The sequence below is a fragment of the Metabacillus halosaccharovorans genome (assembly GCF_002019635.1).
Lineage (GTDB): Bacteria > Bacillota > Bacilli > Bacillales > Bacillaceae > Metabacillus > Metabacillus halosaccharovorans.
In genome coordinates, this window is sequence record NZ_KV917371.1 from 2,274,700 (window position 1) to 2,332,370 (window position 57,671).

61 protein-coding genes (2 of these 61 only partly in view) are annotated in these 57,671 nt (G+C 35.5%); 43 read left to right on the top strand and 18 right to left on the bottom strand.

The window, feature by feature from the left end; genetic code table 11:
• Positions 1-381 carry the 3' portion of a mismatch-specific DNA-glycosylase gene (locus BK577_RS10890; protein ID WP_078432900.1) on the top strand. 123 nt of this gene lie to the left of the window's left edge, so 381 of the gene's 504 nt are visible here — the last part of the coding sequence; its start codon lies beyond the left edge, outside the window; it ends in the stop codon at positions 379-381.
• A 57-nt stretch (positions 382-438) separates the two neighbouring features.
• Here BK577_RS10890 and BK577_RS10895 read toward each other — a convergent pair whose 3' ends face one another.
• The 3 genes from BK577_RS10895 to BK577_RS10905 all read right to left on the bottom strand — a co-directional run bounded on the left by BK577_RS10895 (position 439) and on the right by BK577_RS10905 (position 1,811).
• Positions 439-690, bottom strand: coding sequence for a hypothetical protein (locus BK577_RS10895; protein WP_078432901.1), 252 nt, complete (start codon positions 688-690; stop codon positions 439-441).
• Between the two features lie 83 nt (positions 691-773).
• Positions 774-1,484 (bottom strand): class I SAM-dependent methyltransferase, encoded by a 711-nt coding sequence (locus tag BK577_RS10900; RefSeq protein WP_078432902.1) that lies wholly within the window; start codon positions 1,482-1,484, stop codon positions 774-776.
• A gap of 54 nt (positions 1,485-1,538) precedes the next feature.
• On the bottom strand, positions 1,539-1,811 hold the full coding sequence (locus BK577_RS10905) for a hypothetical protein (protein WP_078432903.1): 273 nt from the start codon (positions 1,809-1,811) through the stop codon (positions 1,539-1,541).
• Between the two features lie 242 nt (positions 1,812-2,053).
• Between BK577_RS10905 and BK577_RS10910 the strand changes: the two genes are divergently transcribed.
• Entirely contained in the window at positions 2,054-3,451 is a 1,398-nt protein-coding gene (locus BK577_RS10910) for a S41 family peptidase (RefSeq protein ID WP_078432904.1), read from the top strand.
• Positions 3,452-3,496: 45 nt separating this feature from the next.
• On the opposite strand, the gene BK577_RS10915 is transcribed toward BK577_RS10910, so the two are convergent.
• A complete protein-coding gene (locus tag BK577_RS10915) occupies positions 3,497-4,120 on the bottom strand; it encodes a nitroreductase family protein (protein WP_078432905.1) in 624 nt (207 codons plus the stop codon).
• Between the two features lie 144 nt (positions 4,121-4,264).
• Between BK577_RS10915 and BK577_RS10920 the strand changes: the two genes are divergently transcribed.
• The 3 genes from BK577_RS10920 to BK577_RS10930 all read left to right on the top strand — a co-directional run bounded on the left by BK577_RS10920 (position 4,265) and on the right by BK577_RS10930 (position 5,656).
• Positions 4,265-4,603: a winged helix-turn-helix transcriptional regulator gene (locus tag BK577_RS10920; RefSeq protein WP_078432906.1), complete on the top strand. Its 339-nt coding sequence runs from the start codon at positions 4,265-4,267 to the stop codon at positions 4,601-4,603.
• Complete coding sequence (locus tag BK577_RS10925) at positions 4,596-5,336, top strand: SDR family oxidoreductase (protein ID WP_078432907.1); 741 nt, start codon at positions 4,596-4,598, stop codon at positions 5,334-5,336. Before BK577_RS10920 ends, BK577_RS10925 begins: the two co-directional genes overlap by 8 nt.
• A 110-nt stretch (positions 5,337-5,446) precedes the next feature.
• Positions 5,447-5,656: a hypothetical protein gene (locus tag BK577_RS10930; protein WP_404810097.1), complete on the top strand. Its 210-nt coding sequence runs from the start codon at positions 5,447-5,449 to the stop codon at positions 5,654-5,656.
• 117 nt (positions 5,657-5,773) lie between these two features.
• Here BK577_RS10930 and BK577_RS10935 read toward each other — a convergent pair whose 3' ends face one another.
• Positions 5,774-6,223 (bottom strand): Hsp20/alpha crystallin family protein, encoded by a 450-nt coding sequence (locus BK577_RS10935; protein ID WP_078432908.1) that lies wholly within the window; start codon positions 6,221-6,223, stop codon positions 5,774-5,776.
• A gap of 165 nt (positions 6,224-6,388) precedes the next feature.
• On the opposite strand from BK577_RS10935, the gene rarD reads away from it, so the two are divergent.
• The 4 genes from rarD to bshB2 are packed head-to-tail and all read left to right on the top strand — an operon-like array spanning position 6,389 to position 8,687.
• Positions 6,389-7,327, top strand: a complete 939-nt coding sequence (rarD, locus tag BK577_RS10940) for an EamA family transporter RarD (RefSeq protein WP_078432909.1) — start codon at positions 6,389-6,391, stop codon at positions 7,325-7,327.
• Positions 7,328-7,338: 11 nt separating this feature from the next.
• The gene (locus BK577_RS10945; RefSeq protein WP_078432910.1) at positions 7,339-7,626 is read left to right on the top strand and encodes a hypothetical protein; all 288 of its coding nucleotides are present in this window, start codon (positions 7,339-7,341) and stop codon (positions 7,624-7,626) included.
• Positions 7,623-7,973 carry a YojF family protein gene (locus BK577_RS10950; protein ID WP_078432911.1) on the top strand — a complete coding sequence of 117 codons (351 nt, stop codon included), beginning with the start codon at positions 7,623-7,625 and terminating at the stop codon, positions 7,971-7,973. The genes BK577_RS10945 and BK577_RS10950 overlap by 4 nt, the downstream gene beginning before the upstream one ends.
• Positions 7,974-8,021: 48 nt before the next feature.
• On the top strand, positions 8,022-8,687 hold the full coding sequence (bshB2, locus tag BK577_RS10955; RefSeq protein ID WP_078432912.1) for a bacillithiol biosynthesis deacetylase BshB2: 666 nt from the start codon (positions 8,022-8,024) through the stop codon (positions 8,685-8,687).
• Positions 8,688-8,846: 159 nt separating this feature from the next.
• Here the strand turns inward: bshB2 and BK577_RS10960 are convergent.
• From BK577_RS10960 to BK577_RS10970, 3 genes are all read right to left on the bottom strand, one after another.
• Positions 8,847-10,009 (bottom strand): IS3 family transposase gene (locus tag BK577_RS10960; RefSeq protein WP_139367246.1). Its coding sequence is split into 2 segments (ribosomal slippage): positions 8,847-9,700 and positions 9,700-10,009, totalling 1,164 coding nucleotides; the frame shifts between segments, so codons are not numbered across the junction.
• Positions 10,010-10,124: 115 nt separating this feature from the next.
• Positions 10,125-10,535: a thiol-disulfide oxidoreductase DCC family protein gene (locus BK577_RS10965; RefSeq protein ID WP_180321218.1), complete on the bottom strand. Its 411-nt coding sequence runs from the start codon at positions 10,533-10,535 to the stop codon at positions 10,125-10,127.
• Positions 10,536-10,565: 30 nt separating this feature from the next.
• A complete protein-coding gene (locus tag BK577_RS10970; RefSeq protein WP_078432913.1) occupies positions 10,566-12,416 on the bottom strand; it encodes a transglycosylase domain-containing protein in 1,851 nt (616 codons plus the stop codon).
• A 337-nt stretch (positions 12,417-12,753) separates the two neighbouring features.
• On the opposite strand from BK577_RS10970, the gene kapD reads away from it, so the two are divergent.
• Positions 12,754-13,332, top strand: coding sequence for a 3'-5' exonuclease KapD (gene kapD / locus BK577_RS10975; RefSeq protein ID WP_245823504.1), 579 nt, complete (start codon positions 12,754-12,756; stop codon positions 13,330-13,332).
• Positions 13,333-13,423: 91 nt separating this feature from the next.
• Here kapD and kapB read toward each other — a convergent pair whose 3' ends face one another.
• On the bottom strand, positions 13,424-13,807 hold the full coding sequence (gene kapB / locus BK577_RS10980) for a kinase-associated lipoprotein KapB (RefSeq protein WP_078433538.1): 384 nt from the start codon (positions 13,805-13,807) through the stop codon (positions 13,424-13,426).
• Positions 13,808-13,987: 180 nt separating this feature from the next.
• On the opposite strand from kapB, the gene BK577_RS10985 reads away from it, so the two are divergent.
• Both BK577_RS10985 and BK577_RS10990 read left to right on the top strand, forming a co-directional pair.
• Complete coding sequence (locus tag BK577_RS10985) at positions 13,988-14,188, top strand: hypothetical protein (RefSeq protein ID WP_078432915.1); 201 nt, start codon at positions 13,988-13,990, stop codon at positions 14,186-14,188.
• A gap of 109 nt (positions 14,189-14,297) precedes the next feature.
• Positions 14,298-14,870, top strand: a complete 573-nt coding sequence (locus BK577_RS10990) for a superoxide dismutase family protein (RefSeq protein ID WP_078432916.1) — start codon at positions 14,298-14,300, stop codon at positions 14,868-14,870.
• A 74-nt stretch (positions 14,871-14,944) separates the two neighbouring features.
• Here BK577_RS10990 and BK577_RS10995 read toward each other — a convergent pair whose 3' ends face one another.
• Complete coding sequence (locus BK577_RS10995; protein ID WP_078432917.1) at positions 14,945-16,264, bottom strand: ATP-binding protein; 1,320 nt, start codon at positions 16,262-16,264, stop codon at positions 14,945-14,947.
• A 252-nt stretch (positions 16,265-16,516) separates the two neighbouring features.
• Positions 16,517-17,689, bottom strand: a complete 1,173-nt coding sequence (locus BK577_RS11000) for a MalY/PatB family protein (RefSeq protein ID WP_078432918.1) — start codon at positions 17,687-17,689, stop codon at positions 16,517-16,519.
• 66 nt (positions 17,690-17,755) lie between these two features.
• Here BK577_RS11000 and BK577_RS11005 point away from each other — a divergent pair, with 66 nt between their 5' ends.
• Entirely contained in the window at positions 17,756-18,055 is a 300-nt protein-coding gene (locus BK577_RS11005) for a DUF1871 family protein (protein ID WP_180321208.1), read from the top strand.
• A gap of 53 nt (positions 18,056-18,108) precedes the next feature.
• On the opposite strand, the gene BK577_RS11010 is transcribed toward BK577_RS11005, so the two are convergent.
• Positions 18,109-18,936 (bottom strand): alpha/beta fold hydrolase, encoded by an 828-nt coding sequence (locus BK577_RS11010; RefSeq protein WP_139367296.1) that lies wholly within the window; start codon positions 18,934-18,936, stop codon positions 18,109-18,111.
• A 397-nt stretch (positions 18,937-19,333) separates the two neighbouring features.
• Here BK577_RS11010 and BK577_RS11015 point away from each other — a divergent pair, with 397 nt between their 5' ends.
• The 5 genes from BK577_RS11015 to yugI all read left to right on the top strand — a co-directional run bounded on the left by BK577_RS11015 (position 19,334) and on the right by yugI (position 23,978).
• Positions 19,334-19,834, top strand: a complete 501-nt coding sequence (locus BK577_RS11015) for an Lrp/AsnC family transcriptional regulator (RefSeq protein ID WP_078432921.1) — start codon at positions 19,334-19,336, stop codon at positions 19,832-19,834.
• On the top strand, positions 19,831-21,000 hold the full coding sequence (locus tag BK577_RS11020; protein ID WP_078432922.1) for an aminotransferase: 1,170 nt from the start codon (positions 19,831-19,833) through the stop codon (positions 20,998-21,000). The genes BK577_RS11015 and BK577_RS11020 overlap by 4 nt, the downstream gene beginning before the upstream one ends.
• A gap of 201 nt (positions 21,001-21,201) precedes the next feature.
• Positions 21,202-21,762 (top strand): RNA polymerase sigma factor, encoded by a 561-nt coding sequence (locus BK577_RS11025; protein WP_078432923.1) that lies wholly within the window; start codon positions 21,202-21,204, stop codon positions 21,760-21,762.
• Positions 21,755-23,431 carry a hypothetical protein gene (locus BK577_RS11030; RefSeq protein WP_078432924.1) on the top strand — a complete coding sequence of 559 codons (1,677 nt, stop codon included), beginning with the start codon at positions 21,755-21,757 and terminating at the stop codon, positions 23,429-23,431. Before BK577_RS11025 ends, BK577_RS11030 begins: the two co-directional genes overlap by 8 nt.
• Positions 23,432-23,579: 148 nt before the next feature.
• Entirely contained in the window at positions 23,580-23,978 is a 399-nt protein-coding gene (yugI, locus tag BK577_RS11035; RefSeq protein ID WP_078432925.1) for a S1 domain-containing post-transcriptional regulator GSP13, read from the top strand.
• A gap of 327 nt (positions 23,979-24,305) precedes the next feature.
• Here the strand turns inward: yugI and BK577_RS11040 are convergent, their stop codons facing one another.
• The gene (locus tag BK577_RS11040; RefSeq protein ID WP_078432926.1) at positions 24,306-24,536 is read right to left on the bottom strand and encodes a DUF378 domain-containing protein; all 231 of its coding nucleotides are present in this window, start codon (positions 24,534-24,536) and stop codon (positions 24,306-24,308) included.
• A gap of 140 nt (positions 24,537-24,676) precedes the next feature.
• On the opposite strand from BK577_RS11040, the gene BK577_RS11045 reads away from it, so the two are divergent.
• The 3 genes from BK577_RS11045 to BK577_RS11055 all read left to right on the top strand — a co-directional run bounded on the left by BK577_RS11045 (position 24,677) and on the right by BK577_RS11055 (position 27,918).
• Positions 24,677-25,840 carry an iron-containing alcohol dehydrogenase gene (locus tag BK577_RS11045; protein WP_078432927.1) on the top strand — a complete coding sequence of 388 codons (1,164 nt, stop codon included), beginning with the start codon at positions 24,677-24,679 and terminating at the stop codon, positions 25,838-25,840.
• 208 nt (positions 25,841-26,048) lie between these two features.
• The gene (locus BK577_RS11050; protein ID WP_078432928.1) at positions 26,049-27,401 is read left to right on the top strand and encodes a glucose-6-phosphate isomerase; all 1,353 of its coding nucleotides are present in this window, start codon (positions 26,049-26,051) and stop codon (positions 27,399-27,401) included.
• Positions 27,402-27,513: 112 nt separating this feature from the next.
• Positions 27,514-27,918 (top strand): YugN-like family protein, encoded by a 405-nt coding sequence (locus BK577_RS11055; RefSeq protein ID WP_078432929.1) that lies wholly within the window; start codon positions 27,514-27,516, stop codon positions 27,916-27,918.
• Here BK577_RS11055 and BK577_RS11060 read toward each other — a convergent pair.
• Complete coding sequence (locus BK577_RS11060; RefSeq protein ID WP_078432930.1) at positions 27,915-28,910, bottom strand: potassium channel family protein; 996 nt, start codon at positions 28,908-28,910, stop codon at positions 27,915-27,917. The genes BK577_RS11055 and BK577_RS11060 overlap by 4 nt on opposite strands.
• Entirely contained in the window at positions 28,910-29,161 is a 252-nt protein-coding gene (locus tag BK577_RS11065; RefSeq protein WP_078432931.1) for a hypothetical protein, read from the bottom strand. Before BK577_RS11065 ends, BK577_RS11060 begins: the two co-directional genes overlap by 1 nt.
• A 166-nt stretch (positions 29,162-29,327) precedes the next feature.
• Between BK577_RS11065 and BK577_RS11070 the strand changes: the two genes are divergently transcribed.
• From BK577_RS11070 to BK577_RS26815, 9 genes are all read left to right on the top strand, one after another.
• Positions 29,328-30,011, top strand: a complete 684-nt coding sequence (locus BK577_RS11070) for a zinc metallopeptidase (protein ID WP_078432932.1) — start codon at positions 29,328-29,330, stop codon at positions 30,009-30,011.
• Between the two features lie 170 nt (positions 30,012-30,181).
• The gene (locus BK577_RS11075; RefSeq protein WP_078432933.1) at positions 30,182-31,795 is read left to right on the top strand and encodes a GGDEF domain-containing response regulator; all 1,614 of its coding nucleotides are present in this window, start codon (positions 30,182-30,184) and stop codon (positions 31,793-31,795) included.
• Between the two features lies 1 nt (position 31,796).
• Positions 31,797-32,846 (top strand): HEAT repeat domain-containing protein, encoded by a 1,050-nt coding sequence (locus BK577_RS11080; RefSeq protein ID WP_078432934.1) that lies wholly within the window; start codon positions 31,797-31,799, stop codon positions 32,844-32,846.
• Positions 32,836-34,245, top strand: coding sequence for a glycosyltransferase family 2 protein (locus BK577_RS11085; RefSeq protein ID WP_425435928.1), 1,410 nt, complete (start codon positions 32,836-32,838; stop codon positions 34,243-34,245). Before BK577_RS11080 ends, BK577_RS11085 begins: the two co-directional genes overlap by 11 nt.
• Positions 34,238-37,495: a hypothetical protein gene (locus tag BK577_RS11090; RefSeq protein WP_078432935.1), complete on the top strand. Its 3,258-nt coding sequence runs from the start codon at positions 34,238-34,240 to the stop codon at positions 37,493-37,495. The genes BK577_RS11085 and BK577_RS11090 overlap by 8 nt, the downstream gene beginning before the upstream one ends.
• Positions 37,496-37,570: 75 nt before the next feature.
• On the top strand, positions 37,571-37,936 hold the full coding sequence (locus tag BK577_RS11095; RefSeq protein WP_078432936.1) for a response regulator transcription factor: 366 nt from the start codon (positions 37,571-37,573) through the stop codon (positions 37,934-37,936).
• Positions 37,923-40,820, top strand: a complete 2,898-nt coding sequence (locus tag BK577_RS11100; protein WP_078432937.1) for a hybrid sensor histidine kinase/response regulator — start codon at positions 37,923-37,925, stop codon at positions 40,818-40,820. Before BK577_RS11095 ends, BK577_RS11100 begins: the two co-directional genes overlap by 14 nt.
• A gap of 95 nt (positions 40,821-40,915) precedes the next feature.
• Positions 40,916-41,311 carry a secondary thiamine-phosphate synthase enzyme YjbQ gene (locus BK577_RS11105; protein WP_078432938.1) on the top strand — a complete coding sequence of 132 codons (396 nt, stop codon included), beginning with the start codon at positions 40,916-40,918 and terminating at the stop codon, positions 41,309-41,311.
• Positions 41,312-41,437: 126 nt separating this feature from the next.
• Entirely contained in the window at positions 41,438-41,677 is a 240-nt protein-coding gene (locus tag BK577_RS26815; protein WP_078432939.1) for a DUF2651 family protein, read from the top strand.
• 61 nt (positions 41,678-41,738) lie between these two features.
• On the opposite strand, the gene BK577_RS11115 is transcribed toward BK577_RS26815, so the two are convergent.
• Both BK577_RS11115 and BK577_RS11120 read right to left on the bottom strand, forming a co-directional pair.
• Positions 41,739-42,557, bottom strand: coding sequence for a protein-glutamine gamma-glutamyltransferase (locus BK577_RS11115; protein WP_078432940.1), 819 nt, complete (start codon positions 42,555-42,557; stop codon positions 41,739-41,741).
• A gap of 97 nt (positions 42,558-42,654) precedes the next feature.
• Positions 42,655-43,476 carry an MBL fold metallo-hydrolase gene (locus BK577_RS11120; RefSeq protein WP_078433540.1) on the bottom strand — a complete coding sequence of 274 codons (822 nt, stop codon included), beginning with the start codon at positions 43,474-43,476 and terminating at the stop codon, positions 42,655-42,657.
• 166 nt (positions 43,477-43,642) lie between these two features.
• Here BK577_RS11120 and BK577_RS11125 point away from each other — a divergent pair, with 166 nt between their 5' ends.
• From BK577_RS11125 to trpB, 7 genes are all read left to right on the top strand, one after another.
• Positions 43,643-43,948 carry an antibiotic biosynthesis monooxygenase family protein gene (locus BK577_RS11125; RefSeq protein WP_078432941.1) on the top strand — a complete coding sequence of 102 codons (306 nt, stop codon included), beginning with the start codon at positions 43,643-43,645 and terminating at the stop codon, positions 43,946-43,948.
• Positions 43,945-44,313: a hypothetical protein gene (locus BK577_RS11130; RefSeq protein WP_078432942.1), complete on the top strand. Its 369-nt coding sequence runs from the start codon at positions 43,945-43,947 to the stop codon at positions 44,311-44,313. The genes BK577_RS11125 and BK577_RS11130 overlap by 4 nt, the downstream gene beginning before the upstream one ends.
• Positions 44,314-44,472: 159 nt before the next feature.
• Positions 44,473-44,934, top strand: a complete 462-nt coding sequence (locus BK577_RS11135) for a MarR family winged helix-turn-helix transcriptional regulator (protein ID WP_078432943.1) — start codon at positions 44,473-44,475, stop codon at positions 44,932-44,934.
• A gap of 2 nt (positions 44,935-44,936) precedes the next feature.
• Positions 44,937-48,059 carry an MMPL family transporter gene (locus BK577_RS11140; RefSeq protein ID WP_139367297.1) on the top strand — a complete coding sequence of 1,041 codons (3,123 nt, stop codon included), beginning with the start codon at positions 44,937-44,939 and terminating at the stop codon, positions 48,057-48,059.
• A gap of 247 nt (positions 48,060-48,306) precedes the next feature.
• Positions 48,307-48,504, top strand: coding sequence for a cold-shock protein (locus BK577_RS11145; protein WP_026558957.1), 198 nt, complete (start codon positions 48,307-48,309; stop codon positions 48,502-48,504).
• 177 nt (positions 48,505-48,681) lie between these two features.
• Positions 48,682-49,569 carry a peptidylprolyl isomerase gene (locus BK577_RS11150; RefSeq protein WP_078432944.1) on the top strand — a complete coding sequence of 296 codons (888 nt, stop codon included), beginning with the start codon at positions 48,682-48,684 and terminating at the stop codon, positions 49,567-49,569.
• Positions 49,570-49,677: 108 nt separating this feature from the next.
• A complete protein-coding gene (gene trpB, locus BK577_RS11155; protein WP_078432945.1) occupies positions 49,678-50,844 on the top strand; it encodes a tryptophan synthase subunit beta in 1,167 nt (388 codons plus the stop codon).
• Positions 50,845-50,913: 69 nt separating this feature from the next.
• Here the strand turns inward: trpB and BK577_RS11160 are convergent, their stop codons facing one another.
• Entirely contained in the window at positions 50,914-51,231 is a 318-nt protein-coding gene (locus tag BK577_RS11160) for a winged helix-turn-helix transcriptional regulator (protein WP_078432946.1), read from the bottom strand.
• A gap of 158 nt (positions 51,232-51,389) precedes the next feature.
• Here BK577_RS11160 and BK577_RS11165 point away from each other — a divergent pair, with 158 nt between their 5' ends.
• The 6 genes from BK577_RS11165 to BK577_RS11190 all read left to right on the top strand — a co-directional run.
• On the top strand, positions 51,390-52,337 hold the full coding sequence (locus BK577_RS11165) for an aldo/keto reductase family protein (protein WP_078432947.1): 948 nt from the start codon (positions 51,390-51,392) through the stop codon (positions 52,335-52,337).
• Positions 52,338-52,349: 12 nt separating this feature from the next.
• On the top strand, positions 52,350-53,213 hold the full coding sequence (locus BK577_RS11170; RefSeq protein WP_078432948.1) for an NAD-dependent epimerase/dehydratase family protein: 864 nt from the start codon (positions 52,350-52,352) through the stop codon (positions 53,211-53,213).
• A 271-nt stretch (positions 53,214-53,484) separates the two neighbouring features.
• Positions 53,485-54,375 (top strand): 50S ribosomal protein L11 methyltransferase, encoded by an 891-nt coding sequence (locus BK577_RS11175; RefSeq protein ID WP_078432949.1) that lies wholly within the window; start codon positions 53,485-53,487, stop codon positions 54,373-54,375.
• Positions 54,376-54,460: 85 nt separating this feature from the next.
• Positions 54,461-55,390, top strand: a complete 930-nt coding sequence (locus BK577_RS11180; protein WP_078432950.1) for a manganese-dependent inorganic pyrophosphatase — start codon at positions 54,461-54,463, stop codon at positions 55,388-55,390.
• A gap of 155 nt (positions 55,391-55,545) precedes the next feature.
• Positions 55,546-56,118 carry a TetR/AcrR family transcriptional regulator gene (locus BK577_RS11185; RefSeq protein WP_169908220.1) on the top strand — a complete coding sequence of 191 codons (573 nt, stop codon included), beginning with the start codon at positions 55,546-55,548 and terminating at the stop codon, positions 56,116-56,118.
• Between the two features lie 157 nt (positions 56,119-56,275).
• Positions 56,276-57,671, top strand: partial view of an efflux RND transporter permease subunit gene (locus tag BK577_RS11190; protein WP_078432952.1) — the 5' end (the start) only. 1,685 nt of this gene lie beyond the right edge of the window; 1,396 of the gene's 3,081 nt are visible here — the first part of the coding sequence; its start codon is at positions 56,276-56,278; its stop codon lies beyond the right edge, outside the window.

Sequence of the window (57,671 nt, forward strand, 5' to 3'; positions counted from 1 at the left end):
ATACTTTTCTTAGCCGATCTCACAGAACGAATTTATCTTCCTAACGAAGATGGTGAGTTACTCAAAAAAGGATTTGGGTTTACTAATATTGTATCAAGACCTACGCGTGCAGCAGCTGAAATTACACAAAAAGAATATCATGATGGAAGGGAAATCCTGAAGCAAAAAATAGCTTTTTACCAACCTAAAGTTGCTTTTTTTGTTGGTAAAGGTGTTTACCTTCAATATAGTCAATCTAAAAAAGCGGGATGGGGTAAACAGCATAAAAGTGTAATTGAAGGTGTAATAGATTTTGTTGCTCCTTCTTCTAGTGGATTAGTTAGGATGAAGATTGAGGATATTGTGGAGATTTATAAAGGTGTAAAACCTTTAATAGATTAATAATTGAAGGAAAAATAAGGGGAAGGTTTCATGTTCCCCTTATTTTCATCTTTATACTTACCAAAAAAGCAATCCACCTAAAACAATTCCAGTGATAAAGCCTAAGCCAATACCATACGCTGGTCCATAGCCCCATCCATATCCATAAGGGCCATAACCGAATCCTCCTCTTTGCATCCGTGGTTCAATAAATACTTTATTTGAAGTAACACGACAAATTCTGCCTACATGGGTGCGACCAGAACGATCAGTGATTCTTACTACTTTTCCATTATAGCGACAGCAAAGGTCATAGTAATGCTGTGACATGATTTTCCCTCCTTAGCCTTTCGTCTCCATATTGTATGTTCCTGACCAAGGGGGGATTGTACTAATAACTATAAAAGGTTGATTTAGACGGATCGTCTAGCATAAAAAACTCGAAAAGATAATCTGTCTCTATATCGTAACGATAATTCCTCATGCATTGTCAACATGTTAAATGCTAATGAAGGAGTCACATCTGTAATGTGAAATTCTGTAGTAGGTTCTTCTGTCCTGATGGAGGAAAAATCATCCTCTGATTGGATTTTAAAAATAGTTAGACCAAATTTATTGAATGCGCTCTTCCAATCTTCAATAGATAAAATATCAGGTATTCCGTAAAATGCAGTGATCTCGCTATATTCCGACTCTAATAATGGCGCCGTCCGTATCATCTCTATAGCAATAATGACACCGTTTGGTTTTAGAATTCTTTTTAGTTCTGGTAATGTTAGATCAAGATTTGTAAAATTTAGAACTGACTCAGATAAGATGATATCGGATAATTGGTCTGGTAGAGAAGTTGAAGTTAAATCTTCTTGTACATATAAAATTTCACACTGACATTCTTTATTTCGTTTTTTTGCTTGTTGAATCATAAGGTGATCAAAATCTAGACCAATTACATTGTAGCCTAATTGATGCAGGTGATAACAACTTTGTCCTGTTCCACATCCAACATCAAGTACAGTATGATTGATTGGGAATTTTTCTTGTTCAAAGATTTCCTTTGTTAAGGATATGCCCCCAGGATGTGCTCCACCAACGCCGAGTGAAGATAGCATTTGTAAGTAATTCAAATTATTCCCCCCATTCTGATCCTTTATTTTATGAAGGATCAGAATGGAGCGTGATTAGACACAATGGAATAAGCAATGTTTTTCAAATAGCATTTTAAGCTTAGGAGTAATCATTTTATGAATTTCTGCCTTATAAACGTATTGAAGTGAACCCTTAACATGTAATGTGTGAACATAGCGTTCCACTTGATCATTTATAAATGAAGAAACTTGATTTTGATAAAAGAAAACTTTTTGTTTTATTTTGTAATCAATTTCTTTGATTAATGATAATGAAAAGTGAATCATATCAAATTCAGTTCTTCCAATGTAATCTGCTATTTGCATATGAAAACCTCCCTGCATTTACATTCGTGTAATAAACTTTACATTAAATTAATAAAAAAGTATCGTGGTTTTTGTCGAAGATCATTTTCTTTTATAAAATTTCAGTTTGAGGTATCCCTTACTATATGATTTGATGAAGTGGAATGTTGACAAAAAGGTGAGTCATTTTTTCTGCTACACAAATTAATTGACGTTTTCATTTGGCTTAGACATAATAGGAACATACATAAAGGTGGTGCAAAATAGTCGTGAAAAATAGCAAATTACTAATTTCAGTAATTGTAACAGCAACAATTACAGCAGGAATAACATACAATGTTGTTAAGCCTAATGGAAGTATGTTGAGTGCACAAGAAGACGATCCATTTGGGAAATTAAGAAAAACATATGAAATTCTACAGGCAAATTATTATGAAAAAGTTGATACAGATCAGCTGGTTGAAGGTGCTATAAAAGGTATGGTGGAATCTTTGGAAGATCCATACTCCGTTTATATGGATGTTGAGGAAGCTAAAAGCTTTAGCGAAAATATTTCTTCATCTTTTGAAGGTATTGGTGCTGAAGTACAAGAAAGCAACGGAAATATTATGGTTGTCTCTCCTATTAAAGGCTCTCCTGCTGAAGAAGCAGGGATAAAACCAAAAGATATCATTCTTAAAGTAGATGATAAATCTGTTGAAGGTTTGTCTGTTAATGAAGCAGTTATGAATATTCGAGGAGAAAAGGGAACAAAGGTTAATCTCCTTATCCAACGTGCAGGAGTTGGAGAACTTACTTTTACAATAAAAAGAGATACCATACCTTTAGAAACAGTTTATTCAGAAGTGCTTGATGAAAATATTGGTAAAATACAAATTACAAAGTTTTCTGAGACGACTGGAAAAGAACTTGCCAGCGCCTTGGAGGAGCTGCAAAATAAAAAAGTTAAGGGTTTAATACTGGACTTAAGACAAAATCCCGGTGGATTAATGGACCAAGCTCTCCTTATGTCTGATTTATTTGTTCCGAAAGGAAAAAATATTATGCAAGTGGAAGATCGAACTGGTGCCAAGGAAATTTACAAAGCTGAAAATGACAAGGATGTTGAGCTGCCTATTACAGTTTTAATTGATGGCGGAACAGCAAGTGCAGGTGAAATTATGGCTGCTGCATTAAATGAGTCGGCAGGAATACCACTTGTTGGGGAAAAAACCTTTGGGAAAGGTACTGTTCAAACTGCAAATGGATTTGATGATAATTCATCTGTCAAATATACAACTGCTAAATGGTTAACACCTGATGGCACTTGGATACATGATAAGGGAATTGAGCCTACAGTGAAGGCAGAGCTGCCTGACTATGCAAATTTACCTTATATTAACCCTGAAAACGAATTAAAATCCGGTGATTCTAATGCCGAAGTAAATGCTGCTCAACAAATGCTTAAGGCACTTGGTTATAAAGAAGTTAGTGTTAAGGGATATTTTGATGAAGCGACAGAAAAGGTTGTAGAACAATTCCAAGAAGATAACAAACTTACTGTAAATGGTATCATTACAAAAGATACAACGATAAAGTTGATGGAATTAATTCAGAAAAAAATCCAAGAAAATGATACACAATTGGAAAAAGCGATATCGGTATTAAAAGAAAACATGTAAAAAAAACAGCTTATGCTTTTCGCATAAGCTGTTTTTTCGTAAGACCTATAACCATGTTGAAACATGATCTAAATCTAAGCGATTACTTTGGTGTGCAGGCTTCACAGCTTTTCCAATCGAAATTAACATAATTGGAACATATCTTTCAGAAATCGAAAATTCTTGCATAAATTGATCTTTATTAAACCCGCCAATTGCACATGTGTCATAGCCTTTGGCCTTTGCAATAATCATTAGTTGCATTGCAGCCAATGAAGCATTTGTAAATGCAGCATCTCGTGCAAAACCTTGGTCTGTATAAGCACGACTAATCTGACCTGCTAGGTTTTCTTTTATCTCTGATTTTAAATGTCCTGCTAGTACAAGAGGATCATACACCTGGTCAGTGTTTTCATTAGCTTCTAAGTCACCTAAAATGGCAACTACAGCAGATGATTCAACAATTTGACTTTGATTATAAGCAATAGGTAATAATTTTTGTTTAGCTTCATCACTATGGAATACTGTAAAATGCCAATGTTGTAAATTCCAAGCAGATGGCGCCTTTGTTGCGAATGTTAAGAGTTCACTTAACTCTTCTTTTGAAATTTTCACGTCTTTATCATAATGGCGTATAGAAGAACGACTATTTAATACTGTCATCACATCTTCTGCATAGGTTGTATTCATTAGAAATCCTCCTGAGTTGAATTTGGTACGTGTATATTTTATACTAAAAGTAATATACTAACTTTTAGTAAGTCTTATCACATCTACCTATCATAATAGAAGTGAAATACAGAGTCAAGAGAAATGGAATAAGGGGAGATCTGTGTGAAAATAAATCTTTGTCCAAAATTAGAAACGGCTTTTAGACTTTTAGGTAAACGTTGGATTGGTATTATCATTCATGTTTTACTTGATGGACCTAAAAGGTTTAAAGACCTGACAGATATTATTCCTAGTATTAGTCAAAAAATGTTATCTGAACGACTTAAAGAACTGGAAAATGAAGGTTTAGTGGAAAGAATTGTTATAGATGAAACCCCGGTTAAAGTCCTTTATCAGTTAACTGATAAAGGAAGAAGTTTGAAAGGTGTTGTAAAAGAGGTAGGAATTTGGGCAGATACTTTTTGCTCGGTTGAAGGAAAGAAAGGAGAAGAGAATGAATAGAACCGTTATTATAACTGGTGGAGCAAATGGTATTGGTAAAGAATTAGTCCTTCAATATGCTGAGGAGAATGACAATGTTGTTATAGCGGATATTAATGAGCAAGCAGGCAGAAACTTAGAACAAACATGTAAAGAAAAGCAATTAAATGTCATGTTTGTTAAAACTGATGTATCAAACGTAAGTGATATTGAACAATTAATAAAATCAACGGTTGATCGTTATAACACAGTAGATATACTAATTAACAATGCAGGATTGTCTAATTGGAAGTCTCCGTACGTAATAACAGTTGAAGAATGGGACATGGTCCTGAATACAAATTTAAGAAGTGTTATGTTTGCTTCAAGAGAAGCTGCTAAGGTAATGAAGGCAAATGCAAATGGGGGAAAAATAGTGAATATTGCCTCCACCAGAGCATTAATGTCAGAAGAAAATTCAGAGGCATATGCTGCGACAAAAGGTGGGATTGTTGCACTGACACATGCGCTTGCAGCTTCATTAAGTGACGATCAAATACAAGTAAATGCGATTTCTCCAGGCTGGATTGAAACTGGAGATTACAACTCATTAAGAGAAGTTGATCACATGCAGCACTTATCTAAACGAGTCGGGAAACCATCTGACATTGTCAAAGCTTGTAAATATCTTACAAGTGATGATAATGATTTTGTTACCGGTATAAATTTAATCGTAGATGGTGGTATGACCAAAAAAATGATCTATGAAGAGTAACAAGAGAAAAGTTATGGTATTTACCTAATGATATAGGTGAAAGCCCACTCAAAACCCTCCCGATATGAATACTTATTAGTGTAGGTATTTATCTAGGAGGAGGTAAGAAGATGGGTCCATATATGATGAGAAATAATTTCCGTAGCCCTTACCCGGGAGGCAGATTTTTTATAGGTGCACCATTTGTTGGTGGACTTCTTGGTGGTTTGGTAGGTAGTGCCATCTTAAGACCAAGACCATTTTATCCATATCCGCCATACCCTTATTATGGTTATGGGTATGGATACGGTTATCCATATGGCGGTTATCCTTATTATTAATATAAAAAACTACCTGCAATGGTCTGCAGGTAGTTTTTTATTATGTGAAACTATCGTGATAGACAACCACTTTAAAATGAAGGGTTATTAGAACTTAGGGGGATTCATTAAAAAAGGTTAAGTTATATCAATCTCAGATAAACTAAACTCACTTAGCTTAATAAACTGGATTTCGATCCTATCCTCTAAAAACCTTGCTTTTGTCCCTTTTCTCTTAACAGGTGAGGGGAGAATGAATTTGGTTTGTTCTGAATCCTTAGGATAATTTATAATAAATAATTGATGAGTGGTATGCTGCAATTTGACATTTTCCCTGGACACATTATTTAAAGGGATGTTCACATAAACATAATCACTGGTTTCGAAGACCTCCGGTTTTTGAATAGTGGATGATTCTTTTGGTGAATAATCAGTTTGGAAGGGATAGCCACCTTGAGTTACGTCACCACCGAATACATTCTTCATAACTTGTTGGATATAGTTCTCCACTTCTTTCGGGTTCATTTTATTTAATTGCTTGGAAAAACCAGATTGACCAAAGGGGAATTGTTTATCCCATGGAAACATATAATCACTTCCTAATTCGGTTCATTTTAATACATATGATATGCTATTAAATAAAATAGGTTAGAGTGCATATCTGTTGTCGGACTTGATCTAAGATGTATATAATGGAATTTGGAATATATTAATAACTACTGCTTTGAGTTGACAGAATTGTGAGGTTTGATAATGAATAATGAAGTAAATGCATATAAAAAAGGCCTGTTTTATACTGCTTTTTCTTATATGTTGTGGGGGGTACTCCCACTTTATTGGAAGTTAATCCATGATGTAACTTCTGAAGAAATTTTAGCACATAGAATTTTTTGGTCTTTCTTGTTTATGCTTGCCCTATTAACTTTTTTTAAGGAATGGCCGAATGTTATTGATGTATGTAAGAAAATAGTGAGACAACCGAGTTTAGTTTTATTGCTTATTTTATCTTCTGTTTTAATTAGTATAAACTGGTTTGTGTATATATGGTCTGTAAATCATGAGCACTTGATAGAAACAAGTTTAGGATATTACATAAATCCACTTATAAGTGTTTTATTAGGAATGATATTTTTTAAAGAAAAATTAAATTTTTGGCAGAAGTTATCTTTTATCATCGCAGGAATTGGTGTTTTATATATGACGATAAACTATGGACAAATCCCATTCATTGCTTTGACCCTTGCTATTAGCTTCGGATTATATGGGCTGGCAAAAAAGATGACAAAGTTAAGCTCTGGAATTGGGCTAACATTCGAAACATTGGTTGTTACACCAATTGCGATTATTTATTTATTGATGTTGGCTTTACAAGGAGAAATGATGTTTCTTCAATTTGACATAGCAACAAATTTTCTCCTGATTGGAGCAGGTGTTGCAACAGCTGTACCATTACTTCTCTTTGCAAGTGGGGCTCAACGTATTCCATTATTTATGGTTGGTGTACTTCAGTATATAGCACCAACAATTACGTTAATAATAGGAGTTGTTCTTTATAAGGAACCCTTCACTATAACTGAATTGATTACTTTTTCATGTATTTGGACTGCCTTATTGCTCTTTACACTTTCCAATTCACGTCATTTTAAAAAGGTTGCAATAAAAATTAAGAAACCAAATTCTGTTGAGATGTAGGAGTGGAGATCTTGAAGAGCATAGAAATATTAGGAGCTTATAAATCACTTTGGTCAAACCGGTCATTGCCTATTGAAGAAAATCCTGAACATACATTAAGAAATGCGGTTGAAAAGGAACTAAAGGACGAAATGACTCATCCTAGACTCCGTAAAACACCGCATCAAAAGTTTACCTTATCGGTGAAAAGAATAGTTGCCTCTTCAATTGAAGATCAACTAAAAATAAAACTAATTGAGTATCATCTATCTATTTTAGAAGAACTGGAAAATGAAACAAATAGAGGAGGTTCACTATGAAAAGTATTACAAAACGAGATGTTCAAGGATATCTAAATCATTTTTTAAATAAACAAGTGTTTATACACTTAGAAACAACAACAGGCTCTTATTCTGCACATAAAGATGAAAAAAACATGACAGTTGTGGCCTTTATTCGAAATACAAAGGTTACTTATCACCAAGCAAAAATTACAGGAAATGGTCCATATCGAATTGGTCTAAAATTAGAAGATGGTTGGATATACGCAGAAGGTCTAACGGATTGGACCTTTAATGAAGAAGGGCAACTATTAACAGCTGGCCACAACTCAGAAGGGCAATTAGCTATAGCCTTGCAAATAAGTGAGAAACCATTTCACAATTAATAATAAGATCAAATGGACGTTTTAATCATGATATAGAGGTGAGTATAGATGAAGGAACATGTTTTAGTAATATTACCACATCCTGATGATGAAGCCTTTGGAGTAGCCGGACTGATAGCTTTAAATCGTAAAGCAGGAGTACCTGTTACATACGCGTGTGGTACTTTAGGTGAAATGGGCAGAAATATGGGAAACCCTCTTTTTGCGAACCGAGAGCTGCTGCCTCAAATTCGTAAAGAAGAACTAATCAATGCTTGTCAAGCAATGGATATTCAAGACTTACGAATGCTGGGATTACGAGATAAAACCCTCGAATTTGAAGATGAAGAACAATTAGCTGATCTATTTGAAAAGATTATTGATGAAGTTCAACCAACCCTTATTGTCACTTTTTATCCGGGGCATGGGGTCCACCCTGACCATGATGCATGTGGAGAAGGCGTAATCCGAGCTTTAAAGAGAAAGCCGATTGAAGAACGACCTGTTACATATTGTATGGCGATTACGAAGAACAGATTCGAAAGTATTGGTCATCCAGATGTTGAGATAAATGTAACAGATGTAGCAGATATTAAACTAAATGCATTAAAAGCACATCGTTCACAAACAGAGGGAATGTTAAAGGCGATGGAAGAGAAATTCCTAAATAAAGACCCTGAGGTCATGCATTGGTTTGAGAAAGAAGTGTTTTATACGTATAAATGGAATGATTAATAGCAGAAAAACAGGACTTACAGCCAAGAATCCGCAGAAGTTGATGTCTTTTCTTTTACTTTTATCCAACTATATAGTTAAATTTGCTTAAAGTACGAAAAAGAGTGTCTTACTGAACTTACCTAGCTATATGAGACACATATAAAACACCCCCTTTTATTAGGCTGCCATAACTCCGAATTCTTTTGGGGTGAGGTAGCCTAATTTTTCTTGAATTCTTTCCTCATTATAGTGATAGATATAATGATCAATCTTTGATACTACCTCCAAATTGGCTAAAGAATTAAACTTACAATACTGAAATTCCTCTGTTTTTAAATTAGAATGAAACGATTCAATTACTGCGTTGTCCCAACAATTTCCCCTCCTAGACATACTTCCGATCAAATGATTTTCTTTCACGTAATTTTGAAAAGTATAGGAAGTATATACGCTACCTTGATCAGAATGGATAATGACTCCTTCCGGATACTCACGTTTGATTAAGGCAGCCTCCAGTGTGTCAATTACTAATGGTATTTGTTGGTGATTATAAAGTTTATAAGCAACGATTTCATTATTAAACAGATCTATGATTGTTGAAAGATATAACGTTTCACTGCCGTATTGAAGATACGTAATGTCCGTAACCCATTTTTCATTTGGTTTACTTGCACTGAAATCTCGATTAAGGATATTGGGAGCAATTACTTCACTTCCCCCTTGAGATTTCCATTTGCGTTTCGGTTTCACTTTACACTGTAAGTGATGTTTTTGCATGATTTTTTGGACCGTATTCCGATTTAAGTGGATATGATGCTTACGCTTTAAAATAGACCTTATCTTACGATGCCCATTTCTATAGTTAGTCGATTTACATATCTCAATAATTAAATCCTCATGTTCATTCTTGTATTCGTTAACTCCATTCGACCAACGGTAATATGTAGAACGAGGAATCTCTAAAACTTTTAAAATAGCTATTACGCTGTATTGTTTACGCAGTTCTCCTACTAGCTGTACGACTACTCTTTTATCCACTCCTTTTTCATCGCTAAATACTTTTTTAAGATTTCATTCTCCATTTTCAAGTGGGTAACTTGGTTGTTAATTCGTTCATCCTCTCTCGCGGATTCTGGTCCATGACCAAACGTATATTGTTTCCCAATTGGTTGATCAAATCGATAGATCTCGCCCTTCTTATACCATCTCATCCAGGTCTCAACTTGTGATTTATTTTTTATATTGTACTTTTCCATGATTTCTTTTGTGGTTAACCTTCCTTCAAGTTTATCTTTTACAACCGCCCATTTAATTTCACTTGTATACACATTTTTGCCCACGCAAAAACACCTCCGATAAATGTACCTGTTTACAGTGTAACATTTACGTAGGTGTTTTATATTGTCTCACTAATTTAGGTTAGTCCACTTTGACTAATGTCAAAGGCCATCTTTTTTATTGTAAAAATCGATTTCTTACTTCTTTACTAGGGATCATACATTGGTCTTTTTGACCGAACCATTTATAACGATTTTTTGCGACAAGATCATATATAGTATCACGTAGTGGTCTTGGAGTCAGTTTCAATAAAACAGCGAAAAGTTTCCACTTGCCGCCTAATTGACGGCATATTTCCCTAACGGCTGCTGATTTTGTGAAGTAATGTTGACCGTGTATAAAGACCAAACTGTTTAAATCAGTTGTTGAAAGTTGATGTTCACGTAACAATTCTTGCCCTTTGTTCGACTGCAAAGCAGCAAATTTTATGATCCCTTTGTGATCATGGCGAATTAAGAATTGAACAGATCTGTCACAAAAATGACATACTCCATCAAAAAGCAATATAGAGGCATTATGGTTATTCACCAACTTAAACCCTCCTTTTAGTAGAATGAGTTATTTCATCATCTCTTTCCAAATAAGTTGTTGAGGTGATTGGGTATACATTCTTTCAATGTTAGCAGGCTTATCTTTTCCAACCCATACTGCCCCTGTATACGTTTCTGTCAGACCGGCAAACCAAAGATCATAATAATTGTTAGAAGTACCTGTTTTTCCTCCGATATAGTCACTTGGGAAGTATGCCTTTTGCCCTGTGCCACTTTTTACAACAGCTGACAGTAATGAAAGCATTTGTGTATTTGTTGATTCCTTCCAAACACGTGTTGGCTCTTCCTTCCACTCATAGAGAGTTTGCCCATTTAAATCTGTTACTTTGGTAATCGCATGGTTTTGATAAAAGAACCCTTTATTACCAAAGGTTGTGTAAGCATTTGTCAATTCTAGTGGTGATACACCAATGCTGACACCACCAATTGCAGCTGGAAGATGGTGGTCGCTATTTGAGATGTTTGCAAACTGAAAAGGATCCAAGTAAGAAAATCCTTTTTCAATTCCTATTTGATCGAGCAAGCGAACTGCTGCCGTATTATAGGAATATTTAAGGGCTGTCTCCAATGTGACCTTTCCATAATTTTTACCACTATAATTTTCCGGGCACCAGTCATCCTTACAAAATTCACCTGCGTCAATTCTTGAGGTAGCTGTTGCACCGGTAATATCAATGTAGGGAGCATAATCCAATAATGGTTTTATTGCTGAACCAGGTTGTCTGTATGCTTGATATGCTCTGTTAAATGAATATTTTTCATAATTTTTACCACCGGATAAAGCAACAATTTTGTGTGTTTTATGATTAATGACTGCAGCTGACCCTTGTATATCTTTTGATGGAATATACTGTTCTATGGCACGTACTAATGTATTCTGACGCTCAGTTTCCAATGCTGTATGGATAATAACACCCTTGCTTAAGACTTGATTCACTTTTTCATTTAGTTGTTTTTCAAGTGTTTCTTTATTTTTCGCTGATTCTGCTTGTTGAGCAAAGCCTTCTTTTTCAGCGATTAATTGTTTTAACTCTTGATGAACATATGTCACATAATCGGCATTAGTATCTGTCCGGGTTTTTATGGAAAGGTTGATAGAACCTTTCAAAGCATCCTGCAGTTCATCACTTGAGATAGAACCATTTTCATAAAGAATCTGAAGCAATCTTTCCTGCCGCTCTTTCGTTGCATGAAAGTTTTTTACCGGGTCGTACATAGTCGGGTTATTTGGTATAGCACTAATAAAGACAAGCTCAGCCAAGCTGAGTTCCTGAATTTGTTTATTAAAATAATAAGTGGAAGCTGTCCCAATTCCATATGTTCCATTTCCGAAGTATATGGCATTTAAGTAGGCTTCTAAGATCTGTTCCTTTGTGAAGTTTTTTTCCAGTTGATAGGAATATAAAAGCTCACTTAATTTACGATTATAAGTTTGTTCGTGTGATAAATAAACATTCCGCGCTAATTGCTGGGTAATGGTACTCCCACCCTGCTCAACCGATTGAGACTGAGCATTAATTAAAACTGCCCGAAGCATACCTGCTGCATCGAATCCGATATGTTCAAAAAAACGCTTATCTTCTGATTCGATGTATACTGTTTTGACAACATCAGGTATATCTTCATATGAAAGATATGTTCGGTTTTGTTGATCGGTAACAATCTCTGATATTAGGCGACCCTCATGATCAAAGACATAGCTGTTTTCAACGAGTTGAACAGATTCGATAGGGATTTTTTCATCTAATACAGTTCCCAATCCCTTAACTGCCTGAGATTCTTTTCCTGCTATAAATCCACAAAGGAGGAAAATGGGAACCATGATAAAGATACAAATCCAGCCAAATAATCTCCGCATACATTCACTTTCTTTCTATATTAGTAGACAAGGCTTTTTTAAGGTCATTAGTCCTATTGTACATGATTTTCTTAAAAATAAGCGTATTGATTGTGTATGTTCTAAAAAAATTATACCTAACAATCCTGCCAGTTGAATATATTTAAAATGAATCGTCCACCTTAAATATTTACTATAAAAAAATAGTCAAGGGATATTTCATTATTTTTCGGAAAATTGAAGTTCTTTCTTGCGCTTCGGTGATATAATGAAACTAACAAACTATTTCTTAGTAAAGGAGGAGTGAAACAGATTGGAGGGACAAGAGCAATTACTATTTATTGATTTTGAATTTACAATGCCAGAAGGAAAATCCAACCCAAAGGGTTTCTACCCTGAAATAATTGAAGTGGGTATTGTTTCTGTTAAAAACCAAAAGATTGAAGAGCAATTCTCCTCATACGTAAAACCAAACCAATTCCCCATTTTGAGTGAACGATGTAAAACCTTTCTGCAAATTTCACAGGAAAAAATAGACCAGGGTATGACGTTTTCTGAACTATTAAGTATTTTATCTAATTATAATCAAAAAGCCCCTACAACCGTTATTACGTGGGGGAATATGGATATGAAAGTATTAAGACATAATTGTGATATGAATAAAATAGAATTCCCGTTCACAGGTAAATTTAGAGATCTATCAATGGAATATAAAAAGTTCTTTGGAGATCGTAATCAAACCGGTTTATGGAAGGCTGTTGAAGAATACGGAAAGAAAGCTACTGGAAAACATCATCGTGCACTGGATGATGCTCTAACTACCTATAATTTATTCAAGTTAGTTGAGGATGATAAGCGTTATTTACAAAAACCGACTCCACCTACAATCGGAGACCGAATCGATTTATCAGAGGTTTTAAATAAATATGCAACATAACTTTATCAATGGAAGTAAACAAAGAAAAAAGCTCAATAACAATATTGTATGAAGTGTGGAGTAATATTGTTATTGAGTAAAGCATTTATGATTATTTAGGGAAGTATTCTTTTTCCAATACAAGTAGTCTGTTTAACGACAGTTTTGCCCACTCGGTGTTCATTTCTTCTAAATCCTGTTTCATAGCTATCACAGCTTTCTGTAAAGACTGATCATAATCTGGCATATCTCCATCAAAAGATTTAACCATCTGCTTTGGTACATTTGTTTGTTCATTAAAAGCTAAAGCTCTTCGTTCATGAAATATTTGGACATCCACCTGTTTCGGATTATGTAAATCTCCTTGTTGAGGATGCTTAATAACTGCTTTTATTTGGACTAAGTAATGCATTGGGCGAATGTCCGTAACAACTCCAATATATTTTCCTGTTTTATAAATCCCTGTTACAACATCTCCAATTTTCTTTTCTTCCACCATGTTTACCCCCTTAAACTAAACTTCATTTAATAAGAACTACTCTCTGTCTATACTACCATTTATTTCGGTAAGTCGGTATTCCGGCGTAATTGTGAACGTTTTGTTTTATCTGCTTTTGCAAACTAGTGAAAATCAAAAAATCTTGCTATAGTAGGACAAAGAGAGGGCGTGAATAAAATGGATTATCTAAACCCTATAATAGGATTGTTCTTATATTTCCCGGAGGATAAAACGGAATATATTCCAGCAGCTATTACAATGGTCATCTTTACAATCGCAGCGTTTTTTGCTTTCCGTTTTATATTAAAAGTATCAAAAAAGGAAGAAGACAAAGTGGATAACTTAATGAATGAAGGCAAACAGTCAAAAGAAAAGTGAGTATCTAACATGTTTTGCAATCGCTCACAGTTTTGTGTTCATGAATAGTATAAAAACAGACTGTAAAGCGAAAAATACCCTTTAGCCAATACTTTTGTTGGAGGGTATGATGAAGCATATAACTTTTTTTTCTATTGTGTTTCTTTTTGTATTAACCGGTTGTATGGAAAAGGAAATCACGAAAATGGATGTTGAAATGTTTAATACTAGCGGTGATTCTTTAGGGACAATTAAAGTGTCAGAGCAGTCAGAGGGTGTCGAACTGGATGTTATGCTGGAGGGATTGCCGGATGGGGAGCTAGGAATTCACATACATGAAAAAGGAACATGTGAAGCTCCCGAGTTTAAATCTGCTGGAAACCATTTTAACCCTGATGAAAAGCAACACGGGTTGCTTCATCCCGAAGGAGCACACGCAGGGGACCTGCCAAACATCATTTCGGAAAATGGGAAAGCTGAAGCAACATTAATGGCACCTCAGCTAACGTTAAAGGCTGACAAAAAAAACTCCTTGCTCCGTCAAGAAGGTACGTCTATTGTCATAACAGATGGTAAAGACGACGGAATGACACAACCTGCAGGCAATTCCGGACAGAGAATCGCATGTGGTGAAATTACTGAAAAAGAGGCAGAACGAAGCGATAAGAAGGAAGTTAAGCCTGAAGAGGAAGAACAGAAGTAAAAAGGATGACTAACAATCATCCTTTTTTGTGTATAAAATATGTATGATAACAAAAAACAATACCTATCTTTTTTCTACCCTAAATTTTGGTGCACCTCAAATGGATGTGTGGTGTTTTTGTTGACATAGAAGGGCAATCGAACAACGGCAATTGTTCCTTTGTCTAGTTCACTTGAATACTTTACAGATCCGCCATGACTGTTTATGATGCTGTAGGTAACGGTTAATCCGAGACCAGTCCCATTTTCTTTAAGAGAATAATAAGGCTCTCCTAAACGTTCGATTTGTTCTTTTGTCATTCCAACCCCATTATCCGAAATCTTAATATAAATAAGTTCTTCCTTCACTTCAGCTTTAATAGACACGATACCGTTGATACTTGGAACAGCTTCAATAGAATTTTTAAGAATATTTATAAATACTTGTTTTAATTTTGAACGGTCACCAAAGACATACAAGTTCTTTTCGATATCACAATTGAATCGAACCGTTTTGAAATTAGCATACGAAGTCATTAAAACCGTAATTTCATTTAGAGTATCAGTTAGGTTGATTTTTTCCTTTTGAATCTTGTGTTGACCAGCCATTCCAAGGTAGTCTGTAATGATGGATTGAGCTCGGTCTAATTCGGCAAGAACAAGATTCATATATTCTTTTCGTTGACTATCTGTGCTATCGGTTGAGTTTCCAATAAGCTGGACGAAGCCCCGAACAACAGTCAGTGGATTCCTGACCTCATGGGCTACACTTGCGGCAAGTTCACTCACTATGGATAGTTTTTCGGCTTTCACTAACTCTAAACGTAATACAGCTGTTGCTCTCATATATTCAATAAGGTAAACGGATAAGGCTAACATTAGGGTTAAAATAAAAATGGATATCCCGACAAGGAAAATTTGATGAAAATGAATCGATTCATATTTTGAAACGCTTACAAACAAAAATACTGCTAAGGAGAAACTCAGAATACTTGCGCCATAAAGCAGTGTGTATATGAATTTTTTCTTTAAGGAATATGTAAGCCAACGATTCCGAATGGATAGTGAAATGATACCATAGACTAGTATGCTAATACCCAGATAAAACAGGCTATATTCATACGGATATACAAAATAAGCTATTGTTGATAGAAGAGTGATAAAGCCGGAAATATAGCCGCCATATACAAAACTAATAAATAATGGGATTGTATGCAAATTGAAATATAAACCATCAATAATTTCAATTGGAGCAATAATGCAAAGAATGGATGAAATCATACACCCGATTGTGATTAAAGGTATATTCGTTTTCAATGCATTAAGATCATTCCTGCTTAACCAAAACAGATGAAAGATAAAAATTGGTAAAATAACAAATGTAGTTTGTAGGATGATATCTTTTACGAGATCCATTATTAGTCACCTTTAGTTAGTAAAAGTATTTTCTGTCTAATTATACCATTACTTGAAGGGGATTTGTTTAAAATTTTAATACTTTAAAAAAGTTTAACTATATTAAAGTATTAAAGTATAAGAAAAGACATTGACTTCCCCATTCTTGGCAGTAAGTATTGTTTTTCTATAATAATTGGATCTTTTTTATACCAAAAACTCTTCAGATATCAACTGATTGGAAAATCTAAAGAGTTTTTGGATGGATCGTTATTAAGCTTTTAAAGCTGTGACAAGCCTTTCCATTCCTTCAATAATAGTTGATTTTGGACAGGCAATATTCATTCTTAAAAATCCTTCCCCATTTTCCCCAAATTTAGATCCGATATGTAATGCCACTTTCCCCTTTTTAAGTAGAAGTTCTTGTAATTCTTTATCTGTTTTATTTAAACTTCTTGCATCAAGCCATACAAGATATGTGGCTTCAGGTCTCATGACTTTCACTTCGGGTAAATGCTCTTTTAAATAGTCTTCGATTATGACAACATTTTCCTCCAGGTATGGGAGAAGTTCATCAAGCCATTTTTCACCATAAGAGTAGGCTGCTTCCATTGCATCCGCACCTAATGTATTAATGCTCAGAAGACCGAAAAGTTGTTGAACATCGTGATATCTTCGTTTAAGAGAATCATTAGGAATAAGCACGAGAGAAGCCTGGAGGCCTGCTAAATTAAATGTTTTACTTGGTGCGATACATGTAACTGTCTGCTTAGCGATATCCTCTCTTATTGATGCGATTGGTGTATAACTATTACCGAATAATAAAAGATCCGAATGAATGTCATCTGAAATGATGATGACATTATGTTTAATACAAAGATCACCGATTTTAGTCAATTCTTCCCGCGACCAAACACGTCCACTAGGATTGTGAGGGTTACAAAGGATAAACAGCTTGGTTTTTTCATCAGAAAGCTTTGCTTCGAGGTCATCATAATCAATCTCATAGCGGAAGTCTTCATTAAGAATTAATTTATTGAATAATACCTCTCTCTCATGCTTTTGAGCAATTTCAAAGAAGGGATAATAAACAGGTGGTTGAACGACGATTTTTTCGTCATGAGATGTAAAAGCATGAATAGCTAAACTAATTGCCGTTACAATCCCGGGGCTATATGTGATGGTTTGGGTATCAATCTCCCAACTATGCCGTTTTTTTAACCAGCTCTGCACGGCTTTTTCCATATTTGTCCCCGGCATTGTATAACCAAAAATTCCATGATCAACACGGGAGTGTAATGCAGCTGTTACTTCTTCAGGTACTGAGAAATCCATATCTGCTACCCACATTGGCAAGACATTTTCCACACCGAAAATTTTTTTTGTATAGTCCCACTTTACTGAATCTGTTTGTTTTCGATTAATCACTTTATCAAATCGACTCACTGATTATCACACCTCATCTTTTTATTGTTAGATTCTAATGTATACTCTTACTATAAGTATGTTACAATGGCAGTGCAAAAAATAAGATTATTAAAGGTGAAAAAATTGGAAGCACAACAAACGAATTTGAAAATTATGGATGTATTATTGCAATGGGATCCTTTAGGTTATGGGGCAGGCCATTATGAAACAGAAGTAGTTGATGTGTTGCAAGCTGTACATCTTTTTGAAGAAGAAATAAAACTTGCAAGAAAAATACAAGCCATTTATGAGTTTTCCTTTGAAGAAATTATTCCACTTTCCGATTGTGAAAAGATGGCTGGAAAACTTTTATTCATAAAAAACAACTCAAGCTGTGAGATTTAATCGAAGTAGGATATAGAGGGAGCCCTTATGATAAAGATTCATAAGGGCTTCTTTTACGTTGCCTGGTAAAAAAATGAAGCAATTTTTTCAGATACATGTTCAGGTCTTTCTTCAGGCACAAGATGTCCAGTTTGTTTAAAGGAAAAAAACGTTGAATTCGGTAAATCCTTTTTTAATCTTTCCCCGATATGAACTGGTACGACTTTGTCTTCATTCCCCCAAAGAAGTAAGCTTGGTTGTTCAATTAGCTTTAATTCTTCTGACGAAAGATCACCTTCATGATCACGAATCATCCGGTTTAACGCTCTGAAAATTTTATCATCTAGAAACGGTTCCATATATCCATCCATCATTTCCTGGTCAATAAGAGACCGATCATGAACAACATTGTATAAATTCTTTAAAACACCTTGTCTTGCCAACCAATGTTTTATCCCTAAATAGAAATAGGGAAAATATGAACCGACCTTTAAACTAGGGTGGACACCTTTCATATAGCCTGAGCTGCATAGTAATGCCACTTTTTCAAATAAATCAGGTCTCTGCTTAGCGGCATTTAGAGAAACTTGTCCACCCATTGAATGTCCCACAAGGTATGCTTTCTTTATATTTAACCTTTCTACTAACTGAATAACGACCTTTGCCATGTTTGAGTAGGAATGGACAAAATTTGTTGATTTTTCTGTTTTGCCAAATGGAGGTAAATCAATTGTCACAAGTGTAAAATCCTCCTGTAAGATTGGAATAATCTTACGATAGCAAAAGCTGGAGGAAAGAAATCCATGAATTAAGACAATGGTTGGATTATGAGGATTATGTTTATATACCTCATAGTGAACGTTAATGCCAAGTATTTTCATGGCACTGCAATAATAATCCATAAGCATTCACTCCAATTTTCCTATAAATTATCGTTGATTGTATGGTAAAATATTAGATTGATTTAACATGTTGTATTTTATGTGTGTCTAGCTCCAGCGCCTAGCCCCGAAGCACAGGACGTGCAAAGTGTAGTTACAGCGACAGGACGTCGCGTTAGTAACTGCCTCGAGGTCATAAGCCGCAAATGAATTGAAGACAAAAAACGTCTTCTATTCATTTACTTCTTATGCTTGTCGGGGCTGATCAAGGCGCTTGCGCTTTTCTTTTAGGTTATACGGAAAAATAAAAAACACTCATGTAAAAATCTACCCCTATTTCTTTTTGTGAAACATATGAAAAATAAGTAATATGGTGGTATAATTGTCTGAAGATTTGAAAAGTAGGAGTGGTATTTAAATGAAGTTTAGTGAAAAAGAAGTGGAGCTGTTAGAAATATTACAAGACGACTGCCGCTTGACTGCAGAACAAATCGCCAAAATGATTGATCTATCAGTGGAAGAAACAAATAACATCATAAAAAAACTTGAAGAGCAGCGGATTATCGTTGACTATACAGCACAGGTGAACTGGGCCAAAGTGGAAGGACATGAAGGTGTTAAGGCAATGATTGATGTGAAAGTCCAACCGAAGCGAGGCGTTGGCTTTGATGATATCGCGAAGCGTATTTATCGTTTCAATGAAGTGAAATCAGTCTACCTTATGTCTGGAGCATATGATCTTTCCGTCATTATTGAAGGGAAGTCTATGTCGGCAATTGCACAGTTTGTATCCGAGAAGCTTTCAACATTAGATTCAGTATTATCAACAACAACTCATTTTATCTTAAAGAAATATAAACATGATGGTACTATATTCGAACAAGATGATGAGGACAAAAGAATTGTGGTATCACCATGATTGAACCGTCTCATTATCTGTCAAGTACAGTCAAAAGCTTAAAACCATCAGGAATTCGAAAGTTTTTTGACTTGGCTTCAAGCATGGAAGGAGTAATCTCCTTAGGTGTAGGTGAGCCTGATTTTGTTACTCCATGGAACGTAAGGGAAGCAAGTATTCTTTCACTCGAGCAGGGGTATACATCTTATACGGCTAATGCCGGATTGCTTGAGTTGAGAAATGAAATTAGCTATTACCTAAAAGAAAAAACAGATATCACTTACAGTGCTAAAGAAGAGATTCTTGTTACAGTAGGCGCAAGCCAGGCACTTGATATTGCATTAAGAGCAATCGTAAATCCGGGCGATGAAGTAATTGTAATCGAACCGAGCTTTGTTGCATACTCGTCTCTGGTATCATTAGCTGGAGGAGTTCCTGTTTCAGTTCAAACAAGCGGAGAAATGGAATTTAAATTACAGCCATCAGATCTGGAAAAAGCAATTACAGAAAAAACAAAAGCGATCATTTTGTGTTCTCCGAGCAATCCAACCGGAACAGTTCTCAATAAAGAGGACCTTGAGAAAATAGCTAGTATTATTGAAAAACATGATTTATTAGTTATCTCAGATGAGATTTATGCAGAGCTGACATACGATGAAGCTTATACAAGCTTTGTTTCAATCGAGGGGATGGCTCAACGTACAATTCTTGTCTCTGGTTTTTCAAAAGGTTTTGCGATGACAGGCTGGCGTCTGGGATATGTGGCAGCACAACAGGAGTTTTTAAGTGCTATGCTGAAAATTCATCAATATGCCATGATGTGTGCGCCAACAATGGCTCAATATGCTGCAGTTGAAGCGATCAAAAATGGAAAAGAAGATGTTATGCATATGAAAAAAAGCTACAGACAACGAAGAAACCTGTTTGTTAGTGCGTTAAATGAAATGGGGCTTTCGTGTCATGTGCCTGGAGGAGCTTTTTATGCATTCCCATCAATTCAAAAAACAAATCTATCTTCAGAAGAATTTGCAGAAGAATTATTAATGGAAGAGAAGGTAGCCGTTGTACCTGGAAGTGTCTTTGGAGAAAGTGGAGAGGGGTATATCCGTTGCTCTTATGCATCTTCCCTAGAGCAACTACAAGAAGCTTTGCGAAGAATGCAACGTTTTGTACAAAAAAAATGCTGACCATTTAGGTCAGCATATATAGAGAAAAAAAGGGGGGAAATACTAGAAAGCCTTATGGATATAGTATTCCCCCCTTTTTGTATATATTAAACCCATTTTTTTGTTTTTTCCTCATTTTATTTCTCCATCCAGTTCCATTCAAGCTTGCAACAAATTCCTGTAACCATTCGTTTAATGAGTGAAAGAGGAGGGCAGTGAAACATGAATGAAGATGACTTAATCAAAAAAGCGAAACAAGGCAATATGAATGCATTTCAGCAACTGGTAGAGATGCATTATCCCATCGTTGAGAAATTTGCCTATCAATTAGGAAATAGACAGGATGAAATTGAAGATATTACGCAGGAAGTATTTATTCGCGTATATCGTTTTCTTGATCAATTTACGAAAGCTAAATTTTCTACGTGGTTATATAAAATCACCTTAAATGTCACGAGAGACTTTGCTCGGAAACGACAGTCCAACCTTCGTAAGGTATTTAAAATACAACAGGATTTTAGAAATGAAGACTATCCCGAAACAGAAGCCGAAGTGATTCGAAATGAAGAAGACCGGATGCTGCATTTAGCCATACAAAAGCTGGATGAAAAATACCGAGTTCCAATCGTGCTATTTTACTTTCATGAAAAAAAATATGAAGAAATCGCTGATATTATGTCCATTTCGTTATCAACTGTTAAAACAAGGATTCTCAGAGGAAAAACAATGCTAAAGAAAGTAATAGAAGAGTTCAAGAAGAAGGAAGGTGACATTTATGGATGACAAATTATTTGAAGAACAAATGAAGAATCTAAAGAACTCTTATGACCAAATGTCAACGATCTCTTCTGTCGAAAAAATTGTTGGGGAAGTAAAAAAAGCAGAAAAACCATATAAGCGGAAAGTAAAGCTCACATTACCATATGTCGCATCGTTTATTGGAGTTTTGTTCATTGCAGGCTTACTAGCAACACAGCTATTAACTCAGCCTGAAAATACAGGTACAAACTCACCACCTTCTAAGAATACAACTGAAAATCAGCCTGTAACAGCTAATGACATTGAGACTGCAATGAACGAAATAAGAGGATATTATGAAAGAAAAGTGGATGAGCTTGAAGAAGAGCTAGGTTTTCAAGATGTGGAACAATATGCATTTGTACAGGAAGCCAAAGAGGCTGTTCAAAAATTTGAAGAGCGAACATCGTACAAAACGCAAACTGAGCTAAAAAATTACTCGGACAATGTAAAGCAAATCATTGATTTACGTGTATCTCTCCCTAACGAAGAATTTGAATTAATTCGTACCATGACTGAAGACGGTCAAGTGAGTGACGAGGAAATCATCAAATATATTGAAAAACTGGAATATCTGAAAGAAAGATATACAGATAAATGGCAAAAAGTTTATGAAGAGTATCAAGCAGAAGTAACGAACATATCAGAATATGTGAAGAAGTTAAATTCACCTGATTTTAGCAGCGGCTCTAAAGAATATATCGACTTAGTTGAAGAAATGAAACGTATGGGATATATCTTTATTGATGGTGGTGAAGGTACCATTTATTTTAAGATAGACTATACAAAAATCTCAGAAGCTTTTAATGGTCAAATGTCAAAAGAAGTAGAGGGTTATCTTGACATTCAGCAAGGAGCTAAAATCACATCTGATGGTGCTTTAATTATTACCAGGAAAGAGCTTGAGGAGAGAATCATTCTTTTAGAAGGCATTATCTTAAAAAATCCAACTTTTAAAGACCTAAATGAAGTAAAGTCATTATACCAACTATGGGTTCACTATTATTTGACCGGGTTAAACAATACTCCAATCAAAAATGAACAAGGATATATTGACGAAGAAATTCTAAACGAGTTTGATCGCTTTATTTCAGCAAACCCTAACAGTGAGACATCTAAAATTGTACAGAGCTTTTTGAATAAACTAAGAGACCAAAACAATCAATTAACAGATGAGTTAAAACAAGAGGTAGAAACCCTTATTCCATCCAACTTAAAAGTTGTTCCAAATGGATTAAGTGTGAATCTATTACCGTTGACAGATCAAATGATGGAAACGTATGAAGCATATAAACAATCAGAAAATAATCAGCTATTAGATGGTCCTTTTGCTGGAAATAATACGATTGATTTGGTTGTAGCACGAATGTATATGTACGCTCTTGTTACAGAGGATTATGAGATGGCATATATCTTGACTTATAAAGGGCCAGGTTCTGATGTCCCAACACTTGAGCAATTTACATCAGAAATAAAGGGAGCAGAACTAAATATTCAAAAGTTGTCAAACGAAGTGAAAATGGTTAATTGGACTTATACCCAAGATGGAGAAAGAGTAGAGCATACTTATATTAAACAAAATGGAGAAACAGCTCAGTTCAAGCTTCGACTTGAAGATGGGGTTCCAAAAGTAGAATATCGGTCACTATTTTAAAGCAACGAGTTCATCGTTGCTTTTTTTAGGGTATACTACAATGTGAGAGAGCAGTTCAAAATCTTTTGTCAAATGTCTTAAGCTGTGGTATAATTTTTAATTGCGTATATTGGGACATATAAATATAAGAAAAATAGGAGTGTTAAATATGACAACTAAGTTTGAAATAGGTAGTGTTCATACAGGAAAAGTAACAGGAATTCAACCATACGGAGCATTCGTTGCACTTGATGAAGAAACACAAGGATTAGTACACATCTCTGAAATTACACATGGTTTTGTTAAGGATGTAAACGAGCACTTAAATATAAATGATGAAGTGCAAGTGAAAGTTCTTTCAATTGACGAAAAATCAGGGAAAATTAGCTTATCAATCCGTGCAACTCAAGAAGCACCTGTGGAAGAGAAAAAAGAAGCTCCTAAAAAACCAAAAAAACGTCAAGCAACTGTTAAGGCTGAGACTGAAACTCCTCAAGGTTTCAATACATTGAAGGATAAACTAGAAGAGTGGATTGAGCAATCAAAACGCGAAGAAGTAAAAAAATAAGAATGAACGGTAAAAAGGATGTCCCCAATGCATTGGGGACATCCTTTTGTTTACCTAAATAAAAAAGTAAAAGACTAACGTAGTGTTAGTCTTTTCTACCTTGTTTTTGACATTATTAACTGCAAGAATTTGATAACCGCTTTGACATCCAGCTCCAGCGCCTAGCCTTAGATCGCACAGGACGTGCAAGTGCAGTCAATGCGACAGGACGTCGCGTTTTTGACTGCCTCTAGGGTCTAGTCAATTTAGAATTGAAGGCAAAGAACGCCTTCTATTCTAAATCGTCTTATTTGCCCGGGGCTAACCAAGGCGCTTGCGCTTTTGTGTTTATCTTGCTTCTGGACGTGGTTCTCTTGACACTTCTTCAGAAGGCTTAAATAATAGCCCAAGGTTGATTAAGCCAGCAATACCAACTAATCCGTAGATAATTCTTGATAATGCTGACGTTTGTCCACCAAAGATAGCGGCTACTAAATCGAATTGAAAGAATCCGATTAACCCCCAGTTAATGGCTCCGATTATTGTAAGTACAAGTGCTATACGTTGAATTGCGCTCATTGTGCAACCTCCTTAGTTGTGAACTACATTATTATGTTGTGAAAAATAATTATTTCTATTCAAAAATTTTTTCTCCTCATGCACATTTCTTTACAAGAAAACGTGAAAATTACATAATCTAAATATGGAGGCGATAATGAATGGAAAACTTTACATATTATAATCCCACAAAACTTATTTTTGGTAAGGGACAAGTCGAGCAATTAGAAGCAGAGGTTCCTAAGTATGGAAGGAATGTACTCCTTGTATACGGTGGAGGGAGCATTAAGCGTAATGGTCTATATGACCAAGTTGTTGAGATACTGAATAAATCCAATCTTCAATTGTTTGAATTAGCCGGGGTGGAACCGAATCCAAGATTGTCAACGGTTCATCGCGGAGTTGAAATTTGTAAGGAGGAAAACATAGATTTTATATTAGCTGTGGGTGGAGGCAGTGTTATTGACTGTACAAAAGCGATTGCTGCCGGGGCGAAATATGAAGGCGATGCTTGGGATATTGTCACAAAGAAACACATTCCAACAGAAGCTTTACCATTTGGTACAGTTTTAACAATAGCTGCAACTGGTTCAGAAATGAATTCAGGATCTGTTATTACAAATTGGGAAACAAAAGAGAAGTACGGATGGGGAAGTCCGCTAACTTTTCCTAAATTTTCAATTTTAGATCCTGTTAATACATTTTCGGTTCCAAAGGATCATACGGTCTATGGAATTGTTGATATGATGTCACATATTTTTGAACAATATTTTCATCATACAAAAAATACTCCATTACAAGACCGCATTTGCGAATCAACACTTAAGACAGTTATTGAAGCAGCACCAAATTTAATTGATGATTTAGAGAATTATGAGCTGCGCGAAACCATTCTTTATTCTGGTACTATTGCGTTAAATGGACAGCTGCAAATGGGATATCGAGGAGATTGGGCAAGTCACAATATTGAACACTCAGTATCAGCAGTATATGATATACCACATGCAGGTGGATTGGCGATTCTTTTTCCAAACTGGATGAAGCATAATCTTGATGTGAATGTCTCTCGCTTTGTTCAGCTTGCCGTTAACGTGTTTGATGTCGATCAAACTGGTAAAGATGACCGGACGGTTGCGCTAGAGGGAATAGATCGATTACGTGAATTCTGGAGTAGCATTGGTGCTCCTAGTCGATTAAAGGATTATAATATCAACGATGAAAATATTGATTTAATGGCAGACAAAGCCATGGTTAACGGTGAATTTGGAAACTTTAATAAACTAAACAAACAAGATGTAGTTGATATTTTAACTGCTTCTTTATAAAGTTAAAACACGGAGTAATAAGGAAGTTACTCCGTGTTTGCTTTGCGTGAAAAGATGTCATTGTAAAAAGAGCAAAGATTTAAAGTATAAAAAATAAAAGATTGATGATAACGTTTACATTAAAGATCTTTGCTTGATTTAACTTATTAGTTTAGATAAAGTGATATTAAGCTATATTATAAGATGAATAATGGAGGAAAAAACTGTTATGACGCATGTAAGCTTTGATTACTCTAATGCTTTATCCTTTTTTAACGAACATGAAATTACATACCTACGTGACTTTGTAAAGGTAGCACACCATTCTATTCATGAACAAACTGGCGCTGGTAGTGACTTTTTAGGTTGGGTAGATCTACCGAAAAACTATGACAAAGAAGAATTTGCACGTATTCAAAAAAGTGCTGAAAAAATTAAAAATGATTCTGACGTTCTTCTTGTTGTTGGAATTGGCGGCTCATACTTAGGAGCTCGCGCAGCAATTGAAATGCTGAACCATTCTTTCTACAATTCTTTATCAAAAGAACAAAGAAAAACTCCACAAGTGATCTTTGTTGGTAATAACATCAGTTCTACATATATGAAGGATCTTCATGATTTATTAGAAGGTAAAGATTTCTCAATCAATGTTATTTCTAAATCAGGAACGACAACTGAACCTGCATTAGCGTTCCGTATCTTCAGAAAGCTTCTTGAAGAAAAGTATGGAAAATCTGAAGCAAAACAACGTATATATGCAACAACAGATAAAGCACGTGGTGCTCTTAAAACGCTTGCAACAGAAGAAGGGTATGAATCATTCATTATTCCTGATGATGTTGGTGGACGATATTCTGTCTTAACAGCTGTAGGGTTACTCCCAATCGCTGTTACTGGAGTGGATATTGAAGCAATGATGAAAGGGGCAGCAGCAGCTAGTGATGACTTTGGTAAGTCAGAGCTTGAAGAAAATCCTGCCTACCAATATGCGGCTGTACGTAATGTTCTTTATAATAAAGGAAAAACAATTGAAATGCTTATTAACTATGAGCCGGGTCTTCAATACTTTGCTGAATGGTGGAAACAATTATTTGGTGAAAGTGAAGGAAAAGACCAAAAAGGAATTTATCCTTCTTCCGCAAACTTCTCAACAGATCTTCATTCATTAGGTCAATATGTTCAAGAAGGCCGTCGCGACATTTTTGAAACAGTTATTAATGTTGAAACTCCTCGCCATGAGCTAATTGTTGAAGCTGAAGAGAGTGATTTAGACGGATTAAATTACCTTGCTGGAAAATCAGTTGATTTTGTTAACAAAAAGGCATTCCAAGGTACAATGCTTGCTCACACTGACGGCGGTGTACCAAACTTAGTTGTATCTATTCCACAAATGGACGAGTACACATTTGGTTACTTAGTGTATTTCTTCGAAAAAGCATGTGCGATGAGTGGTTACTTATTAGGAGTGAACCCATTTGATCAACCTGGTGTTGAAGCATATAAAGTAAATATGTTTGCATTGCTTGGTAAACCTGGTTTTGAAGAGAAGAAAGCTGAGCTTGAAAAACGTTTAGAAAAATAATCTGTATAATGAAGGGCTGACAAATGTAATTGTCGGCCTTTTTAATTTGTGTGCTGCACGAAAGCATGTTTTTTCATAAATGGGCAAATCTAAAGAAAAAGGAGGGTTTGCCATGATTGAGGTTCGTTCAAGATTAGAAGGACAAACATTTCAATTATATGATTTAGAACAAACACTTAAGCCTTTGGGATATGATATTGGGGGAAATTGGGATTATGACCACGGGTCTTTTGATTATAAAATTGATTCAGAAGTTGGCTATCAATTTTTAAGAATTCCTTTTACATCGGTAGATGGGCAGCTTGACTCACGTAATACAACAGTTAAGCTTGGAACACCTTTTCTTTTATCACATAAATATCAAATTGGTCTAGATGACCACGTTCATATTGGAAACTTTAGTGCTTCCTTTGATCAGTTTCAGGAGCCTGTTGATAAGGATGCAACCTTCCCTAAAAGATATATTGATTTAGGGAAGGCGCTTGTGAAAGAGCTTGAGGCTGAATTATTGGATTAGTGGGTAAAGACAATTAAGTAATCATCCTGTTGAATTGAAAAGGAGAGAGGCGGATTTACTTTTGCTTCTTCTCCTCTTTTTATTCCAATTAAAATGGATTCATTTTCTAATAGTTCATAACTTGCTTCTCTAAATGTTTTTCCTATTAACCATTGATCAGCAGGTATGACTTTGAATGAATTCCCGTTGGCCGGGTTAAACTCCGAGTAAAAAGATGATAGCCCGCTTTTTGCCAGGTAGCTGCTCATCATCAAATGACTTGTTAGTTTATAGGTTTTAATGATTTCATCTGCTCCTGCTCTTGTTGCATTATTCGTTTGCTGTTCAGTTAATATCTCAATAACACAATAAAGTTTAGGGTTAATCCCTTTTAAAGCTAACAAGACTAGAATGGAGCTCATATCAGCGTCTTGTTCGTTTTTGTGCTGGTCGGCGGTTATGATCGCTGCATCAGCTTCCAGCACCTTTGCTTTTAATAAGGTATCATCATGTATCGGATTTCCTTTAATAAAATGAACATTTTCAATTAAAGGAGATTCTTTTAATGATTCATCTATAAGGACAATTTGTTTAAAAGGTTTAACTGTTTGAAGAGATTCAACCATTTCTTTTGCTTTCTCATTCCATCCAATTAATACAACATGATTTTTTCCGGTAAACCGTACTCTTCCTTCTAAATAAGAATGCTGCCTTTTTATTGCTGCTGTAGACACACTCGCAAAATAGGCGGTTACAAAGCTTGCTCCTGCTAATATCATGAGCATAGCAATTCCTCTGCCGACATATGTTTGTGGAACATAATCTCCAAATCCTACAGTTGAAACAGTGACAACAGCCCACCAAATTCCATCAAAAATTGTGGGGAATTCATCAGGCTCCACAAGTGAAATGATTTCTCCAAATATAAGTACAATAAGGAGAACAATAATGGTAATTCGGTAATGAATTGGCCATCGTAACCACTGAACAATCGTTCTATTTGTTCTTGCCATTATGAATCTCCTTTCTTATTCGGTATAAAAGATAATACTTCTTTTACAATGGTATTGATTTTTGCTGTTACTTCCTCTTTTCCGTAGAAACTTATGGCCTTTTCAATCGTTTCGATCGTGTCTTCGGTAAATTCAATTAATGCCATATCTTCTTCAGAGTCATTATAAAATCCGATAAACGTATCTAATCCTTCGTTCATTTTATCTATCGCTTCGCTTAAGAGTTTTTTTTCTTCTTCATTTAATTTCAAGCTGTTTCACTTCCTTTAAATGACGATCATCCTACACAGGTATGTTTAGTATGTACACATTTAGATATAGCTTGCGAAATTCATGGAAATTAAATTTCTATGGTAGAAATAAAGCTTTTGCCCAAACTATAATTAATGATTACGACTTATAGGAGGGTTAAATACGATGTTTTTTCATCCATTGGATTTTTTAATTATAATTGCTTTTGGACTTTCATTATGGGCTCAATTCAGGGTGAAAGGGAATTTTATGAAATATGCCGGAGTCTATGCATCCTCAGGATTGACAGGTGCTGAAATAGCCAGAAATTTATTAGATCAAAATGGGTTATATGATGTACCGGTAGAACATATAAGAGGATCATTAACAGATCATTATGATCCAATGAAAAAAACCGTCAGGCTATCGGATTCAGTTTATGGCAGCCAATCAATAGCTGCTGTTTCTGTTGCTGCTCATGAAGTAGGTCACGCCATCCAGCATAGTGAGGCATATGGAGCACTCGTACTTCGTCATAAAATGTTTCCCATTGTAAATTTCACATCCGGTATTGCCCCATTTTTATTGCTGGGAGGGTTTTTATTAGGGAGCTTAAATTTAATTGGATTAGGTATTATCTTTTTCTCGGCTGTGGTTGCTTTTCAGCTTGTTACACTTCCAGTGGAATTTAATGCAAGTTCAAGAGCAAAGCAGTTAATGATATCTGAGGGTTATATAACAAACGCAGAGGAACGGGGTGTTAGTAAAGTTTTAAATGCTGCTGCTTTAACATATGTAGCTGCTGCACTTATATCATTGCTCCAACTATTTAAGTTTATAGCGATTTTTTCCCAAGGTAATCGAGAATAATGAGAGTCTTTTGTAATATAGTAGTTGATCCAACCTCTTTAATGTGTAGGACAAAAGTCGAATTTTGTCAAAATAAAAAGTTTTTTCTAGTAAAATTGTCCATTATATGATACATTCTCATCATTAAAAGTAAGATTTTAGAAAAAAATAGTGATTAATGGGAGAGACCAATGAATAAATATTTTCAATTATTGGTAAAAAACGTAAGAAAACAACTTGAATCATGGCTTAATGAAAAGGAAATTATTCAACATAAAGAAGTATATCGATTTTTGCATTCAATTGCAGGAACAGCTTCAACGATTGGATTTACAGTAGCTGGTGATATGGCAAGAAAGCTTATGGAGCAAATAAGTTTGGATGAAGAAAGAGAGTGGAAAAAAGAAGAGTTACAGTCTTTTCTACTACCTCTTATTTCCATTATTTATTATGAGGAATACTCCAATATTGATGAAATTATTGAGAGAAAAAGCGAATTTGAAGATAAAAAACTAATTTTACTTATAGATGATGACACAGCTCTGTTAATGTACGTAAAGGAGCATTTAGAAAAATATGGTTGGATTGTCATAGCTGTAGCTGATCCTGATCGTGCGATCAACTCTTATTATGATTTAAATCCAGATTGTGTCATCATTGATATTCACATGAAAGATAAAAATGGGTTTGACGTGCTGGTACAACTTAAAGAAAAGATGAAACAACAGTTTATACCAACAATTATGATCAGCGTTGATCACTCAAAAGAGACGCGAATGAAAAGTTATAGATTAGGTACAGATGATTTTATTCAAAAACCAATCGACATTGAAGAGTTTATTGTCCGAATAAATCGACAATTAGAGAGAAAACAAGCAATTGATAATGTCATGTTAATTGATGAACTAACAAGAGTATACAATCGTAAGTTTTTAGCGCAAACATATGAACGTTTTGTAAGTAGCTTTAAAAGAAGGGGAGTATCATTTTGTATCGCTTTACTGGATCTTGATCACTTTAAACAAGTAAATGACACATATGGCCATACCGTGGGAGACGAGGTTTTAGCAACGTTTGCTGATACGATAAGAAAAGGGTTGCGAGTTAATGACATTATTATCCGATATGGAGGAGAAGAATTTATCATCCTTCTTCCAGAGACAAAGGCCAACGAAGCAAAGCTGGTACTAGAAAGAATTTTAAGGGAATTTTCCAACATCCCTTTTGAAGCAAATGAAGAAGAGTTTTATTGTTCATTTTCGTCAGGGATACATGAAGTTCAATCAAGTGAAACGGATATAACAAGGAATATTGAAATTGCTGATGGTGCCCTTTATGAAGCAAAACAGGCCGGGAGAAATCAAATTAAGGTAGCGGCTATTGATTATAAAGAAATTAAGAAGAAAACAATTCATGTTGGGATCGTGGATGATGATCCAATCATCCGAACAATGCTGGAGGATTTAATTGGTAAAAGTAAGTTTACGGACGGTTTCACTGTTGATATTAAGACATTTAAAGATGGAATGGAATTTATTGAAGCAGATTGGCATCTGAATAATAATGAGCAATATTTAATTATTTTAGATGGTATGATGCCGAGAATGGACGGATTAGAAGTGTTACAGAAGCTTAGGGGGCTTTCGTATCAAGAGAGATTTACCGTAATGATGTTAACATCACGTAAAAGCGAACATGACATCACGAGGGCTTTGCAATTAGGGGCGGATGATTATATTACAAAGCCATTTAAGCTTTTAGAGCTTGAAACACGTTTAGGTCATTTAATTAAGAGGATGAAATAATATGATTGAAGTAAGTCTCAGTTTTCTTTTTATCTTTTTTCTTGGATTGTTTTTCCTTTTGTTAACGCTATTTCTATACTTGGTTATACAAAAAAAAATTGGTAATGAAACGAGAAAAAAAATTGAGGGATATAAAGAAACATATCGTTTAGATATGTTTCATCTTTTACAATCAGGCAATGAGGGTCCTTTAAATCCAGATGGAAGTCAGGAAAAATTTATTGCACTTATAGAGTTGCTAAATGAATACTCGGATGTATTGGATAGTGAAGATATTAAGCAAAGAATAAGTGATTTTGCTAAAAGGCATTTAACAAAATATATTGTTGATAAATTAAAGAAAAAGCGATGGAGCTTAAGAATGAATGCTCTGTATTCGATTGAAGATTTTTACATGGATCATTTGATTGACCTATTGCACGATTTGTATCGGAAAAAGGATATAACTGTTCCTGAGAAAATTCAAATCCTAAGGTTATTTGCTAAATTTAATGATCAAAAAACAGTTGATTATTTGAAAGAATTAGATGCAACTATTTCTGATTTTGCTTTGTTATCTATTCTTTCTCTCTTGGAAGAGGAATCCTTTAATAAATTAGTCAATGACTTTGATACATTACCTAAACAAACACAATATATGATCATTGAAACCATTGGAAAAGAACAATATTTGCATCACCACATTCTCCTTGAAAAATTGCTTCAACGTGATGATGAAGAAGTCAAAATACGAACATTAAAAGCCTATGCCTATACAGGTGCGCCGATCAATGAAACGATATTAAGTGCCTTTTTCTCATCTTCAAGTTGGCAGGTGCGTATGATGGCTGCAAAGGTAGCAGGAGTAAGGAGGTTAAGTGTTTTTGAAGCTCAACTTATTACGTTACTCTCAGATCAGGAGTATGTTGTTCGAGCCGAGGCTGCTAAAGCGATTCTGCAATTCAAAGGTGGAATTAATAGATTAAAGAGCGTAGTAGAGGAAACAACAGATGGATTTGCCAGGGATATGGCCCAGGAATGGATAAGTAAAGAGAGCGGTGATGATGATTAATTGGTCTAATTTCTTAGTTGTCGGCAGTTGGGTTATTGTCATTTATATGGTTATGATTATTGCAGTTTATGGTGGAATGTTAATCATTTCTCTTTTCCATATTCGAAAAACATATGAACTTGACGAGATTGAGCCTTATGAAGAATTATTGCAATCAGAGTTTACCAAACCGGTATCCATTCTTGTTCCGGCTTATAATGAATCAGCCGGAATTTATGGGAGTATACGTTCTTTGATCAGTATTGAATATCCTGAATATGAAATCATTATCATCAATGATGGTTCAAAAGATGATACCTTAGAAAAGCTAATCGATCGTTTTCAAATGGTGAAAATAAATCGTGTTATACGAAAGCAATTGGAAACAAAGAAAGTAAAAGGAATCTATCAATCCAAGATCTACCCGAATTTAATCGTTATCGACAAAGAAAATGGAGGGAAGGCAGATGCGTTAAACGCTGGAATAAATCTATCAAGATATCCGTATTTTTGCTCTCTTGATGGAGATTCAATTATCGAGCGTAATGCATTCTTGAAAGTTCTAAAACCGATCATTGAATCTGATGATGAAGTGATTGCATCGGGTGGTAGTATAAGAATTGCAAATGGATGTGACATCCAAAACGGTGAACTCGTTAACGTAGAACTTTCGCGAAAACCACTTGTTATAATGCAAATTATTGAGTATCTCCGGGCGTTTTTAACAGGTAGAGTCGGATTAAGTGAGAACAATTTGCTGCTCATTGTGTCAGGCGCTTTTGGTGTTTTTTCAAAGAAATGGGTGATTGACGCAGGAGGCTATGCTCATACTGTTGGGGAGGATATGGAGTTAGTTGTTCGTCTTCATCGATTAATTAAAGAAAAAAAGGCGAATAAAAAAATTATCTATGTACCAGATCCGGTTTGTTGGACCGAAGCTCCAGAGTCTATTAAATTTTTACGGCGACAACGAAAAAGATGGCACAAGGGGTTATTTGATAGTCTATGGAAACATCGAAAACTCATGTTTAATCCTAAGTATGGGTCAATAGGAATGTTTTCAATGCCTTATTTCTTTTTTGTTGAGTTTTTAGGACCATTAGTCGAGTTAATCGGTTATATCATATTAATTATTTCTATATTTACAGGCAGTATATATTTAGAGTTCGCCATTATCTTTTTCCTTCTCTCCCTAATTTATGGATCTATTTATTCCATGGCATCTGTTTTACTTGAGGAGTGGAGTATGGAAAGATATCCAAAAGTAAAGCATTTTGTTATTCTTTTTTTAGTTTCAATGACAGAAACACTCTGGTACCGTCCCCTTACTGTTATATGGAGGGTCGAGGGAATGATAGAGATGGTAATTGGGAAAAAAGGTTGGGGAGAAATGGTAAGAAAAGGTGTGTCAAATGACTAAAAAAAATGTATTCTTAACAGTTGGAGTTCTATTGCTGCTTATCCTATTCTCATCTCCTTTTTGGACATGGCAATTAAAAGTAAGTCAAAATCTTAACGTACTTATAATTGATAAAACAGTACCAGATCAATCTTACCGTGAACATAAAGGATTGACCTGGATTCTTAACCATTTAAAGTTGAAAAAGGATGGAACAGACAATTATGATCAAGAGGAGGATTATGTAGGGTTTGTCCCAACTGACAATCCTCCTGAGTTCCGTACCCGAGAGCTACCGGGAGATTTATCCTCTTATGATATTTTATATCTTGCAGATGGATATGGCGTTTATGAGGATGAATATATGAGCGGTAACAAGGAAGGGAAGCGTTCTGAGCTTCTATATGGAGGTATAACACAAGAGGAGATTCAATTATTAAATGACTCATTAATTGAAAATAATCAAACTTTAATTGCAGAGTTTAATACATTTGGTTCACCGACTGAGGAAAATGTCAGAGCAGAATTTTACCAATTATTGAATTTGGAATGGACTGGCTGGATGGGAAGGTATTTTCATGATTTAACTAATGGTGAAGTGCCTGTCTGGGTGAAACAAAATTATGAAATCCAATATAATGAACCTTTTGACTATGAAGGTAATGGCTTTGTTTTTGTTAATGAAGAAGATCAGGTTGTTGTGTTAACTGAAAAAGATATGGCAGAAAACCATGCTTTGTTTCAATTAACAGACAATGGGCAAAAACAATTTCATATAAAAAAGGCTGTTCAGTATAATTATTGGTTTGATATTGTGAATGCGAGAAATGAGGAAGAGGTCCAAGCGACGTTTGAATTACCTTTAACAGATAGTGGAAAGCAAAAGTTAGTAGATTATGAGATTCCAACTCAATTCCCTGCCGTTATTCATCATCAAAATCAATCTTATGATACCTATTACTTTGCAGGTGATTTTGTTGATCAAGAAAAGGTTCCAAGTATTTATCAAATGAATGGGCTGTCATGGTGGCAAAAGTTATTTTCGTTTGAACAAGAAGGGAGAACAGACACTTTCTTTTGGAAAGCTTATGTACCGTTGATGAAGGAAATTTTAACGAATGAGAAGGGGGCTGCCACTAACCAGAAAAATAAACTCGTTGAACCTGAAATCCTTACAAAAGATGGTATAAAACTGACAGGTGCTGCGAGTGAAGAATATCTTCAACTATATAAAGATGGAAAATGGGAAGACATGCTGATAAAAGGCGTGAATTTGGGAATTGCTAAACCAGGTACTTTCCCGGGAGAAACCGGTATTACAAAGGAAGAATATGCACGATGGTTTGATCAAATAAGTGAAATGAATGCAAATGCACTTCGTGTATACACAATTCATCCACCTGCATTTTACCAAGCCTTGTATGAACATAATAGTAGCCGGGAGGATCCAATCTATTTATTCCATGGAGTATGGGTTAATGAAGATGTCTTTTTTGATGAGGAGAAGCAAAAAACAGCATATGATCCAGAAGTAATGGATGAATTTAAAGCAGAGATACAACGGACAATTGATATCATTCACGGAAATGCTGACATTGAAGAAAGAGCTGGACATGCAAGTGGAAAATATGTTCATGACTTGTCTCCATATTTATTAGGCTGGGTTATTGGGGTTGAGTGGGATCCTAAAGCTGTTGTGAGGACAAATGAAAAATATCCGGATAAAACAAGCTATGATGGAAAGTACTTCACAACCTCAGACTCATCACCTTTTGAAGTATGGCTAGCTGAAATGATGGAATATACGGCAACATATGAGGCGGACACCTATAACTGGCAGCATCCTATGAGTTTTACAAACTGGGTAACAACAGATTTATTAGAGCATCCTGCTGAACCTAGTGAAGAGGAAGATATGGTGTCAGTAAATCCAAACCATATTAAGGCGAAGGAAGCCTTCTATCCAGGTATGTTTGCGTCATATCATATTTATCCTTACTACCCGGATTTCTTAAATTATGAAGAAAAGTACGTGAACTATGTTGATCATCGCGGTGAAAAAAACAACTACGCAGGGTATTTAGAAGATATGAAAAAACATCACGAAATGCCGATAGTAGTAGCTGAGTATGGCATCCCGGCATCTAGAGGTTTAACGCATGAAAATGTATATGGATATGACCAGGGTCATCATTCAGAACAAGAGCAGGGTCAATATCTGGTTTCTTTATATGAAGATATTGTTGAAGAAGGAATGGCTGGTGGACTTGTGTTTGCCTGGCAGGATGAGTGGTTCAAACGAACGTGGAACACAATGGATTATGATAATCCTAACCGCAGACCATTCTGGGATAATATCCAAACGAATGAACAACATTTTGGTTTGCTGAGTTTTGACCCTGATACAGAAGAAAAGCAACTTCTTATAGATGGAGAAACCTCAGATTGGGAGAAACGGAAAGAACAACCCGTTGTAGAGGTTAAAGAGCAGGATCTCATTAAAAATGTATTTATGTCTAGTGATGAACAAGGAGTGTTTATCCGTGTTGACTATGATGAAAAAAAGTGGGACTCTGAGAAATTTAGTACGTCTATCTTGTTAGACACAATAAAAGAACAAGGTCAGTCCACTATTCCAAGTGCAGGAAGTGTGAAGGAAAATGGAATTGATTTTGTCGTAGAGCTTAATGGAGAAAAAACTTCAAGAGTACTAATTGATAGCTATTACGACACATTCTATTATCATTATGGAAATTTACTCGAAATGATCCCAATGAAGGATTATGCGAACAAAAAAAATAATGGGGTGTATCACCCAATCCGCTTAACACTTAATAAACAATTGACGATAAAGAAAGAAGAGGGACAACTTACTATTCCTTTTTCAGACTATGAAACGGGGAAATTAACATATGGTATTGGCAATCCGGAAATGGAAAATTCCAATTCTTTAGCGGATTTTTATATTAAAGACGGAACACTTGAACTCCGCTTGCCGTGGCTAATGTTGAATGTAAAAGACCCTAGTCAGAAAGAAATTACAGGTGATTTGTGGACTGGAAAACCTTTAGAAGAGAACTCGGAAACAATTGATTCTATTTTTGCCAAAATAGTGGTATCAAGCAAAAACAAAGAAGCTGTACAGCAAATTCCATCAGCAAAAGGAGACTGGATTGAGTATACATGGGATAATTGGGACCAACCAATCTACCACGAACGACTAAAAAAATCCTATGACTACCTACAAGAAGCATTTGGAAGGATAAAATGACAGTAATACAGAAAATCTCAGACTCGATATGGGCAATAATCGGGTCTGAGATTTTTAACAAAGGAGAGACTTATGATGCAAAGGATATTGCTTGCAGAGGATGAAGAAGTGTTACGCATGCTTGTAGTAGATACACTTGAAGATGAAGGATATATCATTGATGAAGCGTGTGACGGGGAAGAGGCTTACGAGCTGATCAGAAAAAATGACTATGATCTTATTCTTCTTGACTATATGATGCCTGTATACACAGGTTTGGAATTAATCGAAATGATAAGAAATGATCAAATTCAAACAAAGATTATGATGCTAAGTGCAAAAAGTCAAACATCAGATCAACAAAAGGTGTTGGAAGCTGGTGCTGACTTTTTTATGTCAAAACCATTCAGTCCCATTCAGCTTGTTGAAAGAATCGAGGAGATCTTAGGTGAAGCTGAATAAATATTTAAAAACAAGTTTAGCAAGGCAATTTAGTTTGTTGACGATTTCGATTATTTTAGCTTTTACTTTATTGATGTCAGGATTAATGATCTACCAAGCAGCCATCAATGAAAATTTTGAAAAAGTAAATGATAGTTTGGAACAAAAGGATTATATTGCATCGGAGTTGGATTATTCGTTCAACCTAGCCATATCTGAAATGCGGGGTTATTTTGCATACAATGGTAAGGAAACCTATTACAATAAGGTCCTTGAACAACAAACAAAAGTAGATGAAAGTATATCACAGTTAAAAAATGTAATTGAAAATGAAGAAGATGAACTGTTTTTGCAACAAACTAAGGGGTTTTTTGATTATTATTTTAAAGACGTTATGCCAAAATCAAAAGAACTCTATGATAATAAACAATATGAAGAAGTTTATAAAATAGCAATCGATCAAAATGCTTCAGATACAATTAGGTTATATCAAGCAAACTTCAAGGATTACAATGAGAGTCTGGAGAAACAGCTCTCGAGTCTTCATGATACTCACAATTATAAAATATTCATAAGCCAGGTCATATTTGGAATTTTGCTTTTTTTATTAATCGTTAGTATGGCTACTTTCACGAGAAGAATGCTTGTAAGTATAAGAGATCCACTTGAAAAATTAACGGTCGCTGCTGGTGAAATTACGGAAGGTAACCCAATACTTTTCACTGACACCACTAATCGTCAAGATGAACTCGGTCTTCTATCCGTTGCCTTTGAAAAAATGACAAAAAGCATTCAGGACAAAGAACAGGATTTAAGCGCACAAAATGAGGAGTTGCATGCTCAACAGGATGAGTTACAAGCACAGCAAACTGAGCTTGAAGAAGCGTTAGAGACAACTCAAAAACGAGAGCTTGACCTTAAACGCCGTAATGATTTAGTAAATGGACTGGCAAACTCACTTAATAAAGAGAAAGTATTAAAGAGTATAGTGGAAACGATGTGTGAAGTAATAGGTGCAGATAAGGGGTTAATAGTCCTGTTGAGCCGTGGTCTTCCACATTCAAGCTTTGGAGTATCAGAAGAAGGGGTAAAACAATTTATTACACACCTGGATTCAGGCTTAATGATCAGGCTAGAGGAGAAAAGAGAGCCTTTTATCATTAAACGGGAATGTGAAAAGGAAGAAAAAGGGTTTCATACTCAAGCATCTTATTGCTATGACATTTATATGCCTGTTTTATCTTCATCTGGACTCATGGAAGCTGTTATGGTGTATTCAAGATTAGATCAAGCCTTTACTGATGATGAATTAGGTGAATTGAATGGCTTAAGTAAACAAATTGCGATTTCATTAGATAAAATTCAAATCTTTGAATTATCTGAAGGGGAACGTCAATTGACTCAGGATATTCTGGATACGATTAATGAGGGTATTCAGTTAATTGATGTAAATGGTACTGTCCTACAGGTTAACACAAAGATGTGTGACATGATTGATTGCCAAAGAGACATTTTGATTCAGAGCTCCTATAAAAATTGGTTGAACATGATATTGGAGAAAGTAGATAATCACCATGAACTAAAACAGTTTTTTGACCAAATCTTGATTCAAGGTAAAACAGAGCGTCAATCGTTTGTATACCATCAACATAGTCCAACTAATCGAGTCATTCAGGTATACTGTGAACCACTTGCAAGAGATGGGGAGAATTTCGGAACGGTCGTTGTCCATCGTGATATTACAAAAGAATATGAAGTCGATGTCATGAAATCCGAGTTTGTAAGTACCGTAAGCCATGAATTACGAACACCACTAGCAAGTGTTCTTGGTTTTACAGAGTTAATGTTGAATAGAGAATTAAAACCTGATCGGCAAAAGAAATATTTAACGACAATTTTCCAAGAAGCAAAACGATTGACTGTCCTTATTAATGACTTTTTAGACGTTCAACGAATGGAAGCTGGTAAACAAACGTACGATAAAAAGTTTGATGATATAGTTCCTCTCATTTCCAATATCATTGAAACACATCAAGTGAATCATCCAAGTCATTCAATCAAATATGATGTACAAACTTCTAATACAATGGTTTTAGGTGATAAAGATAAAATTTGCCAGGTTTTTACGAACTTAATAAGTAATGCAATTAAGTATTCTCCAAATGGAGGAAACATACTGATTACAGTTTATGAAGAAGGTGCAAATTTAAACATATCGATAAAAGATGAAGGACTTGGCATACCGGAAGAAGCAATTGGTAAATTATTCAGCAAGTTTTTTAGAGTGGATAATTCTGATCGGAGAAGAATTGGGGGAACAGGCTTAGGTTTGGCAATCGTTAAAGAAATCATGAAGGCCCATGATGGGGATGTATTTGTTCAATCTGCACTTAAAACAGGAAGTACCTTTACAGTCAGCTTTCCGTTAGTTATGGGGAATAGAGAGCAGGTAATAAATAACCAAGGTGTTCCATCGCAGAAAGGAAAAGTAAATGTCATTATTGTTGAAGATGACAACAGTCTGGCAAATTTACTACAAACGGAGCTTGAAGAAAGTAACTTCCATGTTAAGACCTACAGTAATGGAGAGTCTGCTTTAGAAGCAATAAAAAAAGAGCGGCCTGACGCCATTGTCCTTGATATCATGTTGGAAGAAAAAGGGATAGATGGCTGGGAAATGATTAAACAGTTAAAAGCTATTGAGGAATTAAAATCGATCCCGATTTTTATATCTACTGCACTGGATGAAAAGGAGAAAGGTTTAGCGTTAGGCGCAAATGAGTATTTAATTAAACCTTATCAGCCAAGTAAGCTCTCGAAACTCATTCTCCAAACATTATTGAAAAAGGATTGGAGTGGACAAATCCTCATTCCAAGTGAAGAAGAAAGTGATGATAACAAGTAACTTAAAATGAATTAAGCCAATTATGGAATATGTTTTAACTCCCACTTTTAATGGTATATACTAGGGATAGATTTCCAATGAGAGGTGTGGTCTAGATGTTAAAGAAGTATACGATTGAGACTCATCAACGCGACCAAATGATCGAAATAACTCATATAGTCCAAGCTTTTGTTAAAGAACAGCAAATGAAAGATGGCCAAGTGCTTGTATATTGTCCGCATACGACTGCTGGTATAACAATTAATGAAAATGCGGATCCGGATGTTAAGACAGATATGATAAGACGATTTGATGAAATGTTTCCGTGGAAAGTCGTGAAGGATCTTCACGCGGAAGGAAATACAGCGGCACATATGAAGGCAAGTACGGTCGGAACATCCCAATCGGTTATCGTTTCCGGAGGGAATCTTTTACTAGGAACATGGCAAGGTATTTATTTCTGTGAATTTGATGGACCGAGACAACGAAATTTCTATCTCAAAGGATGTTAAAAAGCTGCTGGTCTAAATAAGTAAAGTTTATGACAAATAGGTGAATTGGCATAGATGAATGGGTCCAATACTTTTTTTATGGTAAAATGAGAGGAATGTAAGAGCAGTACGCTTATGAGGTGACATATGGAATTGTATACTCTCCTTTTTATTTTCGCTGGGGTTGTCTTCATAACTTCCATTGTTGGATATATCATTACTAGGAAAATATATGTACCACCAGCGCTTATCTTTGTCCTCTTCTCCTTTTTGATGTTACTCTATTTTAATGAAACATTTTTTATATGGGTTATCATATATACCTGTTTCTCCCTTTTCATAACATTCATCATGTTTTTATTATTTAAAAGCAGAAAAGAAAAATAGCAACATCAATTATGAAAAAGCACCGGTATTAAAACGGGTGCTTTTTTTGCGTAAATCTAAACTAGATATAATAACTTTGCGAACCAATCCTTCCAACAATTGTTCTTGTATCAATAAACTGAGTAATCAGATTTTCCCTTGAAAGTGAAAAACGGTAGAGATATTGATCATCGAGTCTTGTAACTTGTGAAAGAAGAAAAGCAGATTCTGTCGGGTATGGCTTTCGGCGTTTATTTAAGGATTCTATAATTCCATCAGAAGTTTTTATTCCAATACCGTGTCCGAAGTACAGATCGTTTCCTAAATCGATCACATTTTCTCCTTGCCATTGGGGGGTTTGGGGATTAAATTGAGGATTATCAAAGTATAAACAGTCCCCCGGAATATAATCATTTCCGCGTCGGGTAAAAATCGGCAAGTCATTATCAGTTTGCCAGTCACGCAGATAAATGCCTTGGTAAATACGATTAAATTGAGAAACGTCAATCGAGTCGAGTACAGCCTTAAAAAAGATAATGACAATACTTGTTGCACACTCAAATGCATATTCTCTTCCATTGTGAAAAATATCTGATATGGCAACGGAAGGGCTTATCCCTGCTCTTAGTTTAAATCCACCCTGCTCAGTTAAATGCCAATACTGTTCATTACATCTGGCTCTTTCAAAGGTTGCGAACTTTGCTTTACTAGCTAATAGATGACGAGCGGCTTGTATGATGCTGTAACGGAGGTTCAGGTTGAATTCAAAATGCTGATTATTTAAAAAGGAATAGTTTTCTTGATAACGACTCATTTTGTCGATCATTTCATTTTTTTCTGGTGGAAAATCGGAGGATTTTAATGTAATTGCATCCACCACACGGTTACCAATAACAATCATGATGACCCTCCTAAGGAATTTGTCATATAATATTGTATGGTGGTGCAATTAAAGATAGAAACAAAATGGTGAATTCTTACTTTTAATTATATTTTTCCTACATTAACGTAATATCGCCTGATTGTTTAATGTTTTCAGGAATTTCTGTGAGTACAAAGTTGTCTGTTAGAATGCGTAAATTGCTTTGTAGTTCATTTCCGGTCATAGGCAGACCATGTCCGGTAATAGCGATTTCGGGGTGAAGGGCCTCAATTTTTCTCACTGATTGCTCGGCTGCTTCCCAATCAAGGGTGAAGTAGGCAGGTGGTCCATGCATTTCCTGTTTTTGTGTGATAACATCGTATAAAGATTCCTGCTCCACGGTAGTTATCGCATCTCCGGCAATTAAGACCTTGTCACTGTCTCTAAATAAGGAAACATGTCCAGGTGTATGACCAGGGGTGTGAATAAAACGCCAGTTTGGTAAACATGATATGCTTCCATCACCATTAAATAACCTTAATTGAGAGCTTATATCTATGCTATGCCTTGGAAATAAGGGTGACATTTTTGCAACAAGACCATCTGCTTTGGGATTTGGCGGTGGATAATCACTTTTTCCTGTTAAGTACGGTTGTTCGAGTGGGTGTGCATATACAGGAACATCCCATATTTTCAGTAATTCGTTTAATGCACCAACATGATCGAAATGCCCATGAGTCAAAACAATTGCCAAGGGTCGGCAGTTTTCACCGAATCTCTTTTTAGCCTCTGCTATAATAATCTCTTCTGAACCAGGCATACCTGCGTCTATTAATATAAATTCATTAGATTCTCTAGGGTTCCCGACAAAAATGATATTAACGATTTGAACAGAAAAGCAATAAACATCTGGTACAACCTCAAAACCCATTCCACTCGTTATTGAAGTAAGGGGCATCTTTTCCACAATAATTACCTCCACTCATTTTAAATATTAGTATTAGTATTTCTTAAAATTCTCAGAGTATGACGTGTTAAGGTGAATGGATATCAGTTTTCACCTGTCGTATCTTGAACTATAATGAAAAGTAGACAAAATAATATAAAGACAGGGAGATTTTCACATGTATATTGTTCATTCAACATTCCATGTCCCGCCAGAGAAGGCGGAAGAGGTTATTCAGATTTATCAGACAAGATCTAAATTAGTCGATGAATATGACGGTTTTACATCATTTCAACTCTTACAAAATGAAGTTAAGCCAGGTGAATTAACTGTACAAATTATATGGGAAAAAAAGCAAGACTATGTAAACTGGGTAACAAGTGATGCATATAAAAAAGTACATGAATTGGAAAAGAATTATCCTGATCAAGAGTTGGCTGCGATTAAGCCGATTGTGCAAAGGTTTAATGTGGTGGCGGAATGAAAAAGGAAATTGTAGAAGCTATTATTGATGAAGTAGTTGAGGGGATTTATAAGGCTTTTCCAATGTTAGTTGAAAAATATGGAGAAGTTGGCAAAAATAAATGCAGGGAAGATAATCATCATCATTTTAAACATCTGGACACAGCCTTTTCTCTTAATGAAGAAAAGATTTTCACTGACTATGCTCTTTGGTTGAATAATGTGTTAACATCCCGGGGGATGAAAGAAGATCATTTAATTGATAATTTTCATAGAATAAAACAGGCACTACATACACATCAATCAGATGAGGCAATGAAATATAAGCAATATTTGCAATCCGCAATAGAAACAATTGAACATGTGAAAGCCAAGAAGGAGATATAAACTCCTTCTTTTTTCATGTCCTCGGAACCTGAATCAGAGGCAGAGAATTTTTTGTATCTGGTTGAATATGATTATTATTGACAAGCAGGCTGAGTCGTTTTATAGTTAAACACGTTAATAGTTAAATTGTTTAATTAATTTTTGGAGGATTGATATCCAATGAATGATATTTTGATACAAGATTTAATAAATCGCTATGTCAATGTTAGTTTTGCAGTGACAAAAAAAGCAGAAAATCTTATTAAAGAGAGCATTGGTGACACAATTACGAATGACCAGCATTACACACTTCGTTATATACATAAAGCTGGTACATGTACATCGACAGAGCTTTCTGAAGTTTTTGATGTGAAGAAAAGTGCGATTACCGCTATTGTTAATCGTTTAACAGAAAAAGAATTGATTAAGAGAACACGTGATGAGAACGATCGTCGTGTTATTTATCTAACCTTAACTGATAAAGGTAAAGTCTTATTTGAAAAAACAGAAGAAAAAATTCATAAGCTTGTGGAATCCATTATCACAAGCTTTGATGAAAAAGAAATTGTTTCGTTCATTGAGACGTATGAAAAGTTAAATGAGCAATTAGATAATTTAAAAGATTGTAAAATGGGGGAATAACTGTGAGTGCAATAATTAAAGGGAAATGGTTCGTTATTATTGGGTGGATTGCAGTTGTTGTTGGTCTGTTTTTATTAGCCCCTAATATGAGTGACCTCGTTAGTGAGAAGGGACAAATAAGTGTTCCCGAAGGCTATTCCTCATCTTTAGCTGAAGAGATTTTAAATGAGGTTCAAGAACAAGATAGTGTTGGTGATGAAATAACCGCTGCCCTTGTCTTTCATAATAAAGAAAAGCTAACAAATGAAGAAATCAAAGAGGCAGAGAAAGCTATTCGCCTTCTGGAGGAAAATAAAGAATTAGATGTAGCGAATATCCTCACTCACTTTAATGAAGAAGCATTGGAGGAACAGCTTGTTTCTGATGATGGTAAGACGATACTAGCATCGATTAGTATAAATCGAAATGACCGTGAAGGTAGTGAAATCTCAGAATTATTGTATGAGACAATTGAAGATGTAAATGTTGAACATTATTACACAAGCGGATGGATGATTGATCAGGATGTGATGACAAGTTCACAAGAGGGGTTAAAGAAAACTGAGGGAATAACAGTTGTTTTTATTCTTGGTGTTTTATTATTAGTATTTAGATCGGTCATAGCACCTATTATTCCTTTAATTACAGTTGGACTTACGTATTTGGCATCACAATCCATTGTGGCGATCCTTGTGGATGTAGTTAATTTTCCAATTTCTAACTTTACACAAATTTTCTTAGTAGCCGTATTGTTTGGTATCGGAACAGATTATTGTATTCTCCTTCTTAGTCGGTTTAAAGAAGAGCTCTCCCAGCGAGAGAGCACTGTAGATGCAATCATTGAAACCTATCGTAATGCTGGAAGAACAGTGTTTTTCAGCGGTGTAGCCGTTATGATTGGCTTTGCAGCAATCGGATTTTCACAATTTAAACTTTACCAATCAGCATCAGCTGTAGCAGTGGGTGTAGCTATTTTACTCATTGCATTGTTTACGGTTGTACCGTTTTTTATGGCTGTATTAGGTAACAAAGTTTTCTGGCCTTCAAAAGGCACATTAGAGCATAAGGACAGTAAATTCTGGGAAATTGTAGGTAGATTTTCATTAGCAAGACCACTCATTGCTTTGTTAGTCGTAGCAGCAGTATGTGTGCCGTTCTTAATCACCTATGATGGAGAATTATCTTACAACTCATTAGAAGAAATCGGTTCTGATGTGAATTCTATTAAAGCATTTAACGCAATTTCTGACAGCTTTGGTCCTGGTGAATCTATGCCAACACAAGTTGTATTAAAAAATGATGAAGAAATGAATTCAACTGAATACATTGCTTTGGCAGAAACGATTAGTAATGAGCTGGAAAAGGTTGACCTTGTTGATTCCGTTCGTTCTGTGACGAGGCCAACTGGAGAGAAAATAGAAGATTTCTATGTTTCAAAACAAGTAGAAACACTTGAAGAAGGTCTTGGAGAAGGAAATGAGGGGATAGGGAAAATAAGTGAAGGACTTGCAGAAGCTGAAAGTGAGCTGTCAAACTCTTCACCACAATTGAAAGATGCAACAGACGGCATCAACGAGTTGATCACAGGGACGACGAAAATCAATTCAGGAATGTCGGAAATTCAAACAAACCTTTCAAAAATTGAAGATGGTATTCGTCAAGGATCAGCTGGATCCACAGAAATTAAAAAAGGGTTAGAAGAAGCAAAGGCAGGAGCAGAAAAGCTTCAAGCAGGAAGTGCTCAACTATTAGCCGGATATGAAGAAGTTGAGGAACCTCTAAATGCTCTTTATAAGAATTATGCAGAAGTTGGTAAGGGTGTTTCTAGTCTATCAGTCGCTTTATCTTCAATAGAGGGTAAATTTGGAGAGCTAGAAGCAAATGAAGCCTATCCTACTCTAAAAGATGATCAAGATTATAAAGATATAAAAAGAGCTGTTATTGGAGCAAATAAACAATTACCTGTCTTAGCAGGTACTATCGATCAGTTAAATAATCACTTATATGAACTGGTGAATGGTATAAATCTAGCAAACACAAACTTTGCTAAACTAGTGGATGGCCAAAAAAACCTTACCACAGGCTTATCCCAATTAATTGCCGGAATTGAACAACAGCAAGCAGGATTAAATCAGTTGGCTGATGGTCAGGGACAAATTGTGGATAACATACCACAGCTAACAAATGGTCTTGCTGGAGTTACAAATGGTCAGCAACAGCTCTTGGACGGATTTGGCGACCTTGACGGCCAAATGAGCCAGCTAACAGATGGACTAAGTGAAAGTGTTGATGGATTAAACCAAGTTTCAGATGGGCTAGGGTCAGCACAGGAATACTTAGCTGATTTGTCTAAATCAGATGATTCAGCTGGCTTTTATCTGCCTGAAGAGGTTTTAGAAAGTGAAGACTTTGAGGAGTCATTGAATACTTATATGTCTAATAATCGTAAAGTCATGACATTTGATGTAATCTTCTCAAGTAATCCATACTCAAATGAGGCAATTAATCAAATGGATGAGGTAAATGCAGCAATTGAGAGAGCAACAAAAGATACAAAGCTTGAAAATGCCGAGGTGGCAATTGGCGGAATTACTAGTACGAATGCCGACCTAAACACGATGTCAAATAACGATTACTCACGCACAGTTGTGTTAATGTTAATCGGTATATCTATTATTCTTGTATTCTTATTCCGTTCCATTATTATGCCGATTTATATTATTGGTTCTTTGATCTTAACGTACTATACGGCAATGGGAATAAATGAAGTGATTTTCGTGAATATTTTGGGATACACAGGTATTAGTTGGGCCGTTCCTTTCTTTGCATTCGTCATCCTTGTTGCACTTGGAGTTGATTACAGTATTTTCTTAATGGACCGCTTTAATGAATACAAAGATTTATCTGTAGGTCAAGCGATGTTATTGGCAATGAAGAAGATGGGAACAGTTATCATTTCAGCTGTTATTATCCTGGGTGGTACCTTCGCTGCAATGATTCCATCAGGTATGCTTTCCCTTATTCAAATTGCCGCTATCATCTTAACAGGCTTATTCTTATACGCGTTAATCGTGCTCCCATTATTCATACCTGTCATGGTAAAAACTTTTGGTGCAGCAAACTGGTGGCCGTTTAAACGAGCATAATATCTAATTATTTTACCGCTTTGTTCAGTGAAAAATATGTAGGATATTATCGAATATTTGTGTATAAAAGGTTGCCCAGTTCCTTGATTTAAACAAAATTAAGTGTTAGAATTGAGTTAATTATTTTTGTTCGGATAAGATTGAGAGATGGAAGTAGCTTTAAAAAGTGTTTTCCTCTTGATGAATCGTTGTCTAGCAAGAATAGTAATACAAAGTGGACGTTAGATTCCACACAGGAGGAAAAACAATGCTACAAGGTAAAGTAAAATGGTTTAATTCAGAAAAAGGTTTCGGTTTCATCGAAGTTGAAGGACAAGACGATGTATTCGTACACTTCTCTGCTATCCAAGGTGATGGTTTCAAAACTTTAGAAGAAGGCCAAACAGTTACTTTTGAAGTAGAGCAAGGAGCTCGTGGACCACAAGCTGCTAACGTTCAAAAATAAGCATAACGCTGCAGAAGCAGCTCTATAAAAGACTCCGTTTAGGAGTCTTTTTTATTTTGAAAATGGGGCTTGTTTTTACAATTTCCCATAATTCGTACATATTTATCCCATACTTGTCTCTTATAGTAGATAGCAGAGAGATGAAGGTTAACAATAAATAAGATTGAGGAGAATTTGATGATTGAAAAAATATTTGCAAGTAAAAAAACATTAGCTATTCTAGCAGTCCTAATAGTAGCAGCTATTGCTGTTTTTATCTTTTTATCAACTCGCAGCGATGTTGTTGCTAAGGTTGGCGGTGAATCACTGACAAAGGACGATTTATATACATTTTTTGTTGAACAAAACGGTGAAGCGGCTTTAGACACACTAATTACAAAAAACCTGATTAATCAAGAGGTGGAAAAAGAGAAGATAACTGTTTCAAGTAAGGAAATAGACGCAGAGCTGCAAGAGTTGATTGACTCTTATGGTGGAGAAGAAACATTTGAACAACAGTTAACATCAAGTGGATTAACACAGGATGATATTAAAGAAGATATTGAAGTTAATCTTAAAATTGAAAAACTCTTAGAACCTCAAATCGAGATTACTGAAGAAGAAATGCAAACGTATTTTGATGAAAACAAAGACTCTTTTGCACAAACGAAGCAGGTAAAAGCAAGTCACATCCTAGTTGAAGATGAAGAAACAGCAAAAGAAGTAAAAGAGAAACTTGATAATGGTGAAGACTTTGCTGAGCTGGCAAAAGAGTATTCAACAGATACAGCTTCAGCTGAATCAGGTGGAGATTTAGGGTTCTTTGGTGAAGGAAGTATGGTTGCTGAATTTGAAGAAGCGGCCTTTTCAATGAAAGTGGATGAAATAAGTGATCCAGTGAAATCTGATTATGGTTATCATATTATTAAAGTAACTGACACTCAAGAAGCCGCAGAAGCAAACTTCGAAAAGAGTAAAGAAGATATAAAAGGAATTTTACTAGACGAGAAAATGACAACTGAATATCCAACATGGTTAGAGGAAAAGCAAAAAGAATATGATGTTAAGAACTACCTATCAGAGTAATAAAGGAGCCAAGTGGCTCTTTTTTTGTTATGGCATTAATATAAAGAATGATATAATAGTAGGTAAAATCTGAATTTTCTTATTTTTAGGCAAAGGGGAGAAGCATTAATGAGTAATCATACTATTGAAAAAGGCTATTTTGGTGAGTTTGGCGGTAGTTTTGTTCCTGATGATTTAAAAAATGTTTTAACCATACTAGATGAAAACTTTGAAAAGTATAAAAAAGACCCTGAGTTTATTCAAGAGTTTCAATACTATATGAAAGAATACATCGGGCGGGAAAACCCGCTTACATATGCTGAAAATCTCTCGAAGCAGGTAGGTGGAGCAAAAATATACTTAAAACGTGAAGATTTAAACCATACAGGGGCACATAAAATTAACAATGCAATTGGACAAATATTATTAGCAAAGCGGATGGGAGCAACAAGAATTATTGCAGAAACTGGTGCCGGACAGCATGGTGTTGCAACAGCAACTGCTTGTGCGATCGTTGGGGGTATGGATTGCACGATCTATATGGGGAAATTAGATACTGAACGACAAGCTTTAAATGTATTTCGTATGGAGCTTTTAGGTGCAAAGGTAGTTTCAGTCGATAAGGGGCAAGGTAGATTAAAAGATGCGGTAGATGCGGCCTTAAATGATTTAGTTGAAAACTATGAAAATACCTTTTATCTTTTAGGCTCTGCAGTTGGGCCACATCCTTTCCCAACGATGGTTAAGCATTTTCAATCCATCATTAGTGAAGAATCGAAAAAGCAGATTTTAGAGAAGGAAGGAAAGCTGCCGGCAGCCGTCATTGCATGTGCAGGTGGAGGCAGTAATGCCATCGGGGCATTTGCTCATTATATTAATGAACAAGCAGTACGATTAATTGGAGTGGAACCTGCAGAAGCTCCTTCATTAACAGAAGGGAAACCCGCTGTTATTCACGGTTTTAAATGCTTAACATTGCTTGACGAAAAGGGAGAACCAAAGCCTACTTATTCGATTGCAGCAGGACTGGATTACCCGGGGATTGGACCTGAACATAGCTATTTGAAAACAACAAACAGGGCTGAATATGTAACAGTAACAGGCGAGGAAGCTTTAGAAGCATTTCAAATTTTGTCAAAAGTAGAAGGCATTATTCCGGCACTTGAAAGCTCACATGCCGTTGCTTATGCTATGAAGCTGGCAAACCAACTGGGATCAGAAGACTCAATTATCGTAAATCTTTCAGGGCGCGGAGATAAGGATGTTGAACAGGTTTACAATATGTTGGAAAAGTAAAAAATTGTCAAATGAAAAAGGGTTCGAATCATCGAATCCTTTTTCTGCTAAGACCTATTTGTTACGGTTTTAACCCCAATGTGAACCCCACTTTTTCATTTCTTTAATCATAGGATGAAGAGAATGGCCTTTTTCTGTCAATGTATATTCCACAGTAACAGGTACTGTTGCAAATGTTTCTCTAGTTAAGACTTGATGATTTTCTAAATGACGAAGAGTATCTGTTAATGCCTTTGGACTGATTTTCGGTATAGCCCGTTGTAATTCACCAAATCGTTTTGTGCCATCAAAAAGCTGTTTAATGACAAGAAAAGACCATTTTCCACCAATAATATTCAGTGCTTTTTCAATTGAACATTCAATATGTAGTTCATTTACTTTTTCCATAGTACCCCCTTATAGTTACTATAAAAAGTATAGTAGATTACTTGTTTTTAATTATATCAACAAAATTTCAGTACTTGTATACAATCTTCAAAAAATTTATAATTTAAAAATGTAAACGTTTTCTGTTACTACATACATTATAAAGGGGATGGGTTTGAATGAAGTATAGACGTCTTGGTAGATCGGGGCTTAAAGTAAGTGAAGTTAGCTTGGGAAGCTGGCTAACATATGGAGCTTCTACGGAAAATGATAAAGCGATAAAAACAATTGAAACAGCGTATGATTTAGGAATTAATTCTTTTGACACAGCGAATGTTTATGCAAAAGGGGAATCTGAAAAAGTAGTTGGTGAGGCTCTAGGGAAGTATCGTCGTGATTCATACGTGTTGGCTACTAAGGTGTTTTGGCCGATGGGTGAAGGACCGAATGATCGGGGTCTATCAAGAAAGCATGTTTTTGAGCAACTGCATGCAAGTTTAAAAAGATTAAAAACAGATTATGTAGATATTTATTACTGTCACCGTTATGATCCAGAAACACCTGTTGATGAAACATTACGCACAATTGATGATTTGGTACGTCAAGGGAAAATTTTATATGCCGGTGTGAGTGAATGGACAGCACAGCAAATTCAAGAAGCTATTGGAACAGCTGATAAATATTTATTGGATAGAATTGTCGTTAACCAACCTAATTACAGTATGTTACATCGTTATATTGAGGATGAAGTTCTGCCAGTTAGTGAGCAACACGGAATTAGTCAAATTGTTTTCTCTCCATTAGCTCAAGGATTATTAACTGGAAAATACAGTTTAAGTAATCGTGCTCCTGAAGGAAGTCGTGCTACTGATCCGAAATCAAACATGCATATGAACAGGCTTTTAACAGATGAGGTTTTATCAAAGGTAGAAAAATTAGATGGGATTGCGAAGGAATTAGATATTAGTTTGTCACAATTAGCAATTGCTTGGATTCTTCGTTTACCGGGTATTGCAAGTACTTTGGTAGGGGCAACAAAACCTGAACAAATCATAGAAAATGCAAAAGGATCTGATGTGACAGTACCAGGTGATGTTCTTGCACAAATCGAGGAAATCTTAAAATAAGGAAGTGAATGAATGAAAAAAGTCGTTGTAACCGGTGGTAGCGGATTACTAGGATCATCCGTTATAAAGGAATTTCTTGATAATGGATATGAAGTCGTAAATGCAGATCGAACATATCCAACAGAACCTATATGTAAAACGGTCTTAGTAGATTTGCAAAATTTAGGAGAAGTGTATGGGGTATTAGCTGGAGCGGATGCTGTGGTTCATTTAGCAGCCATTCCAGTCGCATACTCGCATCCTAATGAAGTAACATTTAAAAACAATGTGATGTCTACTTATAATGTGTTGGAAGCAGCAGGAACATTGGGAGTCAAAAAAGCGGTCATTGCTTCAAGTGAGTCCTCATATGGTTTGGTGTTTCCGCTAAAGGAGCTTTCACCACAATATGTACCACTTGATGAGGATCATCCACAATTACCGGAAGATAGCTATGGGTTATCCAAAATTGTAAATGAACAAACAGCCGATATGATTCATCGAAGAACAGGTCTCCAAGTTGTTTCAATGAGACTTGGAAATATTATTGCTCCTCATATGTATAACAACTTTCCAAGTTTTATTCATGATCCTGAACAACGAAAGGTGATTATGTGGAGTTATATTGATGCAAGGGATGCAGCAACCGCTTTCCGACTAGCGATTGAAGCAGATGGGCTAGGCTCAGTTGCTCTAAATATTGCTGCAGATGAAACCAGCGTTAATATCGAAAGTCATCAGTTAATGGAAACGGTTTATCCTGCTGCAGAAATTAGAAGACCACTACAGGGTTATGAAACTTTGCTTTCAAATGAAAAGGCAAAGAAGCTATTAAATTGGCAGCCTAAACATAGATGGAGAGACTATGTGGACATTGAAAGAAATATTAATAGTTAGCCTAGCTCATCAGGAGCTAGGTTTTTTTGATTCTTACACAGAAATTGTCGAATGATGGATTTTGAGTAAAAGTTGATAGATTTTTCCTGAAAGTTGAAAGATTCTAAGTGAAAGTTAAAAGATTTTCCTTCATTGTTGAGAGATTCCGGCTTTTTAACTTACAGTAAACTAAGTGCAAGAAAAAATAAAATTTGCTATCCTCTTTCATTGTATATTAAACTGTGTATGGACAATTTGTAGTGAAGCACTACATGAAGAGAGGAATCGATGTATGTTACACGAATTTTCAATAAATGTACCTTTTAACGAGATTAATGAAGTCACTGATCTGCTTAATGCAGCAGGTATTTACAATCTATACTATGAATCACCTATTGAAATTATTAAGGTACAAAATGGCTATGGGTATGAGGAAAAAAAAGATCAGCTTGTTGAACTGAAAATTTATGCAAGTGATCAGGAGGTAGACCATCTACCCGAAGCATACTACCCTTTATTAGAAGCAACTCTTTCTATTTCTAGAGATGACATTACATATAAAACATACGATGAAACAAATTGGGAGCAATCCTATGAATTTGAGGACATTGATTTAGGAAATGGATGGATCATAAAGTATCCTAGCTCAGAACAGGAATACGATGACAAGCATGTATTGAAATTTGATCCGCTTGCGGCATTTGGTACAGGTCTACATGAAACAACACAAGGATGCTTACGTATGATTCTAAATAAGGATCTTACGGGTAAATCCGTTCTTGATCTTGGTACAGGCTCTGGTATGCTTGCAATTGCTGCATCTTTAAAAGGAGCAGATAAAGTTGTTGCAGTTGATTATGAGGAGGTTGCACGTGAACTTTACCATAATGCGCAGCTAAATGACTTAACAAATGATCTTCAGGTTGTTCAAGCTGATTTAATCACAGGAGATTATGAGATTAATGAAAACTATGATTTAATCTTGATTAATATCGGAGCGAATGAAACGATAAGCATTATTGAAAGACATAATCTTCTTAAAAATAGTGATGACTTTTTTATATCAGGGCTTGTGGAATGGCATCTTGATGACTTAATCAATGTATTCGCTAAAGGTGGCTTCTCTATTGAAGAAAAATCGCAAACAAATGAATGGGTTTCCATCCATTTTAAAAGAGATTAATACAATTTTTTCACAAATCCTAGTTAATTAAACCATAGTAGTTATGATATGATAGAGTATATTTCAATGTGTAAAGGAGTTAATTATGGAAAAAGTACTTGTTTTTGGTCACAAAAATCCTGATACAGATACAATCTGTTCTGCGATTGCATACGCTGAGTTAAAAAATAAAATCGGACAAAACGCTGAACCTGTACGTTTAGGGGAAGTAAGTGGTGAAACTCAATACGCGCTTGATTTCTTCAAAAAAGATGCTCCACGTTTAGTAGAGAAAGTAGCCGGAGAAGCAAGCGAAGTTATTTTAGTTGACCATAATGAGCGTCAACAGAGTGCTGAAGATATCGATGAAGTTCGTGTTCTTGAAGTAATTGATCATCACCGTATTGCAAACTTTGAAACAAGTGATCCTTTGTACTATCGTGCTGAACCAGTTGGTTGTACAGCAACAATTTTGAATAAGCTTTACAAAGAACATGGTGTAGAAATTGAAAAAGAAACAGCAGGATTAATGCTTTCAGCGATTATTTCTGATTCTTTATTATTCAAATCTCCAACATGTACTCAAGAAGACATCGATGCAGCTAAAGAATTAGCAGAAATAGCTGGTGTTGATGCTAATTCTTACGGCTTAGACATGTTAAAAGCCGGTGCTGATTTAAGTGATAAATCAGTTGAGCAATTAATCTCATTAGATGCAAAAGAATTCCAAATGGGTGCTAGCAAAGTCGAAATTGCACAAGTAAATGCTGTTGATACAAACGACGTTCTTGCAAATAAAGCAGATATTGAAGCAGCACTAAACAATGTTGTTTCAGAAAAAGGCTTAGACCTATTCTTATTTGTTGTAACGGACATTTTAACAAATGATTCAGTTGCTGTTGCAATCGGTCAACAAGCAGGCAAAGTAGAGCAGGCATTTAATGTATCGTTAGATAATAATCAAGCGACATTACAAGGTGTTGTATCACGTAAAAAACAAATTGTTCCTGTCTTAACAGAAGCATTCAGTAAATAATAATGTTAGAGCCACATTTCAATAAACTTGGAATGTGGCTTTTTATTGAGAAAAAGTATATAGATGTAAAAAAGTTCAGCACATTAGAAATTGAACTTTTGGGGATAGCATAATATAGTTGAATTGACCAATTGGTTTTGAGTGGAGGTTTCGTTTTGACAAGAGGGCAAGATCGAAAGGAAAAGATATTACTTGCAGCAAGTCAAGTATTTGGGAAAAAAGGATTTTATGATACAAAAATGATCGAAGTTGCTGAGCTGGCTGGCGTATCAAAGGGCACCATTTACTTATATTATTCTTCCAAGGATGAGTTATATATTGAGACACATGTGCATAGATTTCGTGGTTATCTTAAAATGATTGAAGAAAAAGTATCCAGATTTTCAACTTTGAAGGAAAAACTAATTTGTATTGCTGAAGAGCAGTTAGTTGTTTTTTATAATGATCGCCATACTCCTAATAAATACTTACAAGCATACAATAATGATCCAAAGATGATTCAAAGCTTACACGAATTTCTCGATCACTACCATGTCTATGTGACATCAGTTATGGAAGAAGAAAACATTGAAAACGCAAGTGAGCATGCTAAAGCATTTATAGGTATGCTTGAAAATTATAAACGTGATATTTTCTTTGATCAACATTATGATTACTCAAATCTGTTACAAACTGTTTTATTTGTAGTTGATCTCTTTATAAACGGGTGTAAAAGGAACGTTCCTTAATGAAAAAGAAGTTCCTTCTGCTTTAGTAGTACCCATTAGTCAGTAAGTGGTCCAGCTTAATAGAGGAATAACGGTATTCTTATCTAATTTTCAAGTACCCATTGGTCATATATGCAAAAAAGATAACTTAATATAAAGGAAAAGAGGAGAGTACTTTATGTTTGATACATTCATAAAACGCCCTAAGATTACGATTACTTTTTTACTATTATTAATTATTATCGGTGCATTAACTGCGTTACAATTACCGAAACGGGAAATTCCTGAGGTCTCGGTAAATGTGAGCACAATTACGACAGTTTACCCCGGGGCAAATCCAGAATTAGTTGAAAGATCGGTTACCAATCCCCTAGAAGAAAAACTTGAAGGTATCAAGGGTATAAGTAAAATTACATCTATTTCAGGATCAGGCATTTCTAATATTGTCCTTGAATTGGATGATAAGGAAGACCGTAATCAAATTTTGTCCGAGGTAAGGCAAAGTGTTGCTGATGTTAGTAAATCACTACCCGAGAATGTCATTACACCTGAGGTAAATTCAGATATTTCAGCAGGAACTCTATCCTCCTATCATTTATTAAGTGATGATAGACAACTTTTACAAAGTCAAACAGAGCTAATGATGAATTGGAAAAAGGATTTAGAAGAAATTGAGGGTGTTCGTAAGGTATCTTTCAAAGGACTTCCTGAGGAACAGTATGAACTAATTCTTGACTCCGATCAGATGAAAGAAATGGGAATCATTTTTCCAGACATTACAGAGGCAATCAACAATGAATTAAATATAACTCCATTAGGTAGTCAAGAACTGGAAGAAGGGAAAAAGCAGTTATTAATCGATCATATCAATACAATTGAAGAGGTTGAAAAAGTCTTTATTAAGGTAGATGAGGAGGGGGATGAAATTCTTGTTGGTGATATAGGTGTGTTAAAGCTTGTTCCAAAAGAAAAGCCGAACCTTGTTACCTTTCAAGATACTTCTGCCATATCTATGACAATTCATCAAGAACCAGGTGTTGATATCCCTTCACTTCATAATATGGTTGATGAAAAGGTAATGGAGCTTGCTAAAGATTTACCTAGTGAAATTAAGTTAGACGATTATTATACTCAAGATACAATTGTTGGAAAGATCTTTAATGACCTAGGCTTATCATTTTTAATATCTATTATTGTCGTTGTATTTGTTAGTGTGCTAGGACTAAGTGCAAATTCAGCCTTAATTGTTGCAATTGCTATCCCGACGTCTATTCTACTGGGATTAATTCCACTTCCTTATCTGGATGTAGACTTGAATCAGATCTCAATTATAGGCATGATTATAGCACTTGGAATTTTAGTAGATGACGGAATTGTCATTAGCGATAATATTAGGAGAAGGTACAATCTAGGTGATCGTCCATTGGAGGGAGCTTTACGCGGAGCAAAAGAGGTAAGAGTCTCTATTATCACGTCAACGCTTGCAGTTGTATTTACATTTCTTCCACTAACATTTATTGGTGGATCTAATGGAGCCTTCATTAGAGCTTTACCAACAGTACTTATAACAGCAA

Coding starts and splice junctions, on each gene's coding strand:
- BK577_RS11050 (WP_078432928.1), top strand. CDS start 26,049: ATGACGCATGTAAGCTTTGATTACTCTAATGCTTTATCCTTTTTTAAC.
- BK577_RS10985 (WP_078432915.1), top strand. CDS start 13,988: ATGGATTATCTAAACCCTATAATAGGATTGTTCTTATATTTCCCGGAG.
- BK577_RS11070 (WP_078432932.1), top strand. CDS start 29,328: ATGTTTTTTCATCCATTGGATTTTTTAATTATAATTGCTTTTGGACTT.
- BK577_RS11090 (WP_078432935.1), top strand. CDS start 34,238: ATGACTAAAAAAAATGTATTCTTAACAGTTGGAGTTCTATTGCTGCTT.
- BK577_RS11025 (WP_078432923.1), top strand. CDS start 21,202: ATGAATGAAGATGACTTAATCAAAAAAGCGAAACAAGGCAATATGAAT.
- BK577_RS11010 (WP_139367296.1), bottom strand. CDS start 18,936: ATGGATTATTATTGCAGTGCCATGAAAATACTTGGCATTAACGTTCAC.
- BK577_RS11120 (WP_078433540.1), bottom strand. CDS start 43,476: ATGCCCCTTACTTCAATAACGAGTGGAATGGGTTTTGAGGTTGTACCA.
- BK577_RS10995 (WP_078432917.1), bottom strand. CDS start 16,264: ATGGATCTCGTAAAAGATATCATCCTACAAACTACATTTGTTATTTTA.
- BK577_RS26815 (WP_078432939.1), top strand. CDS start 41,438: ATGGAATTGTATACTCTCCTTTTTATTTTCGCTGGGGTTGTCTTCATA.
- bshB2 (WP_078432912.1), top strand. CDS start 8,022: ATGAAGGAACATGTTTTAGTAATATTACCACATCCTGATGATGAAGCC.
- kapD (WP_245823504.1), top strand. CDS start 12,754: ATGCCAGAAGGAAAATCCAACCCAAAGGGTTTCTACCCTGAAATAATT.
- BK577_RS11115 (WP_078432940.1), bottom strand. CDS start 42,557: ATGATTGTTATTGGTAACCGTGTGGTGGATGCAATTACATTAAAATCC.
- BK577_RS11095 (WP_078432936.1), top strand. CDS start 37,571: ATGCAAAGGATATTGCTTGCAGAGGATGAAGAAGTGTTACGCATGCTT.
- BK577_RS11085 (WP_425435928.1), top strand. CDS start 32,836: ATGATGATTAATTGGTCTAATTTCTTAGTTGTCGGCAGTTGGGTTATT.
- BK577_RS11160 (WP_078432946.1), bottom strand. CDS start 51,231: ATGGAAAAAGTAAATGAACTACATATTGAATGTTCAATTGAAAAAGCA.
- BK577_RS11105 (WP_078432938.1), top strand. CDS start 40,916: ATGTTAAAGAAGTATACGATTGAGACTCATCAACGCGACCAAATGATC.
- BK577_RS11060 (WP_078432930.1), bottom strand. CDS start 28,910: ATGGCAAGAACAAATAGAACGATTGTTCAGTGGTTACGATGGCCAATT.
- BK577_RS11180 (WP_078432950.1), top strand. CDS start 54,461: ATGGAAAAAGTACTTGTTTTTGGTCACAAAAATCCTGATACAGATACA.
- BK577_RS11135 (WP_078432943.1), top strand. CDS start 44,473: ATGAATGATATTTTGATACAAGATTTAATAAATCGCTATGTCAATGTT.
- BK577_RS11005 (WP_180321208.1), top strand. CDS start 17,756: ATGGCAGTGCAAAAAATAAGATTATTAAAGGTGAAAAAATTGGAAGCA.
- yugI (WP_078432925.1), top strand. CDS start 23,580: ATGACAACTAAGTTTGAAATAGGTAGTGTTCATACAGGAAAAGTAACA.
- BK577_RS10935 (WP_078432908.1), bottom strand. CDS start 6,223: ATGTTTCCATGGGATAAACAATTCCCCTTTGGTCAATCTGGTTTTTCC.
- BK577_RS10970 (WP_078432913.1), bottom strand. CDS start 12,416: ATGCGGAGATTATTTGGCTGGATTTGTATCTTTATCATGGTTCCCATT.
- BK577_RS11045 (WP_078432927.1), top strand. CDS start 24,677: ATGGAAAACTTTACATATTATAATCCCACAAAACTTATTTTTGGTAAG.
- rarD (WP_078432909.1), top strand. CDS start 6,389: ATGAATAATGAAGTAAATGCATATAAAAAAGGCCTGTTTTATACTGCT.
- BK577_RS11170 (WP_078432948.1), top strand. CDS start 52,350: ATGAAAAAAGTCGTTGTAACCGGTGGTAGCGGATTACTAGGATCATCC.
- BK577_RS10905 (WP_078432903.1), bottom strand. CDS start 1,811: ATGCAAATAGCAGATTACATTGGAAGAACTGAATTTGATATGATTCAC.
- BK577_RS10950 (WP_078432911.1), top strand. CDS start 7,623: ATGAAAAGTATTACAAAACGAGATGTTCAAGGATATCTAAATCATTTT.
- BK577_RS11145 (WP_026558957.1), top strand. CDS start 48,307: ATGCTACAAGGTAAAGTAAAATGGTTTAATTCAGAAAAAGGTTTCGGT.
- BK577_RS11030 (WP_078432924.1), top strand. CDS start 21,755: ATGGATGACAAATTATTTGAAGAACAAATGAAGAATCTAAAGAACTCT.
- BK577_RS11165 (WP_078432947.1), top strand. CDS start 51,390: ATGAAGTATAGACGTCTTGGTAGATCGGGGCTTAAAGTAAGTGAAGTT.
- BK577_RS11130 (WP_078432942.1), top strand. CDS start 43,945: ATGAAAAAGGAAATTGTAGAAGCTATTATTGATGAAGTAGTTGAGGGG.
- BK577_RS11055 (WP_078432929.1), top strand. CDS start 27,514: ATGATTGAGGTTCGTTCAAGATTAGAAGGACAAACATTTCAATTATAT.
- BK577_RS11020 (WP_078432922.1), top strand. CDS start 19,831: ATGATTGAACCGTCTCATTATCTGTCAAGTACAGTCAAAAGCTTAAAA.
- BK577_RS11125 (WP_078432941.1), top strand. CDS start 43,643: ATGTATATTGTTCATTCAACATTCCATGTCCCGCCAGAGAAGGCGGAA.
- BK577_RS11175 (WP_078432949.1), top strand. CDS start 53,485: ATGTTACACGAATTTTCAATAAATGTACCTTTTAACGAGATTAATGAA.
- BK577_RS10990 (WP_078432916.1), top strand. CDS start 14,298: ATGAAGCATATAACTTTTTTTTCTATTGTGTTTCTTTTTGTATTAACC.
- BK577_RS10895 (WP_078432901.1), bottom strand. CDS start 690: ATGTCACAGCATTACTATGACCTTTGCTGTCGCTATAATGGAAAAGTA.
- BK577_RS10915 (WP_078432905.1), bottom strand. CDS start 4,120: ATGAATACAACCTATGCAGAAGATGTGATGACAGTATTAAATAGTCGT.
- BK577_RS10925 (WP_078432907.1), top strand. CDS start 4,596: ATGAATAGAACCGTTATTATAACTGGTGGAGCAAATGGTATTGGTAAA.
- BK577_RS10930 (WP_404810097.1), top strand. CDS start 5,447: ATGGGTCCATATATGATGAGAAATAATTTCCGTAGCCCTTACCCGGGA.
- BK577_RS11075 (WP_078432933.1), top strand. CDS start 30,182: ATGAATAAATATTTTCAATTATTGGTAAAAAACGTAAGAAAACAACTT.
- BK577_RS11150 (WP_078432944.1), top strand. CDS start 48,682: ATGATTGAAAAAATATTTGCAAGTAAAAAAACATTAGCTATTCTAGCA.
- BK577_RS11080 (WP_078432934.1), top strand. CDS start 31,797: ATGATTGAAGTAAGTCTCAGTTTTCTTTTTATCTTTTTTCTTGGATTG.
- BK577_RS11015 (WP_078432921.1), top strand. CDS start 19,334: ATGAAGTTTAGTGAAAAAGAAGTGGAGCTGTTAGAAATATTACAAGAC.
- trpB (WP_078432945.1), top strand. CDS start 49,678: ATGAGTAATCATACTATTGAAAAAGGCTATTTTGGTGAGTTTGGCGGT.
- BK577_RS11040 (WP_078432926.1), bottom strand. CDS start 24,536: ATGAGCGCAATTCAACGTATAGCACTTGTACTTACAATAATCGGAGCC.